The 57,384-nt window shown below is 71.0% G+C and carries 50 protein-coding genes, 1 tRNA gene and 1 pseudogene (2 of these 52 running past the window's edge); 34 read left to right on the top strand and 18 right to left on the bottom strand.

Going from position 1 to position 57,384, the window contains the following annotated elements; translation table 11 throughout:
• Positions 1–235, bottom strand: the 5' portion of a protein-coding gene (locus tag ACIBAF_RS18150; RefSeq protein ID WP_399464221.1) for a P1 family peptidase. The gene continues 794 nt to the left of window position 1, outside the view; the window shows 235 of its 1,029 coding nt (coding positions 1–235); the start codon lies at positions 233–235; its stop codon lies off the left edge, out of view.
• Between the two features lie 469 nt (positions 236–704).
• Here ACIBAF_RS18150 and ACIBAF_RS18145 point away from each other — a divergent pair, with 469 nt between their 5' ends.
• The 4 genes from ACIBAF_RS18145 to ACIBAF_RS18130 all read left to right on the top strand — a co-directional run bounded on the left by ACIBAF_RS18145 (position 705) and on the right by ACIBAF_RS18130 (position 6,512).
• Positions 705–2,456, top strand: coding sequence for a DUF4012 domain-containing protein (locus ACIBAF_RS18145; protein WP_399464240.1), 1,752 nt, complete (start codon positions 705–707; stop codon positions 2,454–2,456).
• Between the two features lie 321 nt (positions 2,457–2,777).
• Positions 2,778–4,610 (top strand): SDR family NAD(P)-dependent oxidoreductase, encoded by a 1,833-nt coding sequence (locus tag ACIBAF_RS18140; protein ID WP_399464220.1) that lies wholly within the window; start codon positions 2,778–2,780, stop codon positions 4,608–4,610.
• Positions 4,607–5,335, top strand: coding sequence for a sugar transferase (locus ACIBAF_RS18135; protein ID WP_399464219.1), 729 nt, complete (start codon positions 4,607–4,609; stop codon positions 5,333–5,335). The genes ACIBAF_RS18140 and ACIBAF_RS18135 overlap by 4 nt, the downstream gene beginning before the upstream one ends.
• Entirely contained in the window at positions 5,328–6,512 is a 1,185-nt protein-coding gene (locus tag ACIBAF_RS18130; protein ID WP_399464218.1) for a DegT/DnrJ/EryC1/StrS family aminotransferase, read from the top strand. Before ACIBAF_RS18135 ends, ACIBAF_RS18130 begins: the two co-directional genes overlap by 8 nt.
• A 334-nt stretch (positions 6,513–6,846) precedes the next feature.
• Here ACIBAF_RS18130 and ACIBAF_RS18125 read toward each other — a convergent pair whose 3' ends face one another.
• Both ACIBAF_RS18125 and ACIBAF_RS18120 read right to left on the bottom strand, forming a co-directional pair.
• Complete coding sequence (locus ACIBAF_RS18125) at positions 6,847–7,458, bottom strand: acetyltransferase (RefSeq protein WP_399464217.1); 612 nt, start codon at positions 7,456–7,458, stop codon at positions 6,847–6,849.
• Complete coding sequence (locus ACIBAF_RS18120) at positions 7,455–8,762, bottom strand: glycosyltransferase family 4 protein (protein WP_399464216.1); 1,308 nt, start codon at positions 8,760–8,762, stop codon at positions 7,455–7,457. Before ACIBAF_RS18120 ends, ACIBAF_RS18125 begins: the two co-directional genes overlap by 4 nt.
• 365 nt (positions 8,763–9,127) lie before the next feature.
• On the opposite strand from ACIBAF_RS18120, the gene ACIBAF_RS18115 reads away from it, so the two are divergent.
• Genes ACIBAF_RS18115 through ACIBAF_RS18100 form a run of 4 tightly spaced genes read left to right on the top strand, consistent with a single transcriptional unit; the run spans position 9,128 to position 15,048 of the window.
• Positions 9,128–11,878: an O-antigen ligase family protein gene (locus ACIBAF_RS18115; protein WP_399464215.1), complete on the top strand. Its 2,751-nt coding sequence runs from the start codon at positions 9,128–9,130 to the stop codon at positions 11,876–11,878.
• Positions 11,875–13,101: a glycosyltransferase family 4 protein gene (locus tag ACIBAF_RS18110; RefSeq protein WP_399464214.1), complete on the top strand. Its 1,227-nt coding sequence runs from the start codon at positions 11,875–11,877 to the stop codon at positions 13,099–13,101. The genes ACIBAF_RS18115 and ACIBAF_RS18110 overlap by 4 nt, the downstream gene beginning before the upstream one ends.
• 5 nt (positions 13,102–13,106) lie before the next feature.
• Positions 13,107–13,865 (top strand): D-glucuronyl C5-epimerase family protein, encoded by a 759-nt coding sequence (locus ACIBAF_RS18105; RefSeq protein ID WP_399464239.1) that lies wholly within the window; start codon positions 13,107–13,109, stop codon positions 13,863–13,865.
• The gene (locus ACIBAF_RS18100; RefSeq protein ID WP_399464213.1) at positions 13,852–15,048 is read left to right on the top strand and encodes a glycosyltransferase family 4 protein; all 1,197 of its coding nucleotides are present in this window, start codon (positions 13,852–13,854) and stop codon (positions 15,046–15,048) included. Before ACIBAF_RS18105 ends, ACIBAF_RS18100 begins: the two co-directional genes overlap by 14 nt.
• Before the next feature lie 70 nt (positions 15,049–15,118).
• On the opposite strand, the gene ACIBAF_RS18095 is transcribed toward ACIBAF_RS18100, so the two are convergent.
• Both ACIBAF_RS18095 and ACIBAF_RS18090 read right to left on the bottom strand, forming a co-directional pair.
• Positions 15,119–15,898 (bottom strand): glutaminyl-peptide cyclotransferase, encoded by a 780-nt coding sequence (locus ACIBAF_RS18095; protein WP_399464212.1) that lies wholly within the window; start codon positions 15,896–15,898, stop codon positions 15,119–15,121.
• A gap of 230 nt (positions 15,899–16,128) precedes the next feature.
• Positions 16,129–16,743: a hypothetical protein gene (locus tag ACIBAF_RS18090; RefSeq protein WP_399464211.1), complete on the bottom strand. Its 615-nt coding sequence runs from the start codon at positions 16,741–16,743 to the stop codon at positions 16,129–16,131.
• A gap of 382 nt (positions 16,744–17,125) precedes the next feature.
• Here ACIBAF_RS18090 and ACIBAF_RS18085 point away from each other — a divergent pair, with 382 nt between their 5' ends.
• From ACIBAF_RS18085 to ACIBAF_RS18075, 3 genes are all read left to right on the top strand, one after another.
• Positions 17,126–18,601, top strand: coding sequence for a polysaccharide biosynthesis tyrosine autokinase (locus ACIBAF_RS18085; protein ID WP_399464210.1), 1,476 nt, complete (start codon positions 17,126–17,128; stop codon positions 18,599–18,601).
• Positions 18,598–19,149, top strand: a complete 552-nt coding sequence (locus ACIBAF_RS18080) for a low molecular weight phosphatase family protein (RefSeq protein WP_399464209.1) — start codon at positions 18,598–18,600, stop codon at positions 19,147–19,149. The genes ACIBAF_RS18085 and ACIBAF_RS18080 overlap by 4 nt, the downstream gene beginning before the upstream one ends.
• A 284-nt stretch (positions 19,150–19,433) precedes the next feature.
• On the top strand, positions 19,434–19,616 hold the full coding sequence (locus tag ACIBAF_RS18075) for a hypothetical protein (RefSeq protein ID WP_399464208.1): 183 nt from the start codon (positions 19,434–19,436) through the stop codon (positions 19,614–19,616).
• Between the two features lie 40 nt (positions 19,617–19,656).
• Here the strand turns inward: ACIBAF_RS18075 and mscL are convergent, their stop codons facing one another.
• From mscL to ACIBAF_RS18045, 6 genes are all read right to left on the bottom strand, one after another.
• The gene (gene mscL, locus ACIBAF_RS18070) at positions 19,657–20,124 is read right to left on the bottom strand and encodes a large conductance mechanosensitive channel protein MscL (protein WP_399464207.1); all 468 of its coding nucleotides are present in this window, start codon (positions 20,122–20,124) and stop codon (positions 19,657–19,659) included.
• A gap of 108 nt (positions 20,125–20,232) precedes the next feature.
• On the bottom strand, positions 20,233–20,955 hold the full coding sequence (locus ACIBAF_RS18065) for a hypothetical protein (RefSeq protein ID WP_399464205.1): 723 nt from the start codon (positions 20,953–20,955) through the stop codon (positions 20,233–20,235).
• Between the two features lie 128 nt (positions 20,956–21,083).
• On the bottom strand, positions 21,084–21,962 hold the full coding sequence (locus ACIBAF_RS18060; protein WP_399464204.1) for an S-methyl-5'-thioadenosine phosphorylase: 879 nt from the start codon (positions 21,960–21,962) through the stop codon (positions 21,084–21,086).
• Between the two features lie 77 nt (positions 21,963–22,039).
• Positions 22,040–22,372 carry an FmdB family zinc ribbon protein gene (locus ACIBAF_RS18055; protein ID WP_399464203.1) on the bottom strand — a complete coding sequence of 111 codons (333 nt, stop codon included), beginning with the start codon at positions 22,370–22,372 and terminating at the stop codon, positions 22,040–22,042.
• Positions 22,373–22,440: 68 nt separating this feature from the next.
• Positions 22,441–23,703, bottom strand: a complete 1,263-nt coding sequence (locus tag ACIBAF_RS18050; RefSeq protein WP_399464201.1) for an MFS transporter — start codon at positions 23,701–23,703, stop codon at positions 22,441–22,443.
• Between the two features lie 272 nt (positions 23,704–23,975).
• Positions 23,976–25,481, bottom strand: coding sequence for a potassium/proton antiporter (locus ACIBAF_RS18045; protein WP_399464238.1), 1,506 nt, complete (start codon positions 25,479–25,481; stop codon positions 23,976–23,978).
• Positions 25,482–25,748: 267 nt separating this feature from the next.
• Between ACIBAF_RS18045 and ACIBAF_RS18040 the strand changes: the two genes are divergently transcribed.
• On the top strand, positions 25,749–28,550 hold the full coding sequence (locus ACIBAF_RS18040) for a penicillin acylase family protein (protein ID WP_399464200.1): 2,802 nt from the start codon (positions 25,749–25,751) through the stop codon (positions 28,548–28,550).
• Between the two features lie 98 nt (positions 28,551–28,648).
• On the opposite strand, the gene ACIBAF_RS18035 is transcribed toward ACIBAF_RS18040, so the two are convergent.
• Complete coding sequence (locus tag ACIBAF_RS18035) at positions 28,649–29,263, bottom strand: 5-formyltetrahydrofolate cyclo-ligase (RefSeq protein WP_399464199.1); 615 nt, start codon at positions 29,261–29,263, stop codon at positions 28,649–28,651.
• A 115-nt stretch (positions 29,264–29,378) separates the two neighbouring features.
• Between ACIBAF_RS18035 and galU the strand changes: the two genes are divergently transcribed.
• The 7 genes from galU to ACIBAF_RS18000 all read left to right on the top strand — a co-directional run bounded on the left by galU (position 29,379) and on the right by ACIBAF_RS18000 (position 34,951).
• Positions 29,379–30,290, top strand: coding sequence for a UTP--glucose-1-phosphate uridylyltransferase GalU (galU, locus tag ACIBAF_RS18030; protein WP_399464198.1), 912 nt, complete (start codon positions 29,379–29,381; stop codon positions 30,288–30,290).
• Positions 30,287–31,612, top strand: a complete 1,326-nt coding sequence (gene glp / locus ACIBAF_RS18025; protein ID WP_399464197.1) for a gephyrin-like molybdotransferase Glp — start codon at positions 30,287–30,289, stop codon at positions 31,610–31,612. The genes galU and glp overlap by 4 nt, the downstream gene beginning before the upstream one ends.
• Positions 31,613–31,674: 62 nt before the next feature.
• On the top strand, positions 31,675–32,154 hold the full coding sequence (gene moaC / locus ACIBAF_RS18020; RefSeq protein ID WP_399464196.1) for a cyclic pyranopterin monophosphate synthase MoaC: 480 nt from the start codon (positions 31,675–31,677) through the stop codon (positions 32,152–32,154).
• Positions 32,151–32,669, top strand: coding sequence for a molybdenum cofactor biosynthesis protein B (locus tag ACIBAF_RS18015; RefSeq protein WP_399464195.1), 519 nt, complete (start codon positions 32,151–32,153; stop codon positions 32,667–32,669). Before moaC ends, ACIBAF_RS18015 begins: the two co-directional genes overlap by 4 nt.
• Positions 32,666–33,292 (top strand): GNAT family N-acetyltransferase, encoded by a 627-nt coding sequence (locus ACIBAF_RS18010; protein ID WP_399464237.1) that lies wholly within the window; start codon positions 32,666–32,668, stop codon positions 33,290–33,292. The genes ACIBAF_RS18015 and ACIBAF_RS18010 overlap by 4 nt, the downstream gene beginning before the upstream one ends.
• 140 nt (positions 33,293–33,432) lie before the next feature.
• Positions 33,433–34,785 carry a gephyrin-like molybdotransferase receptor GlpR gene (gene glpR, locus ACIBAF_RS18005; RefSeq protein WP_399464194.1) on the top strand — a complete coding sequence of 451 codons (1,353 nt, stop codon included), beginning with the start codon at positions 33,433–33,435 and terminating at the stop codon, positions 34,783–34,785.
• Positions 34,786–34,877: 92 nt separating this feature from the next.
• Positions 34,878–34,951 (top strand) — tRNA-Ala (locus ACIBAF_RS18000).
• 85 nt (positions 34,952–35,036) lie between these two features.
• On the opposite strand, the gene ACIBAF_RS17995 is transcribed toward ACIBAF_RS18000, so the two are convergent.
• Positions 35,037–37,481 (bottom strand): FtsX-like permease family protein, encoded by a 2,445-nt coding sequence (locus ACIBAF_RS17995; protein ID WP_399464193.1) that lies wholly within the window; start codon positions 37,479–37,481, stop codon positions 35,037–35,039.
• Positions 37,475–38,311, bottom strand: a complete 837-nt coding sequence (locus tag ACIBAF_RS17990) for an ABC transporter ATP-binding protein (RefSeq protein WP_399464192.1) — start codon at positions 38,309–38,311, stop codon at positions 37,475–37,477. The genes ACIBAF_RS17995 and ACIBAF_RS17990 overlap by 7 nt, the downstream gene beginning before the upstream one ends.
• Before the next feature lie 208 nt (positions 38,312–38,519).
• Between ACIBAF_RS17990 and ACIBAF_RS17985 the strand changes: the two genes are divergently transcribed.
• Positions 38,520–39,869 (top strand): sensor domain-containing protein, encoded by a 1,350-nt coding sequence (locus tag ACIBAF_RS17985; RefSeq protein WP_399464236.1) that lies wholly within the window; start codon positions 38,520–38,522, stop codon positions 39,867–39,869.
• A gap of 20 nt (positions 39,870–39,889) precedes the next feature.
• Positions 39,890–40,501, top strand: a complete 612-nt coding sequence (locus ACIBAF_RS17980; protein ID WP_399464235.1) for a response regulator — start codon at positions 39,890–39,892, stop codon at positions 40,499–40,501.
• Here ACIBAF_RS17980 and ACIBAF_RS17975 read toward each other — a convergent pair.
• A complete protein-coding gene (locus ACIBAF_RS17975) occupies positions 40,491–40,973 on the bottom strand; it encodes a GNAT family N-acetyltransferase (protein WP_399464191.1) in 483 nt (160 codons plus the stop codon). The two genes, ACIBAF_RS17980 and ACIBAF_RS17975, sit on opposite strands and share 11 nt — an antisense overlap.
• Before the next feature lie 156 nt (positions 40,974–41,129).
• On the opposite strand from ACIBAF_RS17975, the gene ACIBAF_RS17970 reads away from it, so the two are divergent.
• On the top strand, positions 41,130–41,933 hold the full coding sequence (locus ACIBAF_RS17970) for an exodeoxyribonuclease III (protein WP_399464190.1): 804 nt from the start codon (positions 41,130–41,132) through the stop codon (positions 41,931–41,933).
• A 42-nt stretch (positions 41,934–41,975) separates the two neighbouring features.
• On the opposite strand, the gene ACIBAF_RS17965 is transcribed toward ACIBAF_RS17970, so the two are convergent.
• Positions 41,976–42,620: a MerR family transcriptional regulator gene (locus tag ACIBAF_RS17965; protein ID WP_399464189.1), complete on the bottom strand. Its 645-nt coding sequence runs from the start codon at positions 42,618–42,620 to the stop codon at positions 41,976–41,978.
• Positions 42,621–42,752: 132 nt separating this feature from the next.
• Between ACIBAF_RS17965 and ACIBAF_RS17960 the strand changes: the two genes are divergently transcribed.
• From ACIBAF_RS17960 to ACIBAF_RS17940, 5 genes are all read left to right on the top strand, one after another.
• A complete protein-coding gene (locus ACIBAF_RS17960) occupies positions 42,753–44,342 on the top strand; it encodes a flavin-containing monooxygenase (RefSeq protein ID WP_399464188.1) in 1,590 nt (529 codons plus the stop codon).
• Positions 44,339–45,280, top strand: a complete 942-nt coding sequence (locus ACIBAF_RS17955) for an alpha/beta fold hydrolase (protein WP_399464187.1) — start codon at positions 44,339–44,341, stop codon at positions 45,278–45,280. Before ACIBAF_RS17960 ends, ACIBAF_RS17955 begins: the two co-directional genes overlap by 4 nt.
• Positions 45,277–46,173, top strand: coding sequence for an SDR family oxidoreductase (locus ACIBAF_RS17950; protein ID WP_399464186.1), 897 nt, complete (start codon positions 45,277–45,279; stop codon positions 46,171–46,173). Before ACIBAF_RS17955 ends, ACIBAF_RS17950 begins: the two co-directional genes overlap by 4 nt.
• Before the next feature lie 91 nt (positions 46,174–46,264).
• Positions 46,265–46,468 (top strand): hypothetical protein, encoded by a 204-nt coding sequence (locus tag ACIBAF_RS17945; protein ID WP_399464185.1) that lies wholly within the window; start codon positions 46,265–46,267, stop codon positions 46,466–46,468.
• A gap of 159 nt (positions 46,469–46,627) precedes the next feature.
• Positions 46,628–47,383 (top strand): hypothetical protein, encoded by a 756-nt coding sequence (locus ACIBAF_RS17940; RefSeq protein WP_399464184.1) that lies wholly within the window; start codon positions 46,628–46,630, stop codon positions 47,381–47,383.
• On the opposite strand, the gene ACIBAF_RS17935 is transcribed toward ACIBAF_RS17940, so the two are convergent.
• Positions 47,372–50,629, bottom strand: a complete 3,258-nt coding sequence (locus tag ACIBAF_RS17935; RefSeq protein ID WP_399464183.1) for a S41 family peptidase — start codon at positions 50,627–50,629, stop codon at positions 47,372–47,374. The genes ACIBAF_RS17940 and ACIBAF_RS17935 overlap by 12 nt on opposite strands.
• 191 nt (positions 50,630–50,820) lie before the next feature.
• On the opposite strand from ACIBAF_RS17935, the gene ACIBAF_RS17930 reads away from it, so the two are divergent.
• The 7 genes and pseudogenes from ACIBAF_RS17930 to ACIBAF_RS17900 all read left to right on the top strand — a co-directional run bounded on the left by ACIBAF_RS17930 (position 50,821) and on the right by ACIBAF_RS17900 (position 57,297).
• On the top strand, positions 50,821–51,432 hold the full coding sequence (locus ACIBAF_RS17930; protein WP_399464181.1) for a TetR/AcrR family transcriptional regulator: 612 nt from the start codon (positions 50,821–50,823) through the stop codon (positions 51,430–51,432).
• A gap of 146 nt (positions 51,433–51,578) precedes the next feature.
• Positions 51,579–53,798 carry an MMPL family transporter gene (locus ACIBAF_RS17925; RefSeq protein ID WP_399464180.1) on the top strand — a complete coding sequence of 740 codons (2,220 nt, stop codon included), beginning with the start codon at positions 51,579–51,581 and terminating at the stop codon, positions 53,796–53,798.
• 356 nt (positions 53,799–54,154) lie between these two features.
• The gene (locus tag ACIBAF_RS17920; protein WP_399464179.1) at positions 54,155–54,688 is read left to right on the top strand and encodes a lamin tail domain-containing protein; all 534 of its coding nucleotides are present in this window, start codon (positions 54,155–54,157) and stop codon (positions 54,686–54,688) included.
• 169 nt (positions 54,689–54,857) lie between these two features.
• Positions 54,858–55,526: a hypothetical protein gene (locus ACIBAF_RS17915; RefSeq protein WP_399464178.1), complete on the top strand. Its 669-nt coding sequence runs from the start codon at positions 54,858–54,860 to the stop codon at positions 55,524–55,526.
• A 73-nt stretch (positions 55,527–55,599) separates the two neighbouring features.
• Positions 55,600–56,086: pseudogene (locus ACIBAF_RS17910) on the top strand (YbaK/EbsC family protein).
• Positions 56,083–56,928, top strand: coding sequence for an EamA family transporter (locus ACIBAF_RS17905; RefSeq protein WP_399464177.1), 846 nt, complete (start codon positions 56,083–56,085; stop codon positions 56,926–56,928). The pseudogene ACIBAF_RS17910 and the gene ACIBAF_RS17905 overlap by 4 nt, the downstream one beginning before the upstream one ends.
• 87 nt (positions 56,929–57,015) lie before the next feature.
• Positions 57,016–57,297: a DUF1876 domain-containing protein gene (locus ACIBAF_RS17900; protein WP_399464176.1), complete on the top strand. Its 282-nt coding sequence runs from the start codon at positions 57,016–57,018 to the stop codon at positions 57,295–57,297.
• A gap of 22 nt (positions 57,298–57,319) precedes the next feature.
• Here ACIBAF_RS17900 and ACIBAF_RS17895 read toward each other — a convergent pair whose 3' ends face one another.
• Positions 57,320–57,384, bottom strand: the final stretch of a protein-coding gene (locus ACIBAF_RS17895; protein ID WP_399464175.1) for a serine hydrolase domain-containing protein. 1,114 nt of this gene lie beyond the right edge of the window; 65 of the gene's 1,179 nt are visible here — the last part of the coding sequence; its start codon lies beyond the right edge, outside the window — the gene reads right to left on this strand; its stop codon occupies positions 57,320–57,322.

Here is a 57,384-nt window from a genome sequence, read left to right as displayed (position 1 = left end):
GCCCGTACGCACTGCCCCCGGTCAGCACGACCGCCTCTACCCGCTGCACCAGGTTGCGTGGATCGAGGGCATCGGTCTCCTTCGTGCCAGGACCGCCGCCGCGCACGTCCACGGCGGCCACGGCGCCGCCCTCCGGCGCGAGGACGACCGTGGTGCCGGTGAGCCAACCGTCGCCGGTGCGCGTGGCGTGTCCCACGCGCAAGCCGGCGACGTCTGTCAGAGCGTCAACTGTCATGGGAGCCAGTCTCGCCCAGCGCGTGGTGGGAGGCGGTGTCGCGCCCCGTCGCATCGCCCGCTCGAACCGTGCTCCGGACTGTCCCGCTCCTCCCGGGTCTCCCGAGCGACGACGGCGGTGTCGCCGTGGCGCAAGCCGCGACAGTGCGCGATCCGGGCAAGGCCACCACGAAACGGACCGACGGCAAGCTCACGGCCCGTCATAAATGCTCGGGGTTGGGCCGTATGGACCCAGTTTTCGGTTATCTGACGCGGTGAAGTTTGCAACGAGTCGTGACTGTCATTACTGATGGAACCCACATGCTCGGTTCGGGTGGAAACGAACTCCTTCGATTCATGGGTAGGTAATGACGGCAGGAAGGGACCCGGCGGACGGCCTGAAGGGCGCCGTGGAGAGGGATCCTGCAGAGCAACCACGCAGGTGGGCCTTTCAGCGAGGTAAAAGGAGTGCGCGGGCATTTGTGGCCGTGATGGTCCGGCGCAGCCACCGTCGAGCAATTGTCTGGGCTGCAGCGGTTGGCGGTCTGTTGTCCGTCGCGTCGGTCGGTTGCCTGCTGTGGGAGGTCCACGAGGTCCAGAGCAATCTTGCTGCCGCCCAGGTGGCGACTGACCGAATCCGTATGGACATGGTCCGGCATCGCCTGCCCTCGGCCGAGGCGCTGGGCTCCATCCAGAAACACACAGCGGTCGCCCGGAGGGCGGCCGCCACGCCGGTGTGGGGCGTAGCCGAGAGACTTCCACTGATGAGCCCACCGCTCCGCTCTGCCCGGGGGCTGAGTGTCGCCGCCGACGAGATGGCCACCGGAGTGCTGCCGGAGGCGGTGCGACTGCATCAGATGCTGTCGTCCGGTCAGATTGTGCACAAAGATCGTGTCGATCTCCGCCGGCTTTCGGCGGCCACGGACCTGCTGGGGAATGTGCACCGGCAACTGACCGGAATCCAGAAGGGATTGAGCGGCCTGCCCGGTTCGACGGCGGTCCGTCGCCTTGATACGGCACGGCAGCGGATGTTCGACCAGGTGGCGAGCCTTTCCGACTCGGTCTCCAAGGCAGAGTCGACGACGCGGTTGCTGATGCCTGTTCTGGGCGCCTCGGGGCCACGCTCCTACTTTGTCGCCTTCCAGAACAATGCCGAGGCCCGGGGCACCGGTGGGCTCGTTGGTACCTTCGGCATCCTGACCGCCGATCGTGGCCGCATCACTTTGCACGACTTCGCCTCGGATGGAATGCTGCCGAATACCACCACTCCCGTGGCGGACTTCGGACCGGCGTTCGATGGTCGCTACGGACCTGCTGAGAGCACACAGGGGCTGGCCAATTCGAATCTGTCCGCTCATTTCCCTTTTGCGGCGCAGATCTGGGTGGGACTGTGGGAGCGGCACACGGGACAGCGACTCGACGGGGCCATCGCGACCGATCCCGTCGGACTCGCCCATGTCCTCAAAGCCACAGGACCGGTCCACCTTCCGGACGGAAAACGGCTGACGGCGGCGAACACCGTAGAGCTCACGGAGAGCACCCTCTACGCGTCGTACAACAACATCGAACGCAAACGTTTCCTGGTACAGGTCGCGCAGTCCGTCGCTGCCGCCCTGCTGAATCACCACCCCGATTCCATGGCCCTCTTCCAGGCCCTGCGGCAGAACGCCGATGACGGCCGACTGCGCATGTGGAGCAGAGACGCCTCCACCGAGTCGGCTTTGGAAGAAGCCGGGCTGGCAGGCGAAGTCCCCGAGGCGACAGGACCCTTCGCTCATCTCGTGGTCAACAATTTCGCGGGCAACAAGATGGATTACTATCTGGGACGTTCGCTGACCTACGAACTCGGTCCTTGCGAAGGCGGTTCCCGTCCCAGCGTGGTGCGGATGAGGCTGACCAATTCCGCTCCCGCCGCGGGTCTGCCTGCCTTGGTCACTCTCCGCTCCGACGATCCCGAGCACCCGCACCCGCCGGGTTCCACACGGATCTGGCTTTCCCTGTACGCCAGCTCCGGTGCGCGGTTCACCGGCGCGACCCTGGACGGAAAGCGGCTTCTGCTGTCGTCGACCGAGGAGCGCGGTCACCTGGTAGTGGGCGCACAGGTGGAACTCCTGCCCGGTCAGACACGAGAGGTGGATGTTCGTCTGCTGGAACCGGCTTCGGAGCGCACCCCCGTGGTCCCGGTGCAGCCGTTGGCGCGGCCGCAGACGACCAAGGTGCTTGGCCAACCGTGCGCGAAGTAGTCCGACCGTCCGAGTCGGGTTCTCGCTGGCTGTGGATGTTGAGCGAACACGAAGAGCCCACACGAGAAGCAGTCCGCGAGGCGAAGAACTTTTTGATGACCACCCAAAAGGACGCGGTAGCGTCTTTGGACAGGCCGTCAGCGAAATGTCCAAATAGATCCCGGGAAATTGACATCCTGCTGATCGGGGTTCACCTTGCGTGGGCAATGTGCCAGCAACGAAAAGCTGACAGCGGTTCAACCGGCCGTTCTCCAAACCGCACAGGAAACGCAGGCACGGCCGAGCGGTCGGTCTGGCGTCGTCGCTCGGTATCGCCGACCGGTGGTGCGAGCCACCATAGACGCGATCGCCTGGACATGCGGCCTGTTGATCGCCGACCTGACCAGCAGCGGCGCTTCCGACCCGCACGTAGGACCCGGCGATCTGGTCATCGTCTGCGGTGTCACAGGCATGGCAGCGGTAGTGGCCGGAACTGTCTGTGGGCTCTACTCCGGGCGCTATCAGGCAGAGACCGGCGCGGAGTTGAGGGCGGCGCTGGTCTCCGCCGGGCTGACCGCGCTGCTCCTGGAGGGCATCTACCTGGCAGAGCTCCCCCTGGTGGGCGGCAGACCGGCCACGGCCGGCCTCGCCGTGCTGATGGGCGTGCTCGCCACGATCACCGTGCGGGCCGCAGTCGCGGCCATCCAGCGCAGGCCGAGACGGCCTGCCCCGAACGCCGTCAGGGTGATTGTGTTCGGCGCGGGCAGCGCCGGAACGCAACTGGTGCAGCGGCTGACCGGTCAGCCTGGCGCGCAGTACCAACCGGTTGCCCTACTGGACGACGACCCCGGCAAGCGCCGACTGCGGATCTGCGGTATCCGAGTGCGCGGCGGACGGGAGCGGCTCGCCGAGGTCGCTGCGGAGACCGGGGCGACGGTCATGGTCGTCGCCATTGCCGACGGGTGCCGTGACGGCCAGGTGATCCGTGAGTTGATCACACGGGCCGAGTCGATCGGCCTGATCACCAAGGTGATCCCGCGCGTCGAGGAACTGGTCGCCGGACCGGCGCGGATCGACGACGTCCGCGACCCGCGGATCACCCAGTTCCTGGGGCGCGATCCGATCCGTCTGGACCTGACGGCGCTTGCCGGTCATTTCGCCGGACGCCGCATCCTTGTCACCGGCGCCGGCGGCTCGATCGGTTCGGAGCTGTGCCGCCAGTTGCACCGGTTGGGTCCTGCTTCGCTGGTGATGCTCGACCGGGACGAATCAGCGCTGCACGCGATCCAGCTCGCGCTGCACGGCCGTGCACTGCTCGATTCCGACGAGGTCGTGCTCGCCGACATCACAGATGCCGCCCGCATCAGCGAGGTCTTCGCGCACACTCGCCCGGAGATCGTGTTCCACACGGCGGCCGTGAAACACCTTCCGCTGCTTGAGCGGTATCCGCGCGAGGCGCTGAAGACGAACGTGACCGGCACGCTGAACGTGCTGCAAGCGGCTGCGGCCTGCGGTGTGCGGTCGTTCGTGAACGTCTCCACCGACAAGGCCGCCGACCCGGCCAGCGTCCTCGGCACATCCAAGCGGATCACCGAGCGGCTCACCGCTCACATGGCCGGAGAATTCCCTGGGACCTGGGTGTCTGTCAGGTTCGGCAACGTCCTGGGCAGCCGGGGTTCGCTGCTCGGCTCGCTGTCCGCGCAGATCGCTGCGGGCGGCCCGATCACCGTGACTCACCCGCAGGTCGCTCGCTACTTCATGACAGCCACTGAAGCCGTCCAACTGGTGCTGCAGGCCGTGGCCGTCGGGGAGAGCGGTGAGGTCCTCGTCCTCGACATGGGAGACCAGGTCCGCATCGTCGACCTCGCCCGCCGTATGGCCGCCGCGGCATCGCGGCGCGTCGAGATCGTCTTCACCGGGCTGCGGCCCGGCGAAAAGCTGATCGAGGACTTGCTGGGCCGTGGGGAACCGGACCATCGGCCGAGGCATCCGCTGGTCAGACAGGTGCCGGTGCCCGCACTCGATGCCGGTGAGATCACCCGTATCGGTCACCTCACCGATCCCGACGAGGTACGCGCCGCCCTGGCGCTCCTCGCCGCCGCGCCCGGCCCTGGGCAGCCTGCCTGCCTGCCTGTGCTGCACGGCCAGCCCGGAAGAGCGGAGGCCAGCACATGACCGCCCCGCCCGTGCCGGGCCGGTACCGGGCAGGCTCGCTGGCTGCGGAGGCGCCCACCGCGCTTCCCGGCGACGCCGAGGTCGGCAACCAGGCGCCCCGCCGTGGGTCGTACCGCGGCAAGCGAATGTTGGACCTGGTCGGGGTCAGCCTGATCATCGTGCCGGCCGCGCTGCTCTGCGCGATCGCCGCGCTGGCGCACCTGCTCGCGCACGGCAGACCCATCCTGTTCCGGCAGCAGCGGGTCGGCCGCGACAGCCGGCCGTTCGTCCTGCTGAAACTGCGTACGATGCGCAATGTTCCGTGCGGCTCCGAGAGACCAGGTGACGCCGATCCGGCCCGGGTGACCGCGGTCGGACGGGTGCTGCGCCGCACGTCCCTTGACGAGTTGCCCCAGCTGGTCAATGTCTTGCGCGGAGAGATGAGCCTGGTGGGGCCTCGACCGACGCTGCCCTACCAGGTCCGCCGGTACACCGGTCGTCAACGGCTACGGCTGCTGGCCACCCCCGGCCTGACCGGCCTGGCGCAAGTGCACGGGCGACAGTGCCTGAGCTGGCCGCAGCGCATCGAGTGGGATCTGCGTTACGTCCGCCACCAGAGCTTCTGGCTCGACCTGGCCATCTTGTTCCTCACTGTCTGGACGGTCCTGGCCAAGGGCGGAGCCACCGTCGGCCACGACAACGATCCGATCGCCGGCAGACCAGAAAGGGTGCTCTCAGGTGCCTGACAGCAACGTCCGGATCCGGCTTGCAAGTCCCGACCTCGGAGAGGAGGAATGGGAGGCGGTACGAAGGGTCCTGCGCAGCGGTGTTCTCACCAACGGCGCGGAGAACGAGGCTTTCGCGCAGGAGTTCGCCGACCGGCACCAGGCGCGGTTCGGTGTGACGTTCTGCACCGGCACGGCCGCGCTGAACGCGATGCTGCTCGCCGAGGGCATCGGACCCGGCGACGAGGTGATCGTCCCGTCGATGACCTTCGTCGCCACCGCGACATCGGTGTGCCACGTCGGGGCCACCCCGGTGTTCGCCGACATCGACCCACGGACGTTCAACCTCGATCCGGCATCGGTCGCGGCCCGGATCACCCAGGCCACCCGGGCGGTCATGACCGTGCACTACGCCGGGCAGCCCGGTGACCTCGACGGGCTGGCGCGGGTGTGCGCCGAGGCCGGCGTGCCGCTGCTGGAGGACGCCGCGCAGGCGGCAGGCGCCGAGTACCGGGGCAGACCGGTCGGTGCCTTCGGACGGTCGGCCATGTTCAGCTTCACCCCCGCAAAGAACATCACCACCGGTGAGGGCGGCATGGTGCTGACCAACGACCCGGGCATCGCGGAGCGGCTGAAACTCCTCCGCAACCACGGTCAGAGCGGGCTGTACCAGCACGAGAGCCTTGGCTACAACTGGCGGCTGACCGAGATGCAGGCCGCGATCGGCCGGGTGCAGCTGCGCAAGCTGGATGGCATCCTGCGGCGCAAACAGCTGGTCGCGGGATCGCTGACCCGGCGGCTGACCGGGCTCCCCGGCCTGACCACGCCGCATCAGGCACCCGATGCCCGGGGCACCTGGGCGCTGTACACCTGCCTGCTTCCCGGCATCCGCGACCATGTGCTCGCGGACCTGCTGGATCAGGGCGTCGAGGCACGGATCTACTTCCCGCCGGTACACCGGCAGCCGGTCTTCGCCGAGCGGGACGGCGGCAGCGGGCTCGCCGCGGCACTGCCGGTGACCGAGGCCGTCGCTCAGGCGATGCTCTCGCTGCCGGTGCACCACCGGCTGACCGAGGCCGAGGTGGCCGAGATCGCTGACGCGGTGACCGTCGCTGTCGGCCGGGCGACGGCGTCACCGAATGCCCCGGCCCAGCTGATGCCGGTCGGCGCCCCCGCTGACCGCCGATCGCACATCTGACTGCGGCCTGGTCACCGCCGTGCCGGCACCCTGCGTGCGGCGGTGACCCACCAGGCGTCGCGGCCGCCGCGATGACATGGCAGCGGTGGCCGACGTGCTGAAGGCCGCACGGTGGTCCATCGCCTGGGACTGACGAATGCGGCTGTCATGACAGTCACGTGCCGTGCGAGCGCCCTGTCGGCCACGAGGAAACCCGCAGATCAAGTCATCGCCGTGGAAGCGCACGGGACCCGGATCCTGTGATCGAACCGGAGCATCAGGGCTCCCGGGGTCCTGGCCGATCATCAGCGCCGGCTGAGCAGCGCAGGCCGCCGGTTGCCGATGACCGGTCCGATCAGCGGGCTCTGGCGGGGATGCCGACGACCAGTTGACCGGCGGCGACATCGCGGGTCACCAGAGCCGCGGCGCCGACCATGACGGACGGCCCGATCCGACGGCCCTGCAGCACGGCGGCGTTGCTGCCCACCGTGGACCCGGCGCCGACGGTCACGCTGCCGGCGACATTGGCCCCCGGCAGGATCGTCACGAAATCCTCGAGCACCGTGTCGTGACCGACGCTGGCGTGGTAGTTGACCTGGACATGTGCGCCGAGGACGGTGCCGGCGGAGACGAACGCCTGGCCGAGCACAACACAGCCGCGCCCGATCCTGGCGGTGGGGGAGACAACCGCCCGCGGGTCGATGACCGTCGTCGCTCGCAGTCCGCGATCCTCGAACTGCCGGGCCAGTCTGCGGCGCACCTCCGCGTCGGCGATCGCGATCACGAACTCGTCCTGCTGCCCGCCAGACGCAGCCAACTGCCCGGGCAGCAGCACCGGACAGCCGGTCAGCGTGGTGGCCGCCGGGTGCTCGTCCACGAAGACCACCTCGGGTGCCGCCGCTGTCGCCCGCACCGCGTCCAGCGTCTCTCTGCCGAAACCGCCTGCGCCCACGATGTGCAGCGTCACAGCCCCGCCTCCGTCACCGGCCCCCGGCCCCTCGCCGGTTTCGAGACCGCGGTGAGGAACGCGCCCGCCAGCGTGGTCATGCCGTGATGCCGGTAGACCCAGCGGCGGCCGCGCTCGCCCATTCGCTCCCGTTCGCTCTCGCTCATCGCGGCCAACTCGGCCAGCGCGCCCGCCATGGCCGCCGGCGACTCGGCGGGCACGCACACGCCGCCGCCGGACTCGCGTACCGGGCTGCCGGGAGCGTTGCTCGCGAACAGCACCGGCTTTCCGGACGCCAAGTAGTCGAACAGCTTGTTGCTGCTCAGGCCGTACTTGAAGACCGCGACATCACGCAGGCAGAACAACGTCACATCCAGCTCGGCCAGCACGGCCGGCACGGCCTGCTTCGGCACTGGCGGCCAGAACAGCACGTTGTCCAGGCCATGTCGGTGCGCGAGCTGTTCGCACGCGGCCTTCTCCTGGCCGTCGCCGACCATCACCACAGCGACCCGCGGACGGCCGGCAGCGCGCAGTTCCGCCGCGGCCGCGACGATGGTCGCCACCCCGTTGGCCGGACCGTGCGAGCCGACGTAGCCGGCGGTGAGGCAACCCTCCTCGCGAAAGCGCCTGATCCGGTCGATCAGGTCGGCGGCCTGGTTCGCGGGGTCCGCAGAGTTCGGGTCGGCCGGCTGGTCCGGATCCCTCGGCCGGGGAAAGTCGGCGATCCCGTTCGGCACATAATGGATCTTTTCGGCCGGCACGCCACGGGCCTGCAGGTAGCCGGCGGCACCGGGCAGGAGGCAGATCACGGCGGACGCGCGCTGGCAGCAGAAGGACTCGACCAGCCGGAGCAGCCGGGCAGGCAGCCCGTTCGCGCGCAGCGCGCCCATGTCGATCAGCGTCTGCGGCCACAGGTCACGCACCTCGACGACGAAGCGGGCACGGCGGCGGCAGGCCGCCCACCAGGCGGCGAGCACCGCGGCCAGGTGCACTGATGAGCCGACGATCACATCCGGCCGGTTCAGGCCGCGCTGCGCCGAGAGCACGCGGGCCGCGTAGTGGACCATGTTCAGCACGCGACTGTAGCCGTTGCTGGTGTAGGGCGGTGTGCGGACCCAGACGAAGCGGACGCCGTCGATCGTCCGGGTGGCCACCTTCTCGCCAGGTGTGAGCCGTTCCTCACGTCTGCTGAAGTGGCTGAAACTGCTGGCGAAAACGGTGACTTCGTGCCCCCTGGCCGCCAGCACCCGGCCCAGCTCGTAGTGCCGGGTGCCGGCGGCGCAGTCCGGTGGCGCCGCATAGTGGTTGAAGATCCAGATCCTCATGTCCTTACCTCCACCGAAGCTGCCCTGCCACCCGACGGCGGCTGGGCATGAGCTCGCCCCGGGCCCGTGACGCCAGTTCGTCGATGATCCTTACGGCGGCCTCACCGCCACCGAAGGTGTCGGCGGCTCGTCGGCCGGGCACGGCGCGGTGACGCGCATGTGATCGGGCACAACGGCCGGCACCATCCGGCCGTCGGCGCCTTCATGCCGACGGTGACGGCTCGACGCCGAGAAACCTACTACTCAACGTGCGCGCGTCACTACTTTCCGCTACATGTGCCGCTACATTGTGCCTGGATGCCGAGGCGGCGAGAAGATCCGCCGCCCCCAGCGGCAGCGTTCACGACTCCGGAGGCCATTCCCTGGTGCTGTCGATCACAAAGAGTCTCCGCGTCCGGCTGCCGGGGGTAAGTCCGGCGGCGATCGGGGGAACGCTGGCCACGCGAGTGCTGGCCACGGCGATGAGCTTCGCGGCGGGCGTCATCGCGGCGCGGGAGCTGGGGGTGCAGGGCCGGGCCACGTTCGCGGTCATGATGTCGGTCCCCGGCGTGCTGAGCGTCGTCACGGTCCTGGGCGTGGACAACGCCAACGCCCGCTTCGCCGGAACCTCGCACACGGCGTTCCGGCAGATCGTCCGGTGGAGCGTGGCGTTCTCCCTGGTTGCCGGTTCGGTGCTGCCGGGACTGTGGCTGCTGCTCGGTCATCTCTGGCCGGTCGTGCTGCTCGGCGTGCCGTTCCCGCTTGCGGTGGTCGTGGCCGCCATGTGCCCGGTCGCCTTGCTGACCACGCTGCTCGGCATGGCCGAGATCGGCCGTGGCCGGGTCGCGATGTACAACCTCGTGAGCACCGTCCCCGCAGCCTGCTACCTCGCCGGAGTCTGCGGCCTGCTCGCCGCGGGATCGCTGACCCCTGCCGGCTGCTTCCTGTCGGCGCTGGCCGGGCAGCTGGTCTGCGCCGGGGTTCTGCTGATCGCAGCCATCACCCGCGTCCACGCCGACGGCGAACCTCTGTCCGCCCACACTTTCGGCAAGTTTGCCATCAGGACCTATCTCCCGGATCTCATCCAATACGGCATGCTGCGTCTGGACGTGCCGTTGATCCACATGCTTGCCGGGGCTACGGCCGTCGCCGCGTACGCGGTGGCACTGCCCTTGGCCGAGGGGCTGCTCCTGCTGCCGACGGCGGTCGGGCTGGTGATGTTTCCCGCGGTTACTTCGGGCGCCGTCGAGGCGCGGGCGACGGCCAGGATTGCACGGACGGTGTTCGCTGCCGCCGCTCTGGCCGCCGCCACGGCCGCGGCAGCCGCACCGCTCCTGATCCCAGCGGTCTACGGGCAGCCTTACTCCGGTGCCGTGCCGGTGATCTGGGCGATTCTACCGGGCCTCGTACTGTTCAGTGCGGCCCGCTCGATCCAGCCGTATCTGGCGGCCGTCGGCTTGCTCCGGCCGGTGATCGCGGCCACCGCGCTCGGCGCGATCGTCAACATCGCGCTGCTCCTGGCCTTGACACCCCACTATGCGGCGGTCGGTGCCGGCGTGGCCGACTCGGCCGGATACCTGGTGCTCGCGACGCTCGTCGGCCGGGGCACCCAGCTGGGCGTCCGCGCCCGCCAGGGGCTTACGGCCGAGTCGGCCATCGAGGAGGGACCGGCCGGCCCTTCGCACCCGTCCGCTGGGCGATGGTCGGTCAAGACGGTCGGTGATCGCCTGCGCAGCGCGTGCCCGAGGCCGGTGGGGTCCGGCCTGGCCAGGAGGGAACCCATGGTCGTGGCGGGGCTCCTGACCGCGGCGGGTGCCGCATGTCTCGCCGCGGTGTACCGTCCCGCCGCCGGGCTCGTGGTCATCGCGCTGGCCTGTCTGATGATCCGGGACGCGGGTCTGTATGTGCTCGCAGCCGCGATTCCGCTCTCGCAGTCTGGCGTCGGCGCTTCGCTGATCACCCCAAGCGTGCTGGGGGCTCTGATGCTCATCTGCCTGCTGGGCCGTGTCGCCGGCAGCCGGGGGATCGCGCGGCCGAAGCTGATCGGCGTCCTGACCACCGTCGGCACGGTCGGTTACATGGTGGTCGCCGGCAACGTGCTCGGAGACACCGATGTGCAGGGCGCCAACACATGGCAGTACCTGCTGCTGGTGTGCGCGCCGCTGTTTCTCCTGCCACTGGTCGCCGAACCTGGACGGGCACTCGACCGGGCGCTCCTGTTGTTCTGCTGTGGCAGCGTGATTCTCGCCGTGATCGAGATCGTCCACGTCGACTCCATCTTCGCCACGAGGACGGATCTCGCCCCTGCCGTCACCGCCGCTGTGGCCATGACCCAAGAGGCCGCGGCCAACCACAACGCCGTGGGTGCTCTGTTCGTCATGGCGGCCGCAGTCCTGCTCAGTCGCTATCCGGCCGCCCGAGGGCGCCTCCCTCGGCTGGCAACCGGCACCGGCGTCGTCGTGCTCGCCCTGGGAGTGGCGTACTCGCTGAGCCGCGCGGCCTATCTCGCGGGAATCACGGTCGTCGCGGCCTACGCCCTCCGCAGATCCATGCGCGGCATCGTGGCCCTGGGTCTCGGTGCGGTCTGCCTCTTGCCGCTGCTGCCCGCCGCGATCGCGGCCCGGTTCGGAACGATGCTCGGCGGCGGCACCATGGACGCCGACTCCGCCGTACGGCTCGACCTCTGGAGCAGCGCCCTGCGGATGTTCGAGGACCACCCGGCTTTCGGCGTCGGATACCTGAACTTCGCCAGAGAGCTGTCCGCCTACTACGAAGTCACCGGTGATTACGAGGTCATGCTCCTACAGCTCCCGTCCCTGAGTTTCGCGCACAACACCTACCTGACAGTGCTCTCGCAGACCGGCCTGGTGGGCATGGCCGGCATCGGCTCGCTTGCCGTGTTCGGCGCGCGCCGGGCGTGGCGGGCGATCCGCTCCGGTGATTCCGCGGGCGAGGCGGCACTGCTGGCCATGGTCGGTGCGGGGGTCTGCTCGCTGTTCGGCGAGGTCCTGCTGGTTCCCCCTCTGTTGGCCGGTCTGATGCTGATCACCCTGGCTGCGAAGCCAGATCGGGCCGACGTACCGTCACCGCCCCCGGTGCCGGCACGGGCATCGGCAGAGGTGGCGGTGGCGCGATGAGTACGTCCGAGATCGGGAAGCCCCCGCGGCCCCTGCGCATCCTGCAGATCAGCTCGGCTGCCGTCGGCGGGAGCTGGTTCCACGACCAGGTGCGGGGCCTTGTCGAGCTGGGCAACGAGGTGTGCGCGCTACTGCCCCGAGAGGGCCCACTCGCCGACCGGCTGCGCTCGATCCCCGGTGTCCGGGTGGAAATCATCCCGTTCGGACTGCCCCGTCGGATCAGGCAGCTGCCGGGGCTGACGGCTGGGCTGTGGCGGCTGATGAAGTTCGTCAGGGTGTACAAGCCGGATGTCATCCATTCGCATCTGATCATCGCCAAGCTCGTGGCCCGGGTGGCGTCGGTCGCCCACCGGCCGGCGTTGGTCGTGTCGCAGGTTCCGGGAGTGGTGCATCTACGGATGGCGCCCTTCTGGATCCTGGAGCGCCTTTCGCTGTGGCGGGACGATCTGGTGATCGGATCCTGCCGGGCGATCGCCCGCCGTTACCAGGCCATGGGTGCGAGGTCGGTCGCGGTCAGCTATTACGGCTGCGACGTGCACCGGTTCGATCCGGCAACCCCGCCGGAGCCGTTCCGCCGTGAGTTCGGGCTCGCCGCCGACACGCCGGCCATCGGCATGGTCGCGTACATGTATCCGAGCAAGTCGCGGGCGTTCCGTCAGGTTGGTGTCAAGGGGCATGAGGTCTTCATCGACGCCATTCCGCTGGTTCTGCGACACGTCCCCGACGCCAGGTTCTTCGTCGTCGGCGACGAACTGGTCGGGGACGGGGAGTACCGGCGCGAGTTGGAACGCCGCGCCACCCGGCTCGGTGTCGCCGACCGGGTCCTGTTCACCGGATTCCGGTCCGACATCAGCTCGGTCATGGCCGGGCTGGACGTACTGGTGAACCCGTCGATGGAGGAGTCCGCCTGCTACACCGTGGTGGAGGCGCTGCTCATGCGTAAGGGCGTAGTGGCAACCGAGGTCGGTGGCCTGCCGGACACCGTCCGGCACGGCCGCACTGGCCTGCTGGTTCCGCCTGCCGATCCGACGGCACTGGCACAGGCCGTGACCGCGCTGGTCGCCGATCCCGCAGCGCGTCTGCGCATGGCCGGCCAAGGTCGTGAACTCGCCCTCCGGCAGTTCGACATCGCCCAGACAGTCAGTCAGGTGAACGAGCTGTACCACCAGGCGCTGGCCGCGCGAGGGCGTCGCAGGCGGCTCCGCCGCGAGAATCCGGCGTGAAGGACATGGTGCGGGCCGGGGCTGCGCTGCCGGGCAGGGCCGGGAAGGCGGTGCGCGATCTGCGGCGGCCGAGCTTCCCGGCCGACGCGATGCCGTTGCCGGGTGACATGCCGGCCGACCGGCCGGGCAGGTACCCGCTCGGCCTGCGGCCGATGACCGCCGGGAGCGTGCGCGACCACGAGCGCCTGGTACCAGTGCCCCGGTACGAGGTGCGCCCCGGCTGCGACTCGGCCATGGCCCAGGGCCTGGCGGTGTCCGTGGTGCCGCGCGGGTATGGCACGACCGACGAGCGGTCCTGTCCTGACACGGGCGAGGGCCCGGTGGAAGTGATGCTCCGGTCGCCGGCCGCGGGTGGTTGCTCGGATGACGACCAACTGGGGCGGCCTTTGCTCGATGAGTGCCTGTCGGAACCGGCCAGTCACACTCTCAACGGTGCCGTCTTCGCCCTCTTCGGTCTGTGTGAGCTGAGTCGGCATCAGGGCGTGGCTGTCCACCAGCACGCGGACCGGCTGCGCGACTCGCTGGCCGAGTTCGACCTGGGGTACCGGACCGGATACGACCTGCGGTACCGCGCGCCCGCCAGTCTCGCCTACCACCGCCTGCACACCGCGTTGCTGACCACGGCCGGAAGCGTGCTCGCCGACCCACGACGGCCAGGGGTGGCGATGGCATGGGACCGCTGCACGCGGAACCCGGCCGGACGGCTGCGAGCTGCGGCGGGCAAGGGCTGGTTCGTCCTCAGGGAGCGCCGTGCCGGATCGTGATCACGTCGTGCGACGGCTGGGCCCGTGCGATTCGCCACCCGCGCCGCTGCGTGTCGTCCTGCTCGCGCCGGCCACGTCGGCGCACACCCGGCGCTGGGCGGACGACCTGGCCGTGCGGGGGCATCAGGTGACTGTCTGCAGCTGGCATGAGCCGGACCTGCGTCCCGACGGCTGGCGAGCCGTGTCCGCCCCCACCGGAGCGTTCCTGCCGCTGCGGGCAGTACGGGCGGGGCACTGGCTGCGCCGCGAGGTGCGCCGGGTGCGGCCGGATGTCATCCATGTTCATTCGCTCGGCCTGCACGGGGCGCTCTCCCTCCTGCTGCCGGCCCGCCCGGCGGTGCCGGTCGTGATCACTCCGTGGGGATCCGAACTGCGCGCGGCCGAGCGGCATCCAGGCCGGGCGTCGGTCGCTTGGCTGGCGCTCCGACGGGCCGCCCGTGTGGTGCCGACCTCCCAGGAGGTGGCTGAGCACGTCGCGAGCCGATACCGGGTCCGCCGCTCACGGATCACGGTTCTTTCCTGGGGGGTCCCGGACGTGCTGCTGGATGCAGGCAACGACGCCGATCCCCGGTTGACGCGCGCGAGGTACGGGATTCCGGCCGGAGCCACGGTCGTGCTGTCGGTCCGCAGCACGTCGGAGGTGTACCGGACACGCGAGATCCTCGAGGCATTCACCCGTGTCGCGCGGGTCCGGGCTGACCTGTTCCTCGTGTTGCTGGCGGGGCACCGGCCGGCTCATGCCGCTGCCAGACTCGCGCAGCAGGAATATCTCGAGCCTCTGCGCGCCCAAGCGCAAGATCTGGCCGGCCGGGTCGCCGTCATCGAACAGCCACTCGGTCAGGCTGAGATGTTCAGCCTGATGCGCGCCAGCGATGCGGCGATCTCGGTTCCCCGGGCCGACCAGCGAAGCTCATCGGTGCTTGAAGCCGCGGCTGCCGGGTGCCGACTGCTGCTCTCCGACATCGCGCCCTACCGAGAACTGGTGGCGGACGGTTTGTTGGCGGACCTGCTTCCCGATCCGCTGGTCAGCTCGTTGGCTGATGCTCTCTCAAGTACAGGGCAGGTGGACGCCGGGGATCGCCTGACCAATCATCAGCTGATCAGTCGCGCCGAGCGCGGCTCCCTGAAAGTCGCTGAACTCGAACGGCTGTACAGGGATGTGGCCCGCGCGGGGACGGTCTGACCAGGGCCTCTGTAAGCGGATGGGCAACGATGAGAGCCGTGGGCAGGAGGTGCCGCCGCCCACTGCTGGTTCAACGGGCGGTTCGGCTCGGCGGCTGTGCCGGAACAAGGGCGACCCGGAACATCTTGGGCCAGAACTTGCCCGTGAGAAGGAACTGGTCCGTTCCGGGGACGGCCGCGATGCCGTTCAGGGTGGAGCCGGGGACGAGTTCGTCGGCACGCAGGAGGCCTGAGGCGTCGATGCTCGCCGTCACCGTGCCGGTGAGGGGGTCGATGCGCACCACGCGGTCGGTGGACAGCACGTTGGCGTAGACGGCGTGGTCGGCGCACTCCAGCTCGTTCACTCTCGTCACCGGTCGGCCGTCTTCGGTCACGGTGACCTCGCCGGTCTTTGCGAGGGTGCGCGGATCGCGGAAGGCCAGTCGTGCCGAGCCGTCGCTCGTCACCAGCCGCCGCTTGAGGCGGTCGAAGCAAATGCCCCAGCCTTCGTCGGGGTAGGGGAGGCGGCGTAGCTCCCTCAGTGTCGTCGCGTCTCGTTCGACGGCGATACGGTCCCGCCAGGTCAGCTGCCACAGGGTCCGGCCCACCAGGGTGATCCCCTCACCGAAGAGAGGAGCGGGAAGGCCGGCGCGGGCCATCTGCGGCGTGCCAGGTGCCCCGGACCGCACGGAGGAGTGACCGGACAGCCCGGTGCCTTCGTAGAGCGTGCTGCCCGTCATCTCCAGGCCCTCTGTGAACGATTCCGGGTCGTGCGGGAGGGTTTCGAGGACCTTCACCCGCAGGTGCTCGACCCGGTGGGGGCCGGCCTGCCGCCCGTGCGTGTGGCTTCGGCCGGCCGGATAGGCGGACACCGCTTCGACGTTCCGCTGGGCCGAGAGAGGCTCCGATCGGGTGAGCGGCGCGGTGGTCGCGATCCAGACGGAGCCGGTGACCAGGAGCGCCGTGATGGTCGGCAGGGCGTATCTGGGTGTGCGGCGACGGTCCGCCGCTCGGTTCCCGGAACGACTGGTTCCAGTCGAGCGGACGGCGTCCCGGCCCCGGCCGGGACGCCGTGGTTCCGTCGTATGCACGTCCTGATCCGTCAGGAACTGCGACGACGGCGTACGGCCAGCATCGTGCCACCGCCTGCCACGAGCAGGGCGGTCGCGGTGCCGCCGATCACCAGGGCCTTGTCACTGCCCGTGGCCGCGAGCTTCTTGGCGTTCTGGTCCGTCTGCGGGTAAGCCGTCGGCTCAACGGCTGCGGCGAGTTCGTGGGAGGCGTCGCGTGTGTTGCCAGGTCCGTTGTGCCCACCGTTCCTTGGCTCGCGGTGGTGCCCGATGCTGCCCGGGAGGGGCGGGTGGAGGGGCGGGTGGAGGGGCGGGTGGGGGGTGGGCGCAATCCGACCCTCCACGTAGATGCTGACGCCGACACTCGGGTCGGGGTGGCGCGAGGTGAGCCGGAAGACGTGCCAGCCGGTAATGGTCCTCTCCGGAATGGTCACCGTGCCCGCAACCGATCCGTCGGTCCGGGCCCGGAAGTGGCCGAGCACGACCGGGATTGATTCCAGCAACGCCGTGACGTTCGCCCCGGGGGCGAACACGCCGGAGACGGTGCTGAAACTCAACTGCTCCCCGGCTGTCACCGTGGTGGTACTGACGGACAGGGGCGGGGGTGGCGGCGGGTACGGCTGCGCCGAGGCTGCGGGCGCCCCCATCAGCGGTGCTCCGATGAGAATGGCGGTCGATGCCGCCGAAACCAGTGCGGCCCGCCATCTGCGCGATGCTGTCATCTTCATCAATCTCCTCGACTTGGGTCCGGGCCTGGGCCTGCGGCGGCCGTGAGGCGTGCGTGGGCACCAAGATCTGGATATATGGAATATGCGGAACACGGCGACATTTACTGGCGCGGCCGCGCATGAAGTCACCGGATTGGGGGAGTCCCCGCCCACGCGGTGTGTGTCGCAAAGATCGTTCGAGGGGTCGACACGGGGGGTGGATCCCTCGTTCGAAGCGCCCGAGTCCCTATGGTCGACTGCGTCCATAGGGAACAGAAAGCCTCAAATGGGGTTGTTCCCTCAGTCCTGTGAGGGGTGCAGCTTGGATCTCCAAGGATTCCTGAAGGCTCTTGCCAGACGCTGGCCGACGGTCGTGGTCTGTCTGGTTCTCTCGGTCGGGGCGGCGCTCGCCGTGACAAGCCTGAGCACCCCTGTCTATGAGGCGAGGACTCAGCTCTTCGTCGCCACCCGCACCGGTGATGACACCGTCGACCTCAACCAGGGGCAGACCTTCTCGCAGGCGCGTGTGCAGTCGTATGCCGAGATCGTAAGGACCCGTCAGGTCACCGCTCCCGTGGTGAAACAGCTGCGGCTGCGCAGCACCCCGGAGGAGCTGGCGTCCCGGATCACCGCCGTCGTCCCGCTCAAGACCGTACTCATCGACATCACCGTCCAGGACACCATGCCCCAGCGTGCGGCGCGCATCGCCAACGCCGTGGCAAAAAGGTTCAGCTCGGTTATCGAGCAGTTGGAGACGCCCAAGCACTCGGTCCGCTCGCCGAAGTCCAAGAAGGGGGGCAAGGGCGAGGATGCCGCGCCTGTGTCCCCGGTCTCCCTGGGCGTCACACAGGAGGCCATCGCCCCCACCGGTCCCGCATCGCCCCGCCCGTTGCTGAACCTGGCCGCAGGTGTGCTCGGCGGCCTCCTGCTCGCTGCCGGGCTGGTCGCCCTGCGTGAGACGCTCGACAGCACGTTCAAGACGAGCGAGACGCTGGGCGAATTCATCTCTCTGCCAGGCCTGGGCACCATCCCGTACGACAGGAACGCCCCGAGGCAGCCGCTGGTCAGTTCCGACGGGCACTCCAAGCGCGCCGAGGCCTTCCGCAAGCTGCGTACCAACCTGCAGTTCTCGCAGGTCGACGATCCGCCGCAGATCATCGTGGTGACGAGCTCGGTGCCCGGTGAGGGCAAGACGAACACCGCGATCAACCTCGCCCTCTCGCTCGCCGAGGGCGGCGTCTCCACCTGCCTTGTGGACGGTGACCTGCGCCGTCCGTGCGTGGCACCGACCTTCGGCCTCGTTCAGGACGCCGGCCTCACCACGGTGCTCATCGGACAGGCCCGTCTCGAGGACGTGATGCAGGAGGTCGCCGGCGGACTCTCGGTGCTCGCCAGCGGCGCTGTGCCGCCGAACCCCGCGGAACTGCTCGGCTCGTCGCGCATGGAAGAGGTGCTGCGCGAGCTTGCGGACATGTACCAGGTCGTTGTCGTCGACACTGCGCCGCTGTTGCCGGTCGCAGACACCGTGGGGCTCGCCTCCCTCGCCCAGGGCGCGCTGCTCGTCGTACGGGCCGCGAAGACCAGCCAGGACCAGGTGCGCACGGCCACGGAGGCGCTGGAGCGCGTGGGCGTCCGCGTGCTCGGCACGGTATTCAGCATGGCTCCCGTTCCCAAGGGCGGCCGCTATGGCGGTTACGGCGCCTACGGGCAGTACGGCGAGCTGCCCGCTCCGCGTATGTCGGCCCTGCTGGAAGGGAGGGCCGCCTCCACGATGACGAACCCCACGGACGGGAAATGACGCGGGTCCTGTTCGTCTGCACCGGAAACGTGCACCGCTCGGTGCTCGCCGAACGCCTGCTGGCGGCGAGGCTGCCGCCCGGCGCGGCCCTGCGGCCAGAGAGCGCCGGCACGCAGGCGTGGCACCGCTCCCGTATGGAGGACACCACCCGGGCGGTCGTGGAGGAGCTGGGTGGCGACGGCTGCAGATTCACCTCCCGCCCGCTCACCGCGCAGCTCGTGGTGGGCGCCGGGCTGGTCCTCGGGCTCGCGCGCGAGCACCGAGAGGCGGCAGTGCGCCTCGCGCCGTCGGCGATGCGGCGATGCTTCACCCTGAAGGAGTTCGTGCGGCTCGCGGACGGGGGCGGTGCGGAGGGCGGGGGCGAATTCGACGCCGTGGTGGCGGCCGCGGCCACCCGCCGCGGTGCCGCGGCCCCGGTCCCGCCGGCCGAGGACGACATCCCGGACCCTTGGGGCAGGCCCCGCGAGGAGCTGTACGAGTGCGCCCTGGAGATCGACAGGGCGGTGAGCGGGCTGGTCAGACTGTGGGGGATGCGCCAGACGCAATAGCCGGTGCCTTCGGGATCGGCGGGCAACCGACGTCGGCGTGCGGCAGGCAGCTCCGGGCTCGCGCTCTTCCGCGAGCGGTTCCGGCAGGGCGAGCCGATCGGCAAGGGCGTACCAACGCTGATCCTCCTCCCCCTCGTCGGGCACTGCTCTCAGCACAGCAGTTGACCGCCGGAAGATCTTGTGCGGAAGCCGCGGACCTGCGCGGTTCGCGGGCCTGCCCGCGGGGTTCGGGGCGGGTGGTCCGGCCCTCAACCGGGCCAGCCCCAGGGCCGTACCCTGGAGGCATGAGCACCTCCGCCGCCCCAGAGCCGCGCGCGCCGAAGGCCGCGCTGATCTTCGACGACCCGCTGGACCGGCAGTCCTCGGACGACACCGACCGCGGGTGGGGCGAGCGCCCTGCCTCCGACGGCGACAGCGCCGCCGACCTCAAGCGCTTCCTCGACGAGAAGCCGCCCCACCACATCTGAACCCGGCGGGCTGCCCGGCACAGCACCGTCCGCAGCGTCGCTACCGCTCGCTGTGGCCCGAGCTCCGCTGGGCGACCAGCGCGTCGCGGATCTCCTTGAGGACCTCCAGCTCGGTCACCTCGATGACCTCCTGCGTTCCCTCCTTGGCCTTCCGGCGGGCCTCCACCTTCGCCAGGTACTTCGACATGGGCAGGACCATCAGGAAGTAGACGACCGCCGCGGTGATCACGAACGTGAGCGTCGCGCCGAGGACGGAGCCCCACAGGATCCGCACCCCCGTCGCACTGTCGCCCGTGCCCGTGCAGGGGCCCTTGAGACAGGAGCTGTAGCTGTCCAGGTTCTTGGTGCCGACCGCTCCGATGACCGGGTTGATGATCCCCTTCACCACCGAGTTGACGATGTTCGTGAAGGCCGCGCCGATCACCACCGCCACTGCCAGATCGACTACGTTCCCGCGCATCAGGAAGGTCTTGAAGCCCTGCCAGACGCTTGCCTTCTTTTCGCTCACCTCGGGGACACTCCTCGCATGTACAGGTTGTGGAACAAACAGCTCCGCAACCTACGTCAACGCGACGTGACCGTGTCCCCTTCGGTAGCTCGAACGAGGGACTTGACTTCACCACAGAGTCACCGCCAACCGAGCCGTCGCGCTCGCACCTGCCAGGCGCGCCGCAGTGGACCGAGGCACCGAGAGGACGACCAGCGCACCGCGCTCGGCAGCTCCCATAGAAGTGTCCAGCGGCTCCGGCACCTTCGTCACCAGCGCCCCGTGCGCGACCACGTGGGCGTCGCCGCCCCTGCCACCGCCCGTGCCGCCACCGCCGGTCAACGCCGTCTGCTCGGTGACAGCGATGACGTCGACCCGGTCGCCGGGCCGCAGGAGCCGGACAGTGGCCGCGTCCGCGATCCGCACCGGCGCCGTCACCTTTTCCACGGCGCGCGGACCAAGCGCGGGGGCGCGCACCGAGGTCTGCGCGCGGGCATACGAGCCCTGGCTCGCTTCCCTGCTCCCGCCCGCGCCCCCGCGCGGATGTCCGCGCGCCGGATCGCCGAGCTGTGGGCCGGCCGCCACGAGCGCGGCGGCGGTGACGGCGAGACCGATCGCGAGGGCCCGCCGCCGGCTCCGCACGAGCCGTTGCAACCGGTACCGCCCACCGCGGACCCGCACGGGAGCGAAGGACGGCACCTCGCACGTGGCCGGAGCGTCGGCACCGGGTGGGTACGCCGCAGACGGGCGCGGAAGAGGCGGCAGCGGAGCGAGTGGAGAGGGAGGAGTGGGTGGAGAGGGAGGAGGGAGCGGCGGGAGTGGAGACGTACGGGCGAGGGAGGGTTCGGACATGGGATCACCACCTGCGACGAGGGACGGACTTGCGAAGCCACGATGAGGCTTCGCGCCGCCGCTCGCCGGAGCCGGTGGACTACCGACCGGTTGTGGACAACTCCCTCACCCGAACGAGGAGTTCCGCGCTAGGGCAGCTCGAACCCCGGGTTCAGCCCGCCCAACGCGTTCGTGCACAGGCAGTCCCGCTCCTCGTTCGAGGGCAGTGCGGCCACCGCGTCGAACAGGACGCCTCGCAGCCGGTCCACGTTCGCCGCGAACACCTGCAGGACCTCCTCGTGGGACACGCCCTCACCGCTTTCGGCACCGGCGTCCAGATCGGTGACCAGGGTCAACGACGTGTAGCAGAGCTCGAGTTCACGGGCGAGCGCAGCCTCCGGATGGCCCGTCATGCCCACCACCGACCAGCCCTGCGCCTGATGCCACAGCGATTCGGCGCGGGTGGAGAACCGCGGCCCTTCGATCACGACCAGCGCCCCGCCGTCCACCGGCTCCCACTCCCGCCCGCGCGCCGCCTTCAGCGCTGCCGAGCGTCCGGTGGGGCAGTAGGGGTCGGCCAGGGACACGTGCACCACGTTGGGCACCGTGCCGTCGGGGAGGGGCAGTCCGTCGAAGTATGTTCCGACCCGCGACTTGGTGCGGTCGACCAGCTGATCGGGCACGAGCAGCGTGCCGGGTCCGTACTCGGGGCGCAGACCGCCCACCGCGCACGGACCGAGGACCTGGCACACCCCGAGCGAACGCAGCGCCCACAGGTTGGCCCGGTAGTTGATCCGGTGGGGCGGCAGATGGTGGCCGCGCCCGTGCCGGGGCAGGAAGGCGACCCGCCGGCCGGCGATCTCGCCGAGGAAGAGGGAGTCGCTGGGCGGCCCGTAGGGGGTGTCGACCTGGACCTCGGTCACGTCGTCGAGGAACGCGTAGAAACCGGACCCGCCGATCACACCGATCTCCGCGCTCGCCCCGATGTCTGCGTTCGCCCCGGTCTCCGTGCTCGCCTTGTTCGCCATGTCCCGCACCCTAACTGCCGTCGAAGACGCCGAAGACCCCGCCGTCGGAAGACGACAGGGTCCCGTAAGAAGTGGCCTTACGCGGCGGAGCTGTTGCCGGTCGAGGTGCCGGTGCTCGACGACTTCGAGTCCGAAGAGGTCGAGGACGACGAGGTCGAGCTCGACGACTTCGCTTCGGAACCGGACGTCGACGACTTCGACGCGGACGACGCCGGGGAGCTGCTCGACGAGGAGCCGCGGCTGTCGTTGCGGTAGAAACCGGAGCCCTTGAAGACGATGCCGACCGCGGAGAACACCTTCTTGAGGCGGCCACCGCAGCTGGGGCACTCGGTCAGGGCGTCGTCGGTGAACTTCTGCACCGCCTCGAGGCCCTCGCCGCACTCGGTGCACTGGTACTGGTAGGTCGGCACTTGTCTTCCTCCTGGCACTCTCACTCAGTGAGTGCTAACGACGGTCTATCTTGACGCATTCCCGAGCATCAGTCCACTGTCACCGGCACGCGGTGACCGACGCCACGTGCGACGGTACGCGCGCGTGGGCGCGTCTCCAGCCGCGAACGCAGCGCCAGCAGGACCGCCAGCGCCGCCACCGTGCCGCCCATCGGCACCAGGAAACCGGCGCCGCCCCAGAAGCGGTCCTCCAGCTGCCCGGCGATCGTGACGGCCGCCGCCTGCCCGAGTGCCACCGCGCCCGTCAGCCAGGTGAACGCCTCCGTGCGGGCTCCGGCCGGAACCAGGCCCTCGACCAGGGTGTAGCCGGTGATCAGCGCGGGTGCGATGCACATGCCGACCAGGAGGCCGAGGCCCGCCAGCACGAGCACCGAGTGCGCGGCCCACAGGCCGCAGGCGACGAGGGCCAGCGCGGCGTAGGCGACGACGAGGCGTCGCTGCGGGGCGGCCTTCCAGGCGATCGCCCCGCAGACCAGGCCGGAGAGCATGTTGCCGGCGGCGAAGGTGCCGTAGAGGACGCCGTTCAGGCCGGGCTCGCCGATCGACTCGGTGAACGCGGCCAGCGAGACCTGCATGCCGCCGAAGACGGAACCGATGCCCAGGAAGACCGCGATCAGCACGCGCACCCCGGGGACGCGCAGCGCCGAGGCGTGCTCCACGCGCGCGTGCCCGGCGTCGGCGATCTGAGGCTGCGTGCTCTTCTGCGCGGCGAACAGCAGACCGCCCAGCAGGGTCAGCGAGGCCTCGGTGATCAGGCCGGCGGCCGGGTTCACGACGGTGCACAGGGCAGTCGCCAGTAGCGGGCCGAAGACGAACGTGAGCTCGTCGGTGACCGACTCGAAGGCCGCCGCGGTGGTCATCAGGGGCGAGCCCTTCAGCTTCACGCCCCAGCGGGCCCGCACCATCGGCCCGATCTGCGGCACGGACGCGCCCGTGGGGACGGCCGCCGCGGACAGCGCCCACAGGGGAGCGTGAGCGAGGGCGAGGGACGTGAAGGCGAGCCCCGACAGCGTGTGCACGAGCACACCGGGGATCAGCACGGCGCGCTGGCCGTAGCGGTCGGCGAGACGGCCGCTGTAGGGGGCGCACAGCGCCATGGAGACGCCGGTGACGGCCGCGGCGGCACCGGCCGCGCCGTAGGAGCCGGTGGTGTGCTGCACCAGCAGCACGATGGAGATGGTGAGCATCGCGAACGGCTGGCGCGCCGCGAAGCCGGGGAGCAGGAACGTCCAGGCGTCGCGGGTGCGCAGCAGCTGTCCGTATCCCGGGCGGGAGGTGACCGTGGATGCCACGGCCCGTGCCTTTCTGCCGCCTGGTAGCGCGGCCCACGTGGGCCGGGGCGCCGAGAGCTGTCCTCTTGCGCGGACTGCGGTAGATGCCGGCACTCACTGCGGAGGGCTTCTCGGCCGCCATACGGTCGCGCCAGCACTGCGTCAGGCAGAGTTGGTCGATCAGAATGCGCCTTCATCGTACAGGGATCAACACCTGGTGCACCTGTGAAAACGAGCACCACGCACGCGTTCACCTGTATTTGGCGGGAGTGTGAACCGTACGAAACATGCCCTTAACGGCCCGCGCCAGTGCTGCCCGTTCCGAGCCAGCCGGCCAGCTTGCCGCCGTGACCCACCGCGCGGAGCCGTTTTTCCGCAGCGTCCCGGACGGGATCGGTGGCGACGACGAGCAGTTCGTCCCCGTGCCGCAGCACCGTCGTCGGAAGGGGAACAAACGATTTTCCATCCCGTACGACGAGGGTGACGGCGGCGCCGGCGGGCAGCCGCAGCTCGTTGACCTCGACGCCGTGCATCTTCGACCCCTCGGGGATCGCGACCGACAGCAGGTGCCCGCGCAGCCGCTCCAGGGGCGCCGATTCGACGCCCAGGTCGGCGGCCTCGGGCTCCCCGCCCAGCCGCAGCTTGCGTGCCAGCCAGGGCAGCGTCGGCCCCTGGACCAGGGTGTAGACGACGACCAGGACGAAGACGATGTTGAAGATGCGGCGGCTTTCCTCGACGCCGTTCACCATGGGGATCGTCGCCAGGATGATGGGCACGGCTCCGCGCAGCCCGGCCCAGGACATCAGCGTCTGCTCCTGCCATGGCACCCGGAACGGTGTGAGGCACAGCACGACGCTGAGGGGGCGGGCCACCATGGTGAGCACGAGGCCGATGACGAGTGCGGGCAGCACGTCGTCGCCCAGCTCGTGCGGGGTGACCAGGAGGCCGAGCAGCACGAACATGCCGATCTGGGCGATCCAGCCGAGGCCGTCGGCGAACCCGCGCGTGGCCGGCCAGTGCGGCAGTTTCGCGTTGCCCATGACCATCGAGGCGAGGTAGACGCCCAGGAAGCCGCTGCCGTGCGCCAGTGAGCCGGCCGCGTACGCGGTGACGGCGATTGCCATGACGGCGATCGGGTACAGGCCGGAGGCGGGCAGCGCGACGTGCCTGAGGCCCCAGGAGCCCAGCCAGCCGACCGCGAGGCCGATGGCGGCGCCGATGGCCAGCTCCAGGCCTATCTCGCCCAGCAGCACATACCAGTGCTCGACGGGGCCCGCCGTGGAGAAGGCGACCACCAGGATGACCACCGGGGCGTCGTTGAAGCCGGACTCGGCCTCCAGGGTGCCCGTCACGCGCGCGGGCAGGGGGATCTTGCGCAGGACGGAGAAGACCGCCGCCGCGTCCGTCGAGGACACCACCGCGCCGATGATCAGCGCCTGCCGCCACTCCAGCCCCACCACGAAGTGTGCGGCCGTGGCGGTGACGCCGACGCTCACCGCGACGCCGGCCAGCGCCAGGGCGGTGGCGGACGGCAGGGCCGGCTCGATCTCCTTCCACTTCGTGCCGAGACCGCCCTCGGCGAGGATCACGACCAGGGCGGCGTAGCCGATGACCTGGGTCAGTTCGGCGTTGTCGAAGTGGATGTCGCCGATGCCGTCCTGGCCCATGGCGATGCCGATCCCCAGGTACACGAGCAGGCTGGGGAGCCCGCTGCGCGAGGAGATCCGGACCGCTGCGACGGCGACGAGCAGGACGAGTGAGCAGACGAGCAGGAGCTGGTTGAGGTGGTGGACAGTCAGCGGCGGTTCCCTTCACAGGCGTGCGCGAATCGCGCACGGGCGCGCACGTGCATTGGATACATCGGACACGAAGCGGCACGCCCCGAGCCCAACTACTTCGTTACCTTACCTAACTCTTGACGATTTCTTGACGCTTGCCGGGGCAAGATCGAACGTTCTTCCGTGCTGGTACCCGACTCCGCGTCAAGTGGCGCGAGGCCCTGCGCCTATGGTTGCTCCAGCACTCCAGGACCGCCTGCCGCTCGCGTTAGGACAGCAAGGACAGCGATGCCCCCCAACACCACCGCCACATCGGGTGACAAGCCCGGCAAGTCCGGCAGGAAGAAGGGGCGCAAAGCCCGTTTGATCGTGCTTGTGCTGGTGCTGGCCATCATCGGAGGCATCGCCTACGGCGCCTATTGGTCCATCAGCACCGTCCGCGCGTCCTTCCCGCAGACCAAGGGTTCGATCACACTCGAGGGCCTGTCCGGGGCCGTCGACGTGAAGCGGGACGGCTACGGCATCCCGCAGATCTACGCGGATTCCGACGAGGACCTGTTCATGGCGCAGGGCTACGTCCAGGCGCAGGACCGGTTCTACGAGATGGACGTCCGCCGGCACATGACGTCCGGCCGCCTGTCGGAGATGTTCGGCAAGGGCCAGGTCGACAACGACGAGTTCCTGCGCACGCTGGGCTGGGACCGCGTAGCCCAGCAGGAGTACGACACCAAGCTGTCGCCCGCCACCAAGAAGTACCTTCAGGCGTACGCCAAGGGAGTCAACGCCTACCTCAAGGGCAAGGACGGCGCGGACATCTCCCTGGAGTACGCGGCCCTGGGCTTCACCAACGACTACAAGCCCGCCGAGTGGACGCCGGTCGACTCGGTCTCCTGGCTGAAGGCGATGGCCTGGGACCTGCGCGGCAACATGCAGGACGAGATCGACCGCGCCCTGATGACCAGCCGTCTCGGCCCGCAGCAGATCGCCGATCTGTACCCGCAGTACCCGTACGACCGCAACCAGGCGATCGTCCAGGAAGGCGAGTACGACGAGCTGACCAAGACGTTCAAGCAGAGCGACGGCGACACCGGAAGTGAGAGCAGCTCGGACGACAGCTCCACGAGCGGCAGCACGGGCGGCACCAGCGGCAGCACCGGAACGTCGAACGGCTCGGGCTCGGCCCTGCAGAGCCAGCTCTCGGGCCTCTACAACGTCCTGGACGACCTGCCCACGGCCGTCGGTGTGAACGGCAACGGCATCGGCTCCAACTCCTGGGTCGTCGCCGGGAAGTACACGATCACCGGCAAGCCGCTGCTGGCCAACGACCCGCACCTGTCGGCCTCGCTGCCGTCCGTCTGGTACCAGATGGGCTTGCACTGCCGCACCCTGTCGGCCAAGTGCCAGTACGACGTCTCCGGCTACACCTTTGCGGGCATGCCCGGTGTGATCATCGGCCACAACCAGACGATCTCCTGGGGCATGACCAACTCGGGCGTCGACGTGACCGACCTCTACCTGGAGAAGCTCTCCGGGAACGACGGCTATATCTACAACAAGAAGGTCAAGCCCTTCACCACGCGCGAGGAGACCATCAAGGTCGCCGGCGGCACGGACAAGAAGATCGTCGTCCGGCAGACGGAGGACGGGATGCCCCTGCTGTCCGACCGTGACGACGAGCTCGTCAATGTCGGCAAGAAGGCCACCGTCGACACCGCGGCGCCCGACCGGGGCGACGGTTACGGCGTCGCCCTGAAGTGGACCGCGCTGGAACCGGGCACCTCCATGGATGCCGTCTTCGCCATGAACAAGGCGAAGGGCTGGGACGATTTCCGCGCCGCGGCCAAGCTCTTCGACGTGCCGTCGCAGAACCTCGTCTACGCCGACACCGCGAACCACATCGGCTACCAGCTGCCCGGAAAGATCCCCACGCGCGCGAAGGGTCTGGACGGCTCGATCCCCGCGCCCGGCTGGGACTCCAGGTACAAGTGGACCGGCTACATCACCTTCGCCAAGCTGCCCTACGAATACGATCCCGCGCGCGGGTACATCGTCACCGCCAACCAGGCCGTCGTCGACAAGGACAAGTACCCCTACACGCTCACCACGGACTGGGGCTACGGCGCCCGCAGCCAGCGGATCACCGACCTGATCAAGGGCAAGATCAAGGGCGGCGGCAAGATCTCCACCGACGACATGCGGCAGATGCAGCTGGACAACGACAGCCAGATCGCCCGGCTGCTCGTGCCCACCCTGCTGAAGATCAACCTGGACGACCCGGACGTCCGTGAGGCGCAGAAGCTGCTGCAGGGCTGGGACTACACCCAGGACGCCGACTCGGCGGCGGCCGCCTACTTCAACGCGGTCTGGCGCAACATCCTCAAGCTGGCCTTCGGCAACAAGCTGCCCAAGGAGCTGCGCGTCGAGGGGCAGTGCCTGTGGGTCGACCCCGTCAACAGCACCGGTCCGGTCGACGACACCGACAAGGTCCGCGAGTGCGGTGAGCGCGACGCCGACCAGGCGCAGCCGGACGGCGGCGACCGCTGGTTCGAGGTCGTGCGCAACCTCATGCAGAAGACCGACAGCGAGTGGTGGACGACGCCCAAGTCGGTCAGCGGCCGCCCCGGTGCCGACCACAACCGCGACAAGCTGTTCGAGCGGGCCCTGATCGACGCGCGGTGGGAGCTGACCGCCAAGCTCGGCAAGGACATCGACACCTGGAGCTGGGGGCGGCTGCACCGCCTGTTCCTGAAGAACCAGACGCTGGGCACCGAGGGCCCCGGCTTCCTGCAGTACGTCCTCAACCGCGGCCCGTGGAAGCTCAGCGGCGGCGAGGCGGCGGTCAACGCGACCGGCTGGAACGCGGCCGGGGGCTATGGCGTCGTGTGGGTGCCGTCGATGCGGATGGTGGTCAACCTCGACGACCTCGACAAGTCGAAGTGGATCAACCTCAGCGGCGCCTCGGGGCACGCCTTCAGCGCCCACTACACCGACCAGACGGGCAAGTGGGCCAACGGCGAGCTGCTCGACTGGTCCTTCTCGAAGAAGGCGGTCGACGACAGCACCAGTGACACCTTGGTCCTCAAGCCCTGAGCGGCCACGGTGACACGGTGAAAGGGGTCCTCCACGCGCGCGTGGAGGACCCCTTTCATCTTCTTTCGTCTTTCCCATATCCGGTGAAGGCGGGCGCATCAGGTGAAGCGGCGCACTCCCGAGGGCGTCACGACGGCGTGCACCGGTCGGTCGTGCGGTTCCACGGGGACCCGCTCGACGACCTCGCCGTCGTACAGAAGCACCGCCAGGGAGGGACGGGCGTCGGAGTCCGCCAGCCGGGCCAGCACGCGGTCGTACGACCCTCCGCCGCGGCCCAGCCGCAAGCCGCGCTCGTCGACCGCGAGCCCCGGCAGCAGCACCACGTCGGCATCCGTCACGGCGTCCGGGCCGAGGCGCTCGCCGGACGGCTCCAGGAGGGCCATCTTCCCGCCGTGCCGGATCGGCGCGAGGGAGCCCTCGCCGGCGTAGGCGCCCCAGTCGAGGTCGTTGTCGGGCAGGAGTGCGGGGAGGAGTACACGCACGCCCCGCGCGCGCAGCGCGTCCAGCAGCGCCAGGGTGCCGGGTTCGGTGCCCACGGAGACGTACGCCGCCACCACGCGCGCGTGCGTCAACTCGGGCAGCTCCAGGGCGCGGGCGGCCAGTGCGACGGCAGCCCGGCGCACGTCATCCGACGTCAACCTGTTCCTCGCGGCGAGGAGCTCTCGCCGCAACATACCTTTGTCAGGCTCTGGTCCGTCTTCGAGGTGACTCATATGTCGCTCCTGCATTGCTCCCGCACTCCTCACGCACTGTTCCAACGCGGTCATATGATCATGAATTAACCGGAGCTACAGATTTCTCTCAAAGTCACCGGATAAGGTTGCCGCCATGACTCAGTCGCACCCCAGGATCAGCAAGGCTGTCATCCCCGCAGCCGGCCTCGGTACCCGGTTCCTGCCGGCCACCAAGGCCACTCCCAAGGAGATGCTGCCCGTCGTGGACAAGCCGGCTATCCAGTACGTGGTCGAGGAGGCCGTCTCCGCGGGTCTCGACGACGTCCTCATGGTCACGGGTCGTAACAAGCGTCCCCTGGAGGACCACTTCGACCGCAACTACGAACTCGAGTCGGCGCTGCAGAAGAAGGGCGACGCCGCCAGGCTCGCCAAGGTCCAGCAGTCCAGCGACCTCGCGACGATGCACTACGTGCGACAGGGCGACCCCAAAGGCCTCGGACACGCGGTGCTGTGCGCGGCCCCGCACGTCGGACAGGAGCCGTTCGCCGTCCTCCTGGGGGATGACCTGATCGACCCCCGCGACCCCCTGCTCCAGCGGATGATCGAGGTCCAGGAACGGCACGGCGGCAGTGTCGTCGCGCTCATGGAGGTCGCCCCCGCGCAGATCCACCTCTACGGCTGCGCGGCCGTCGAGCCCACCGCGGAAGGCGACGTGGTCAAGGTGACCGGCCTCGTCGAGAAGCCGGACCCGGCGGACGCCCCGTCGAACTACGCGATCATCGGACGCTACGTCCTCGACCCGAGCGTGTTCGGCATACTCCGCAAGACCGAGCCCGGCCGCGGCGGCGAGATCCAACTCACCGACGCCCTCCAGCAGCTCGCACAGGACGAGAAGGTCGGCGGCCCCGTCCACGGCGTCGTCTTCAAGGGGCGGCGCTATGACACCGGCGACCGTGGCGACTATCTGCGTGCCATTGTCAGACTCGCGTGCGAACGTGAAGATCTGGGTCCGGACTTCCGGTCCTGGCTTCGCAGTTACGTCACCGAGGAGATGCAGCCACTTTGAGCACCGCCGCGCCCCGCCCCGCCGGCCAGGACCGCCTTTGGTCGGTGGACGAACACCTGGCGGACATCCTCGCCGCAGTCCGCCCCCTGGAACCCATCGAGCTCCAACTGCCCGACGCCCAGGGCTGCGTCCTCGTCGAGGACGTCACGGTGCCGGTCTCACTGCCGCCCTTCGACAACAGCTCGATGGACGGGTATGCGGTGCGGGTCGCGGATGTCGCGGGCGCGAGCGAGGAGTTCCCGGCGGCGCTGGACGTCGTCGGGGACGTCGCGGCGGGCCAGCAGGCTGACCTGCTGTACGTGGGACCGGGGCAGGCCGCCCGGATCATGACCGGCGCCCCGCTCCCGTCCGGCGCCGAGGCGGTCGTCCCCGTGGAGTGGACCGACGGCGGGCTCGGCGAGGGCCCCGTCAGCGGGATGCGCGCCCGCAGTCTCGCGCCCGAGCAGGCCTCGGGACACGTGCGCGTGTACCGGCCCGCCGAGGCACGCGCGCACGTGCGCGCGAAGGGCAGCGACGTGAAGGCCGGCGACCGCGCCCTCGACGCCGGAACCGTCCTCGGCCCGCCCCAGATCGCCCTGCTCGCCGCGATCGGACGCGGCACTGTACGCGTACGCCCGCGCCCGCGCGTGGTCGTCATGTCCACCGGCAGCGAACTCGTCCAGCCCGGCGAGGAACTGGCCCACGGCCAGATCTACGACTCCAACAGCTTCGCCCTCACCGCGGCCGCCCGCGACGCCGGCGCCATCGCCTACCGGGTCGGCGCGGTCGCCGACGACGCCGACACCCTCCGCTCCACCATCGAGGACCAGCTCGTCCGCGCCGACCTCGTCGTCACCACCGGCGGCGTGAGCGTGGGGGCCTACGACGTCGTCAAGGAGGCCCTGGAGCACGTCGGCGACGAGGACGAGGCGGGCAGCGGCATCGAGTTCCGCAAGCTCGCCATGCAGCCGGGCAAGCCTCAGGGCTTCGGCTCCATCGGCCCCGACCACACCCCCCTGCTGGCCCTGCCCGGCAACCCGGTGTCGTCGTACGTCTCCTTCGAGCTGTTCGTCCGTCCCGCCATCCGCACGCTCATGGGCCTCGACGACGTGCACCGGCCCACCACGCGCGCGAAGCTGACCGCCGAGAAGGCGCTGACCTCGCCGAAGGGCCGCAGGCAGTTCCTGCGTGCCACCTACGCCGACGGCGCCGTCAGCCCCGTCGGCGGGTCCGGCTCCCACCTGGTCGCGGCCCTCGCGCACGCCGACTCGCTGATCGTCGTTCCCGAGGACGTGGAGTCCGTCGAGCCCGGCACCGAGGTCGACGTGGTCCTCCTCGGCTGAGCACGCCTGGTTGGGGGTACCGTGTCGCGCACAACAGGCCCGACCGGGAGCGCCGACAGAGCATGAGTACGCACGACCGACTGACGCACATCGACGACGCGGGCGCGGCCCGCATGGTCGACGTATCCGGCAAGGACATCACCGCGCGCACCGCGCGGGCCAGCGGCCGTGTCCTCGTCTCACCCCGGGTGGTCGAGCTGCTGCGCGGCGAGGGGGTGCCCAAGGGTGACGCCCTCGCCACCGCGCGGATCGCCGGCATCATGGGCGCCAAGCGCACCCCCGACCTCATCCCGCTGTGCCACCCGTTGTCGGTCTCCGGTGTGAAACTGGAATTGTCGGTCGCGGACGACGCCGTGGAGATCACCGCCACGGTGAAGACGACGGACCGCACGGGCGTCGAAATGGAGGCTCTCACCGCGGTCTCCGTCGCCGCGCTCACCGTGATCGACATGGTCAAGGCGGTCGACAAGGGAGCGGTCATCACGGACGTGCGCGTGGAGGAGAAGACGGGCGGCAAGTCGGGCGACTGGAGCCGTTCATGACAACCGACGTCGGGTACCGGGCGCTCGTCGTGACCGCCTCCAACCGGGCAGCCGCCGGGGTCTACGAGGACAAGGGCGGCCCGCTGGTCGCGGACGGCCTCAAACGGTTCGGCTTCGCCGTCGAGGGGCCGCAGGTCGTCCCCGACGGCGACCCGGTCGAGGCCGCGCTGCGGGCGGGCGCCGAGGCCGGCTACGACGTCATCGTGACCACCGGCGGCACCGGCATCTCGCCCACCGACCGCACCCCCGAGGCGACGCGCAGCGTGATCGACCACGAGGTGCCGGGGATCCCCGAAGCCATCCGCGCCTACGGCCGGGAGAAGGTGCCGACGTCGGCGCTCTCCCGGGGCCTGGCCGGGGTCGCGGGCCGCACCCTGATCGTCAACCTGCCCGGCTCCACCGGCGGGGTGAAGGACGGTCTCGCCGTCCTGGAACCCCTGCTGATCCACGCCGTCGACCAGATCCGCGGCGGTGACCACCCCAGACCCGGGGCCGGCCCGGGGGGTGCGAGCTGAACAGCGCATCCTGGCCCGTGGAGCTCGCCGAGGGCGACATCGTCCTGCGGCCGATAAAGCTGCGCGACCAGCGGGCCTGGCGCGAGGTCAACCGGCGCAACCGGGACTGGCTGCGCCCCTGGGAGGCGACCATCCCGCCGCCCGCCCCGAGCGGGCCGATCGCGCACCGGCCGACCTACCGCCAGATGGTCCGGCACCTGCGGGCCGAGGCGAACGCCGGGCGGATGCTGCCGTTCGTCATCGAGTACCAGGGGCGGCTCGTCGGGCAGTTGACGGTGGCCGGGATCACCTGGGGGTCGATGTGCTCGGGTCACGTCGGCTACTGGGTGGACGAGTCGGTGGCCGGCCGCGGGGTGATGCCGACGGCGGTGGCGCTCGTCGTGGACCACTGTTTCCGGACCGTCGGACTGCACCGCATCGAGGTCTGCATTCGCCCCGAGAACGGCCCCAGCCGCCGGGTCGTGGAGAAACTCGGATTCCGTGAGGAAGGGCTGCGGCCGCGCTATCTCCACATCGACGGCGCCTGGCGCGACCATCTCGTCTTCGCGCTCACGGCGGAGGAGGTCCCGGAAGGCCTGCTGAGCAGGTGGCGGCGAGCGCGCTCGCAGAACGCGTCCAATTGAAAAAACGTGTCGAATAAGCGTTCGAAAATGATCGGTTGATCGCATCGGTCGCAAAAAAAGCTCGAAATATCAGCCAGATCGTGCGACACACCGGCTCAATTGGCGGATGGCCTCATGCAAACCCCTCTACCGTGTGAGGCGTGAGCAGCAGCGGCCTCATCTACGCAGTCATTGTCGGGGCCTGGGCCGCCTACTTGGTGCCGATGTGGCTCCGTAGGCAGGACGAGCTGAACGAGGCCCGTCCGACGGAACGCTTCAGCACCGCCATCCGGCTGCTGTCCGGAAGGGCGGGTATGGAGCGCCGGTACGCCAGGGACCTGCGGGCGCGCTCCACCGAGGAGGGGGAGCAGGGCGCCGACTCGGACGCCGTCACCGACTCGGTGGACGTCCGGGCCTTCGCCATGCCTCCGACCCGCCCGCAGGTGAAGGCGCCGGTTCCGGAGCGAGAGCAGGAGCGGGGGCAGGAACGCGGTCAGGAACGCGGTCAGGAGCGGGCGCAGGAACGAGGGCCGGGGCGTCCGGAGACGGCGCGTGAACCGGCGCGCGATCCGGCGGCCAAGCCCGCACGGGACCAGCGGGACCAGCGGGACCAGCGCGAACAACGGGACCAGAGCTCCGCCCCCGCACGCGAAGGGAGCCCCGCTCCGGCGGGCCGGCGAGTGCCGGTCGCGCGGCGCGCTGCCTCCGCGCAGGCGTCCGCCGCACGCGCCCAGCGCTCGAAGTCGCTCGCACGCCGCAGGCGCACCACCGTGATGCTCTTCCTCGCCTTCACGCTCGGCGCGATCGTCGCGGCGGTCGGCGGCCTCGCGTTCCTCTGGGCGCCCGGTGTGCCCGCCGTCCTGCTCAGCGCCTACATCGCGTACCTGCGCTCCCAGGAGCACCGCCGCTTCGCCTACCAGATGGACCGCAGACGCGCCGAGGTCGCCGCGCAGCGGCTGCGGGAGCGTCAGCCGCGCCGACGCGCCCCCGCCCCGGCGAACGCGTCCTCCCTCGACCCCGGCCCCGACGCCGGCGCAGAGGAGCCGCACGAGGCCCCCGAACCGGAGACCGACCCGGGCCTGCTGGCGCTCGCCGCGGACCGCAGGGCGCTCGTCGAGCAGACCGACCACGCGGAGTGGGTCGACCAGCAGCGCGAGCGGCAGCGCCGGCCCGGCCACGGCGAGAGCTGGGACCCGGTACCCGTACCGCTGCCGACGTACGTGACCGCCCCGGTCGCCCCCCGGGCCACCTCCGACGTGGACCTCGGAGCGCCGGACGCCTGGAGCTCGGCCCGGTCCAGCTCGGTCGCACCGGAACAGGAAGCGGCGGACGCCGGGGACGTACCGGCCGGGGAGCCGGAAGACGCGGATCGCGCGGAGGACCGGGCGGCGGACGGCGACGAGCGCAGCGACGCCCGACGCGCGGCCTCGGCCCGGCGCTCGCGCGAACGCGGACGCACCCCGCTGTTCGACCAGTACGAGGACGGCGAGCGTCCCCGCGCCGCCAACGAATAAGGACCCTGGCGCCCCCGCGCACCCCGCTCCCGGCCTCGGGGAACGGATTTCCAAGCAGGCCGATGGGGGTGCTAGAGTTTCACTCGTTGCAAGGGCCTGTGGCGCAGTCCGGTAGCGCACCTCGTTCGCATCGAGGGGGCCAGGGGTTCAAATCCCCTCAGGTCCACGCAGCATAGAGCCCCCGTCGGGTTACCGGCGGGGGCTCTATCGTGTTCACGGGTGGTGGTCAGGGTGTGGGGGCCGGGCCATGGTCAGGGCCTGGCGGGTGGTCGTAGGGCCGTTGTCGCCGTGGAGGTCAGGGCGGTCGTCACGGCGAGCAGAGTGCATGCTGCTGTGGTCCCGGCGAGGGCCGGCCAGGGCAGGGTGAGCGGGGCCGGGGCCGAGAGCTGGTGGAGGGCGGCTGTCAGGGCGGCCAGGTTGGCGGACGTCACCAGCAGGCCCAGCAGGCCTCCCACCGCGACGACCGTCAGCGCCTCCGTGGCGACCAGCCGCAGCACCTGCCCGCCCGTCGCGCCGGCCAGCCGCAGCGCCGTCAGCTCGCGCCGGCGTTCGGCGGCCGACATGAGCAGGGTGTTGGCGAGCGAGATGCCGGTGTAGAGCAGCGCGATGCCGAGGACGAGCAGCAGGCCGAGCCGGGTCGTCCGGTCGGTCTGCGGGTAACTCGCCCGCACCCACTGCGCCTTGCTCAGCACCCGCACCCCGTCGACGGCCCGCAGCCCCGCAGCGACCGCCGCCGCGTCGGCCCCCGCCCGTACCCGCACGTCCACCCGGTCGACGCCCGTGCCGGCCGGGCCGCCCGCGTTGGCCGGGGTGACGTACGCCCCGTTGTCCCCCGTGCCCGTCGCCAGGACGGCGGCGACGCGGAGGGTCTTCGGGGCGCCGTCCCCGAGCCACACCCGCACCCGCTGCCCCACCCGGTGCCGGGCCCACTCCTCGGTCACGACGATCGACGCGTCGTCGAGGTCGGCGAGCCGTCCGGCCGTCACCGGCAGCCGTACGGTCTCCGCGAGCAGCTTCGGATCGGCCGCCCGGGCCTCGGACTTCACGAGCGCCACGCCGTCCTCCAGGGTGTACACGGCGGTCGCGGTGGAGGCCGACACCAGCGTGCCGGGGACCTGTCGCAGGCGCTCGACGGCCGCCGCCCGCACGGTCGTTCCGGCCTGTGGCGTCACCACGAAGTCGGCGGCCGTCTGCTGCCGCACCTCTGCCGCCCGGGCCTCGTTCAGTGTGGCCGTCGCGCCCAGCAGGGACCCGGCGAGCGCCACCGTGACCAGGACGGGCGCGGCCACGGCGGCGGTACGGCGCACCCCGGCGACCGCGTTCGCCCGCGCCAACAGGCCGACCGCGCCAGGGAGTCGGGGCGCCAGCGGGCGCACCAGCACGGGCGCCAGCAGTGCCACCGCCGTGATGAGCAGCATCGGGCGGCTGATGTACGTCTTGCGGTGCAGCAGGTCGCCCGGGTCGCTGACCAGCGCGTACGCCAGGGTCGCGGCGGCCGTGAGCAGCAGTGCCGTACCGCACAGGCGCCGTCCCCGGGTCAGGGCCCGGCCGTCGACCGAGGCCTCGCGCAGGGCCTGCGCGGGGGCGGTCCGCCCGGCCCGCCAGGACGCGGCGGCCGCACCGCACAGAGCGACCAGCAGGCCCGTCCAGAAGGCGAGGTGGTAGGGCCAGACCGCGGCCGCACGGCCGCCGATCGTGTACCAGGCCGGGGCGAGCCCGCCGTCGACCACCAGGTCGGCCAGGAGCGGGGCGGCGTACGCGCCCAGCGCGCAGCCCGTCGCCGAGGCGAGTGCGCCGACCAGCAGCGCCTCCGTCAGGACCGTCCGCCGGATCTGGCCGGGAGTGGCGCCGGCGGTGCGCAGCAGCCCGAACTCGCGGCGCCGCCTCTCGACCGCGAAGGCGAAGGTGGACGCCACGACGAACACGGACACGAAGGCGGTCACGCCCCCGGCCGTGCCGAACAGGGCGTTCAGCGCGGTCAGGGCCTCGGCGTCCCGGCCCGGGTCGGCGTCGGCCAGACGGCGACTGTCCCCGGTGAGGACCCGCACGTCGGCGTCGGCGTCGGCGTCGGCGACCGCCGTCCGGACGGCCGTGGCCGTCGCCTCCACCGCCAACTGGACCGGCCCCGGGGCGAGTCGGGCGGCTTGCGCGTCCGGGTAGAACACGGCGTTCTCGAAGCCGCGTCCCCGTACCGTGCCGACGACCCGCAACGCGCCGTCCGGGGTGCGCAGTTCGGTGCCTACGCGCGCCCAGACGCCGGACGTCACGACCTCACCGGCCGTCTCGGGCGCCCGGCCCGCGGTCAGTTCGTACGGGGCGAAACGTGCCGTCGACCAGGGGTGGCCGACGAGATCGGCGGGGGCGTGCGGCGCGGTGACGGTGACGGGGAAGGCGCGGTCCTCGGTGACCGGGCCGACGGCGCGGAGCGCGGCGACGGTCTTGGCGGGGATCGGGCGCGGTCTTGCCAGGGCCGTCGACTGCTCGCCGTTCGAGGTGGGGACGCGCAGGGTGTCCTGGCCCCGGACCACCACCGGCGCCGCCGCGAACCGCTCGGGCGCGCGCACGGGCGCCTTCTGTGACGCGGCCAGCGCCTGGCCCATCACGGTGAGCAGCGCGACGCCGAGCGCGAGGGCGACGAAACTGCCGGCGAACGCGACCCACCGGGCGCGCAGGGTGCGCAGCGCGATGCTCAGCATGAGGTGCTCACCGCCGGGCGGGTCGCCGCCGGGACCCCGGTCTCCAGCCCGGTCTCCAGCCCGGCCATCCGGGCCGCGATCTCCTCCGCGGACCCGCCTGCTCCCGTTCCTGCTCCCGTTCCCGCTCCCGTTCCCGTTCCTGCTCCCGCGCCCGTCAGTTCGCCGTGTACGCGGCCGTCGACCAGGAAGATCACGCGGTCCGCGTAGGAGGCGGCGAGGGGGTCGTGGGTGACCATGACGACCGTCTGGCCGCGCTCGTCGACCAGGGAGCGCAGCAGGGTCAGGACCTCGCGGCCGGTGGTGGAGTCCAGGGCGCCGGTCGGCTCGTCGCCGAACAGGACCTCCGGGCGGGTGATCAACGCGCGGGCCAGGGCGACGCGTTGTCGCTGCCCGCCGGAGAGCTGGCCGGGCCGGTGACCGGCGCGGTCGGCGAGTCCGACCTGCCGCAGGGCCTCGCGGACCCGCGCCTTCGGCGGGCGGCGGCCGGCCAGCCGCAGCGGGAGGGCGACGTTCTGCTCGGCGGTGAGGGCGGACAGCAGGTTGTACGACTGGAAGACGAAACCGATCCGCTCCCGGCGCAGCAGCGTCAGCCGTCGCTCGCTCAGTCCGGTCAGTTCGCTCCCGCCGATCCGCACCGACCCCGAGGTCGGCCGGTCGAGCCCGGCGGCGCACTGCAGCAGCGTCGACTTGCCCGAGCCGGACGGTCCCATCACGGCCGTGAACGAGCCGCGGGGGAGGGCGAGGGTGACGTCGTCGAGCGCGGTGACCCCGGTGTCCGCGGCACCGTATCGCCTGCTCACGGAGGTCAGTTGGACGGCGTGTGTGGTCATGGCTCCACGAAACCGTGCGCCCCGCTGTCCGGTCTGTGGGGCAGGGGCGAGACTTGGGGTAGGGCCAGGCATACCTCCGGTCCTCCGTCCAGCCCGGTGGTTCCGGCGCGGCGCCCCTTCTACGGTGATCCGCATGCAACCCCGACCCGCGTCCGTGACCGCGCCTGCGTCCGTGCCCGCGTCCGTGACCGTGCCCGCGTCCGCGTCCATGACCGTGTGGCAGGCTCTGGCCCGCCCCGACTACCTGGTGTCGCCGTGGCCCTGGCGGGCGGCCGGCTATCTGCTGACCGGGGCGGTCACCGGGGCCGTCGTCCTGGTCGTCCTGGTCGCGCTGGTGGCGGTGGGCGGTGTGCTCGCGGTCGTCCTGGTCGGGTTGCCGCTGCTCGCCGTCGTCGCGTTCGCCGGGCTGCCCGTGGCCGCCCTGGAGCGGCGTCGGCTGCGGTTGGTCGACGCGGACGACGCACCCGGCACGCACGTCGAGCCGCCCGCGCCGGGCCTGCGCAGCTGGCTCACCACCCGCCTGCGAGAGCGTGCCACCTGGCGTGAGCTCGGCCACGCCCTCCTCACCGCCTGTCTGCTCTGGCCGGCCGAGGCGCTGCTGCTCACCGTCGCCCTGTTCCTGCCCTTGTCGGCGATCGCGACGCCCGTGCTGCTGGCGACGGTCGGCGAGGGCCGTGAGACGAAGGTGTTCAAGGCGTGGACGGTGACCGGCTGGACGGGCGCCCTCGCCGCGGCCGTGCTGGGCGTGCTGCTGCTGGCCCTCGGGGCGTACGCCGTCGGGGTCGCGGCGGGCGCCCGGGCCGCGCTGACCCGGCTCCTCGTCGCGCCGCGCGGGGGCGACCCGGAGGCCAGGGTGGTCGAACTGACCCGTTCCCGGGCGCGGTTGGTCGACGCGTTCGAGGCCGAGCGCCGCCGTATAGAACGCGATCTGCACGACGGAGCGCAGCAACGGCTGGTCGCCCTCGCCATGACCCTCGGCCTGGCCCGGCTCGACGCGCCGCCCGGCGGACCGCTCGCCGAACAACTGGCCCGCGCGCACGAGGAGGCGGGCGCGGCCCTGGCCGAACTGCGCGAGCTGATCCACGGCATCCACCCCAAGGTGCTCGCCGACTACGGCTTGGAGGCGGCCGTCGCCGACGCCGCCGACCGCTCGCCCGTCCCCGTGGACGTCGCGTTCGAGCCGCCCGCCCTGCGGCTCCCGCAGGCCGTGGAGGCCGCCGCCTACTTCGTGGTCCGCGAGGCCCTTGCCAACGTGGCCCGGCACAGCGGGGCGCGACGTGTGTGGATCACGGGGGAGCACGGTGCCGGACGGCTGGTCGTGGAGGTTCGGGACGACGGCCGTGGCGGCGCCGATCCGGTGCGCGGCACCGGCCTCACCGGTCTCGCCGACCGGGTGTCGGCGCTCGATGGAAGACTGACCCTGACCAGCCCGCCGGGCGGACCGACCCTGCTGCGTGTGGAGATCCCTTGCGAGCCGAGCGCGTTGACGGAAGCGACGAATGCGGCAAAAACGGCGAAAGTGACGGAAGTGGCGGACAGGGCCGGCCGCTCCGTGTAGTCCTCGCCGAGGACGGGGTTCTGCTGCGCGACGGTCTGACGACCCTCCTCACCCGCTTCGGCCACGAGGTCGTGGCCGCGGTCGGCGACGCGCAGGCGCTGCTGGCGGCGGTCGCCGAGCACGCGCCCGACGTCGTCGTCACCGACGTCCGCATGCCGCCCGGCTTCCAGGACGAGGGGTTGCGGGCGGCGGTCCGGCTGCGCGCGGAGCGGCCCGGGCTGCCGGTGCTCGTGCTCAGCCAGTACGTGCAGCGCGCGTACGCCGCCGAGCTCCTCGACTCCGGGGACGGCGCCGGCGTCGGCTACCTGCTCAAGGACCGGGTCGGGCAGGTGGAGGAGTTCGTGGACGCGCTGCGTGAGGTCGCGGCCGGCGGCACGGTCGTCGACCCGGAGGTCGTACGGCAGTTGCTGCGCCGGCGCCGCGACCCGCTGGCCCGGCTCACCCCGCGTGAGCGGGAGGTGCTGGAGCTGGTCGCGGAGGGGCGGTCCAACGGTGCGATAGCGCGCCGGCTGGTGGTGTCGGAGGCGGCCGTCGGCAAGCACATCGGCAGCATCCTCACCAAGCTGGACCTGCCCCCGGCGGACGACACCCACCGCCGGGTCCTGGCGGTCCTCACGTACCTCAGGAGCTGAGCGGCTTGGCGAAGCAGCGGCTCGACTCGTACTCCCGGTAGTAGCCGAACTTCGTGCACGGCGCGTATCCGCTGGAGGTGTACAGGGCGATGGCCTCGGGCTGCTCGGTGCCGGTCTCCAGGACCATGCGGAGCCGTCCGGCGTCCCGGGCGTCCTCCTCCAGGGCGGTGAGCATGCGTCGGGCCAGTCCGAGGCCGCGCATCTCGCGGATCACGTACATCCGCTTCAGCTCGGCGTCGCCGTCCTCGTTGCCTTCGCCGTTGCTGTCCTGGCTGCGCCAGCCGCCGGTGGCGACGGCGCGGTCCAGCTCGTCGTACGCGATGAGGTACACCCCGTGCGGCGGCCGGAAGTCGGACGGCTCCAGCGTGGTGGCGTCGCCGCCGTCGCCGTAGCGCTCGTGGTACTCGGCCTGGACCTCGTCGTTGAGCTTGACGGCGTCGGGGTGGTCGAAGGGGACTCTGCGTATATTCATGCTACTCACAGTAGTTTTATGCGTCCTCGTAAAAAAGTGAAATTCGGACCGGCTCCAGTGTGCAGGTAGCCGACCGGTATCGTGCCCGGGTGCTGACCGTGACCTCGGACAAGGGGTCCTTCCTGCTGGGTCGCCTGTGAGGTCTAGGAGAGTGTTTTGCTGACGGTGACCTCCGTGAACGTGAATGGACTGCGGGCCGCCGCGAAGAAGGGCTTCGTGGAGTGGCTCGCGGACACCTCCGCCGACGTGCTGTGTCTGCAGGAGGTGCGTGCCGAGCCGGAGCAGTTGCCGGAGGCGGTCCGCGCCCCCGACGGCTGGCACGTCACCCACGCCCCGGCCGCCGCGAAGGGCCGCGCCGGCGTCTCCCTCTACACGCGCCGCGAGCCGGACGCCGTCCGCGTAGGCTTCGGCTCGTCCGAGTTCGACGGCAGCGGCCGTTACGTCGAGGCCGACCTGCCCGGTGTGACGGTCGCCTCCCTCTACCTCCCCTCCGGCGAGGTCGGCACCGACCGGCAGGACGAGAAGGTCCGCTTCATGGACGAGTTCCTCGCCCACCTCAAGGACCTGCGCCGGCGCGCCGCCGCCGACGGCCGCGAGGTCCTGATCACCGGCGACTGGAACATCGCCCACCAGCAGGCCGACCTCAAGAACTGGCGCTCCAACACCAAGAACTCCGGCTTCCTCCCGGAGGAGCGGGACTGGCTGACCCAGGTCTTCGCCCCGGAGGACGGCGGGTACGTGGACGTCGTACGGTCGCTGCATCCGGACGTCGACGGGCCGTACACCTGGTGGTCGTACCGGGGGCGCGCCTTCGACAACGACTCGGGATGGCGCATCGACCTGCACGTCTCGACGCCCGGTCTCGCGGGCAGGGCCGTCAAGGGGCTCGTGGAGCGGGCCGCCACGCACGGCGAGCGCTGGTCGGACCACGCTCCGGTGACCGTCGTCTACGACCTGTAGGCCGATCACGAACTGTGGGCCGGCTACGACCTGTAGGCCCCGTCAGTTCCCTTTGCGCAGCCGGCGGTCCAGGGCCAGGGAGAGTTCCGCTTCCATCACGCTGCGGGCCAGGGGGCGCAGGCGGGGGAGGTCTTCCTCGGTGGCGTGGCGGAGGATCAGGGCGGTGAAGAGTTCGGCGAGGGCGTCGGCGTGTGCGCGGACGCGGGCGCCGGCGGCCAGCACCTCGGCGAGCGGGATGCCCTCGCGGACCAGGGCGGAGGAGACGTCCAGGAGCCGTCGGCTGATGTGGACGATCTCGTCGCCGTCGATGCCCAGGTAGCCGAGGTCGAGGGAGGCGGCGAGGTTCTCGGGGGTGACCTGGCCCTCGAAGCGGGCCGCGAGTTCCTCGGGGGTGAGGCGGATCGGTTCCTCCTCGGTGGGCCCGTCGAGGCCGAGGAGGTCGGCGACGCCGCGGCCGTGGTCGAGGGCGTCCGCCAGCTCCGCGATGCCGGTGAGGGTGTGGCCGCGCTCCAGCAGCGCGGCGATCGTGCGCAGCCGGGCCAGGTGATGGTCGTCGTACCAGGCGATACGGCCTTCGCGGCGCGGCGGCGGGAGTAGTTTGCGCTCGCGGTAGAAGCGCAGGGTGCGCACCGTGATGCCGGCCTCCCTGGCCAGTTCCTCCGTCCGGTACTCCCGCTTCTCGGTCACGGGCGAAAGCCTATGTCGTACCGCGGGTTACTTTCGTTCCTCTGGCCTCTACCCATCGGTACGGGGCTGCTCTACCCTCCCATTGCGCCAGTGTTCACTGGCAAGGTGCGCACGGCTGGGAGGTGTGTCGGGATGACCGAACACGTACGGGTGGCGGTGATCGGGTCCGGCTTCGGCGGGCTGGGGGCCGCCGTGCGGCTGCGCCGCGAGGGGATCACCGACTTCGTCGTCCTGGAGCGGGCGGGCAGCGTCGGCGGGACCTGGCGGGACAACGACTACCCGGGGTGCGCCTGTGACGTCCCCTCCCACCTGTACTCCTTCTCCTTCGCGCCCAACCCGGACTGGCCGCGCACCTTCTCCGGGCAGCAGCACATCCGCGCCTATCTGGAGCGGGTCACCGACGTGTTCGGGCTGCGCCCCCACCTCCGCCTCGACTCCGAGGTCCTGCGGATGACATGGGACGCGCAGGAGCTGCGCTGGGACATCGAGACCAGCTCGGGACGCTACCTCGCCGACGTCGTCGTCTCCGCGACCGGGCCGCTGTCCGACCCGAAGATCCCGGACGTCCCGGGGCTCGACACGTTCCCGGGCAAGGTCTTCCACTCGGCCCGCTGGGACCACGACCACGATCTCACCGGGCAGCGCGTCGCGATGGTCGGCACCGGCGCCTCCGCCATCCAGATCGTGCCCGCCCTCCAGCCCGACGTCTCCCGGCTGACGGTCTTCCAGCGCACCCCGCCGTGGGTGATGCCCCGCGTCGACCGGGCGATCAGCGGCGCCGAGCGCGCGCTCCACCGGGCGCTGCCCGTCACCGCCCAGCTGCGGCGCGGGCTGCTGTGGGGCATCCGGGAGCTGCAGGTCCAGGCGTTCACCAAGCACCCGAACGAGCTCGGCTTCGTCGAGCAGCTCGCGAAGCGCAACATGGCCCGGGCGATCAAGGACCCGGCCCTGCGCGCCAAACTGACCCCGGACTACCGCATCGGCTGCAAGCGGATCCTGCTGTCCAGCACCTACTATCCGGCCCTCGCGCAGCCCAATGTGGACGTCGTCGCGAGCGGGCTGAGCGAGGTCCGCGGGTCCGCGCTGGTCGCCGCCGACGGCACCGAGACCGAGGCCGACGCGATCGTCTTCGGCACCGGGTTCCATGTCACCGACATGCCGATCGCCGACCGGGTGGTGGGCGCCGACGGGCGGACCCTCGCGGAGAGCTGGCAGGACGGCATGGAGGCCCTGCGCGGCGCCTCCGCCGTCGGCTTCCCCAACTGGATGACGATCATCGGCCCCAACACCGGCCTGGGGAACTCCTCCATGATCCTCATCATCGAGTCCCAGCTGAACTACATGGCCGACTATCTGCGGCAGCTGAACGTCCTCGGGGGACGGGCGGCCCTGGACGCCCGTCCGAGCGCCCTGCACGCGTGGAACCGCCGGGTGCAGGAGCGGATGAAGCGCACGGTGTGGAGCACGGGCGGCTGTACCAGCTGGTACCTGGACGCCAGTGGCCGCAACACCACCATCTGGCCGGGCACGCCGAGCGAGTTCCGGCGCGCGACGCGACGCGTGGACCTCGCGGAGTACGAGGTCCTGCGCACCCCCGCCGCCGTCAAGAACGCCGCCGACGACGACGGGACGAGCGAGAAGAACGACGACACGAACAACGGGAAGAACGACGGGACGAAGGGCGAGACCATGGACGAGAAGAAGGACGAGGTGACCGCGTGAGCGTCTTCGGCGTCTCCCCCCGCGAGCTCACCGCCGTCTCCGCCGACGGCGCCCCGCTGCACGTCGAGGTGCACGGCCCCGAGACCGGCCCCGCCGTCGTCCTCGCCCACGGCTGGACCTGCTCGACCGCCTTCTGGGCGGCCCAGATCCGGGAGCTCGCCGCCGACCACCGGGTCATCGTCTACGACCAGCGCGGCCACGGACGCACCCCGCCGAGCGGGGTGTGCAGCACGGACGTCCTCGCCGACGACCTGGTGGCCGTCCTCGGCGCGACGCTCGCACCCGGCGAGAAGGCCGTGATCGCCGGTCATTCCATGGGAGGCATGACGGTGCTGGCGGCGGCCGCCCGGGACGCCTTCCGGGAGCACGCGGCCGCCGTCCTGCTGTGCAGCACCGGTGCGTCGCGGCTGGTCGCCGAGGCCACCGTGGTGCCGATCCGGCCCGGCCGGCTGCGGAGTCGGCTGACCCGGCAGGTCCTCGGGTCGAAGGCGCCCCTCGGGCCGGTCACGCCGGTCGCGAAGGCGATCCTCAAGTACGCCACGATGGGCGCCGGTTCGGCCCCGCACCTGGTGGAGACGTGCGCCCGGATCGTGCACGCCTGCCCGCGGCAGGTGCGCCACACCTGGGGGCATGTGTTGAGCCTGCTCGATCTCGACCACCGGATACGGGAGTTGAGCGTGCCGACGGCGGTGATCGTCGGCGCCGGCGACCGGCTCACCCCGCCGGTGCACGCCCGCCGGATCGCCGCCGAGCTCCCAAGGTGCGTCGGCCTGACCGAACTGCCCGGCCTCGGCCATATGACGCCGGTCGAGGCGCCCGAGCTCGTCACGGCACGCATCCGCGAACTCGTCACCGCCTACACCCCGAACACCACGCACACCACGCACACCCCGAACACCACGCACACCGTGAACACGCAGGTGAAGGAGGGCGCATGAGCGGCAGGGTGAGTCTCGAAGGGCAGGTCGCCGTGGTCACCGGGGCCGCGCGGGGCCTGGGCGAGCTGCTCGCCCGCAAGCTCTCCGCGCGCGGTGCGAAGGTCGCCCTGGTCGGCCTGGAAGCCGACGAACTCAAGCGGGTCGCCGAGCGGTTGCACGGCGACGGCGGTCACTGGTGCGCCGACGTCACCGACCAGGAGGCGATGACGCGGGTCGCGGCGGAGGTGAAGGAACGCTTCGGGAAGGTGGACATCGTCGTCGCCAACGCCGGTGTGGCGAGCGGCGGTCCGTTCGCCGACTCCGACCCGCAGGCCTGGCGCCGGGTCATCGAGGTCAACCTGATCGGCTCGGCGGTGACGGCCCGCGCCTTCCTGCCGGTGCTGCTGGAGAGCCGGGGCTATCTGCTGCAGATCGCCTCCCTCGCCGCGATCGCCCCGGCCCCCATGATGACGGCGTACTGCGCGTCGAAGTCGGGTGTGGAGGCGTACGCGCACAGTCTGCGCGCCGAGGTCGCCCACCGGGGCGTCCGGGTCGGCGTCGGCTATCTGTCCTGGACCGACACGGACATGGTGCGCGGGGCGGATCAGGACGAGGTGATGCGGGAGCTGCGGCAGCGGCTGCCGTGGCCGGCGAACAGGACGTACCCGCTGGGGCCGACGGCCGACCGGATCGTGGCCGGGATCGAGCGGCGCTCGGCGCATGTGTACGGGCAGGGGTGGCTGCGGGGGATGCAGGGCGTGCGCGGGTATCTGCCCGGACTGATCGGGAGGGTGGGCGCGCGGGAGATGCGGCGGTTCGCGCCCCGGGTGCAGGGGATGCGGACGGGGCTGGTGGGCGCGGGCGGCGCCGCCGACGAGCAGGCCCGACAGGCGAGGACTACGCAGCGTAGTTGATCGACATGCGCGCCGTGACCGCCCGTGTGAATCTGGTCGAGGCCTCACCACGGGGCCACGATCCCCTCATCTCCCACAGGAGTGAACCCACATGGGTATGAAGGACAAGTTCCAGGACCAGTCCGAGCAGTGGCAGCAGCAGGCCAAGCAGAAGGCCCAGCAGGCCAAGGAGCAGGTCCAGCAGCGCGGCAAGCGGCGTCCGGGCGAGGAGTCCGAGCGGATGCGTCCGGAGCGCGAGGAGTCGGAGCGCCGCTCGCCGGAGGCCCCGCACCACCGCGACGACGAAGCGTTCTGACGCACCGCTCCCGGCGGACGTCGAACAGCGGTTGACGGAAGGGGTGTCCCCGACGGGGGGCACCCCTTCTCGTGTGCCAACTCGCTGCTGCACACTGCTGGTTGACGCACAGGCGAGGGCGAGGGCGAGGGCGAGGGCGAGGGCGAGGGGGAGCCGGGCGTGCAGGATCTGACGGTCAACCTCATCGCTTCGCTGCTGGCGTTCGTCGTCGGCTGGCTCGGACGCGCCCTCCTGCAGTACCAGCGGACCAGGAAGCCTGCCGCGCGGGTGTGGCGGCTCGACCGGCGCAGGCGGGTGGTGATGGTCGTCGCGGAGTCGATGAGCGGGTCGCCGGGGCATCCGAAGATCTCCGAGACGGACGCCCTCGCGGCGATGAACCTGCGCCAGTTCCTCTCCCAGGAGCTGCGGCGGCACGAGGTGACCACGGTCCGGGCCAGGGCCTTCGTCATGGCGTCCGACGCCGAGGAGAACCTGGTGGTGATCGGCGGACCGGCGCGCAACGCCGTCTGGCAGGTGCTGGCCGACCGGCTGAACGCGCCGTACGGGTTCCGGCAGTATCCGACGGAGTACCGCATCGCCTCCGCGGACGGCGATGAGGAGTACGGGGCGTCGGCGGGGGACGCCACGACGCTCGTGGACCACGCGATCGTCCTGCTGGCCCGTAATCCCTTCGCGCCCGGCAGCCGCCTCGTGATGATCGCGGGCTGCGCCCTGCTGGCGACCTCGGGCGCGACCCAGCTCTTCGCCCGGGGCGAGATCCGCGCACTGGCCAAGGCGTACGACACGGCGTCGCCGTTGGCGCTCGTGGTGCGGGTGGAGAGCGTCGGCGGGTATGTGCGCAGGCCCGAGGTGGTGGCCGCGGCCACCTTCGCGCAGACCCCGACCGGCAGCAACGCCCCCGCCTCAGCCTCCTGACGTGCGTGGCGGCAGTTTCGGGCGGGAGCGGTCCGGGGTGTTGGCGTAGTCGGGCGGGATCGCCGGGGGGCTGGTGGTGAGGAGGTCGAGGGCGAGCTGGACGGCGTCGTCCAGTTGGGCGTGGCGGCCCTCGGCCCAGTCCAGAGGGGTGCGCTGGACCTCCAGGTCGGGGGTGACGCCCTTGTTCTCCACGGACCAGCCGTACGCGTCGAACCAGGCCGCGTTCATCGGGACGGTGATGACGGTGCCGTCGCCGAGCTGGTGGCGGCCGGTCATGCCGACGACTCCGCCCCATGTGCGCTGGCCGACCACCGGGCCGAGCTTCAGCAGCTTGAACGCGGCCGTGATCATGTCGCCGTCGGACGAGGTCGCCTCGTCGGCGAGGGCCACCACCGGGCCGCGCGGCGCGTTCGAGGCGTACGACACCGGCTGGGCGTTGCGCGTGAGGTCCCAGCCCAGGATGGTGCGCGTCAGCTTCTCCACGACCAGTTCGCTGATGTGGCCGCCCGCGTTGCCGCGCACGTCGACGATCAGCGCGGGCCGCGACACCTCCATCCGCAGGTCGCGGTTGAACTGGGCCCAGCCCGAGCCGCCCATGTCGGGGATGTGCAGGTAACCGCACCGGCCGCCGCTCAACTCCCGTACCACGGCCCGCCGTTTGGCCACCCAGTCCTGGTAGCGCAGGGGGCGCTCGTCGACGAGGGGGACCACGGCCACCCGGCGGGAGCGGCCCGCCTCGCCCTCGGCCGGCGTGAAGGTGAGTTCCACGGTCGTGCCGCCGGCGCCGGCGAGGAGCGGGTACGGGCCGGTCACGGGGTCCACCGCCCGGCCGTCCACGTGCGTGAGCACCGCGCCCTCGCGGATCCCGGCGCCGGCCAGCGGTGACCGCGCCTTGGAGTCGGAGGAGTCGCCGGGCAGGATCCGCAGCACGGTCCAACCGCCGTCGCGGTGTACGAGGTTGGCGCCCAGGAGTCCTTGCAGGCGCTGGTAGTGGGGCGGGCCCTCGTTGCGGCGGGCGGCGGTGACGTACGCGTGGGAGGTGCCCAGTTCGCCGAGGACCTCGCGCAGCAGGTCCGCGAACTCGTCGGGTGAGGCGACCCGTTCGACCAGCGGCCGGTACTGGTCGAGGACCGTGTCCCAGTCGATCCCGCACATCCGGGGCTCCCAGAAGTAGGCGCGGATCAGCCGCCCGGCCTCCTCGTAGGACTGACGCCACTCGGCGCCCGGGTCCACCTCGTGCATGATGCGCCGCAGGTCGATCCAGACGGTGGAGTCGAGGTCGCCGGACTCGACCGACGGAACCGCCCGCAGGTCGCCCTCGTCGACGACGACGAGCCGGGTGCCGTCGCCGCTGACCGCGAACCAGTCCAGATCGCCGACGAGTTCGGACTTCTTCGCCTTGCTGATGGTGAAGTACTCCAGCGTCGGCCGTCCGCTGGTGTCGTCCGGGTTGGCGAACGTCTCGCCCAGCGCGCCGGAGATCGGCCAGCGCAGCCAGACCAGTCCGCCGCCCGCGACCGGGTGCAGCGCCGAGTACTTGGACGCGGTCACCGGGAAGGGCGTGACACGGTTCTCCAGTCCTTCGGTCTCGACGGTCACGGCCCCGCCGGCGCCCTCGTCCTCGTCCTCCACCGGGTCCAGGCCGCCGGCCGCCGGACGGCCCTCCGGGGTCAGCGCGAAGGGGGAGGGCGTCGCCGACGACAGCGGCACCAGGTAGGGCCGGCAGCCGAGGGGGAAGGACAGGTCGCCGGTGTGCACGTCGTACACGGGGTCGAACCCGCGCCAGGACAGGAACGCCAGATAGCGGCCGTCCCTCGTGAACACCGGGTTCTCGTCCTCGAACCGGCCGTTGGTCACGTCGATGATCAGCCGGTCCTTTATGCGGGCCATCTTGATCTGGCGCAGGGAGCGTCCGATCCCCGGGTGCGACCAGGTCAGCCAGCTGCCGTCGGGGGAGAAGGCCAGGTCGCGGACGGGGCCGTTGACCGACGAGATCAGCTCGGTGACCTCGCCGTTCGAATCCTCGGTGGCGTCGATGAGCAGGAGCCGTCCGTCGTGCGCGGCCAGGGCGAGCCGCTCGCCCTCCGGGTCGGAGACCATCTCCAGCACCCGTCCCAGCTCCCCGGAGGCCAGCCGTCGCGGCTCGCGGTCGCCGGTCGCGCGCGGCAGGTAGGCGATCTCGACGGCGTCCTCGCCCTCCGCGTCCGTCACATAGGCGACCTGTCCGCCCGAACCGAGCATCTCCGGCAGCCGCACCCGCACCCCGGGGGTGTCGGTGATCGTCCGTGCGGGGCCGTCGCGGTGCGTCAGCCAGTACAGGCTGCCGCGGACGACGACGGCGCTCGCGCGTCCGGTCTCGTCGACGGAGATGCCGTCCACGTGCTGGGCGGCCGGGATCTGGTAGGGCCGCCGTCCGGCCCGCGGCCCGCTCAGCCGTACGTCGATCCGGCGCGGCCCGGAGCCGGCGGCGAGGTCGTCGACGATCCACAGGTCCCCGGCGCACTGGTACACCACCCGGGCGCCGTCACTGGAGGCGTGCCGGGCGTAGAAGGCGTCGTGGTCGGTGTGCCGGCGCAGGTCGGAGCCGTCGTGGGCACAGGAGTAGAGGTTGCCGACGCCTTCGTGGTCGGAGAGGAAGGCGATCCGGCCGCCGACGAAGAGAGGGGAGGCGAGGTGCCCGTCGAGGCCTTCCAGGAGCCGCTGCCCGTGCAGCCACAGGCGGCCCGTGGCGCCGCCCCGGTAGCGCTTCCAGGCGGCGGGCTCGTGCGGCGGGGTGCCGGTGAGGAGCAGGGTTCTGCGCTCGCCGTCGATCTCGGCGACCTGGAGGTCGGAGACCGGGCCCCAGGGCAGCTTGCGGCCGGGGGCGCCGTCGGTGGGCACCTTGTAGGCCCAGGTGAAGTAGGAGAAGGGCTCGCCGTGGGAGGCGACGGCGAGGATGTCGGCGTGGCCGTCCTGGTCGGGGGGCGTCCAGCCGCAGACCTGGGTGTCGGAGTTGCCCCAGTACGTCAGCCGCCTGCCCGGCCCGCCGTCCACCGGCACCAGGTGGATCTCCGGGACGAGACTGCGCCAGCTCGTGTACGCGATCCGGCGGCCGTCGGGGGAGAAGCGGGGGTGTCCGGCCTTGGTACGGTCGACGGTGAGCCGCCAGGCGCGGCCCGGGTCGGCGAGGGGGGCCAGCCAGAGGTCGTCCTCGGCCACGAAGCACAACAGGTCACCGCTGAGATGGGGCAGGCGCAGATAGCTCACCTTCCCATGCTTTTCCGGCGAAAGAGGGCGGGCAACTCGTGCGGCGGGCCTGCGGCCCGGGCGGCTTGCTTACGCCTTCTTCACATACGTGAGCCAGCGCACGTACGAAACGGTTTCGTTTCGCTGCCTCTCGGGGTATGTTCATGGTGTACGAAACGAGTGGGCGACGACGGAACCGGAAGGTGTGTGCCATGACTGAGGTCGCAACGGCGCGTCGCAGTCGCATCACGCCCGAGCGTGAGGCCGAACTGTACGAGGCCGTGCTCGTCCTGCTCCGCGAAGTCGGCTACGACGCCCTCACCATGGACGCCGTCGCCGCGCGCACACGTTCCAGCAAGGCCACGCTCTACCGCCAGTGGGGCGGCAAGGCCGAACTGGTGGCGAAGGCGGTCCGGCACAACAAGCCGGGCGGCATGGCCGGTCTCGGAGAGGTCGACACCGGCTCGCTCAGGGGCGACATGCACGCCCTCACGCGACGCTCGGACGACTGCGAGATGGAACAGAACTCCGCCCTGATGCGGGGTCTGGCCATGGCGATCCACGGCAACCCCGACCTCCTGCAGGCGTTCCGCGAGCACCTGATCGAACCGGAGATGGCGGACTTCCGCCGCGTCCTCCAGCGGGCGATCGACCGGGGCGAGGTCCGGGCGGACAACCCGGCGATCGAGTTCGTGATGCACATGATGATCGGCGGGTTCGCCGCCCGTTCGATGATCGACGAGCAGCCGCCGACGCAGGAGTTCCTCCTTTCGTACATCGACGCAGTGGTCCTCCCCGCCCTCTGCGCACCTGCCACCACCTGACCCCGACCGTCCCCACGGTCCGCCCATCCTGACGTCACCGCTCACGTCGTCGGGCCGATCACCCCTGCCTCCCCGCCGGGTTGGTCAACCCTGCCCTTGGGGCCTGCGGCCCCCTCACCACACGACCTGACCGGGAGTACGCCTCCGTGGCCACGTTCCTTTACAAGCTCGGCCGGCTCGCCTTCAGGCGACGCCACTTCGTCGCCCTGATATGGGTGGCGATGCTGACCCTCGCCGGTGTCGGCGCGGCTTTCGCCCCCGCCCCGGGCACCACCTCCTTCTCCATTCCCGGCGTCGAGGCCCAGAAGGCCTTCGACCTGCTGGAGCAGCGCTTCCCCGGGGCCAGCGCCGACGGCGCGACCGGACGCATCGTCTTCAAGGCGCCCGAGGGCCAGAAGATGACGGACGCCGCCAACAAGGCGACCGTCGAGAAGACCGTCAGCACGCTGGGCGACGGCTCCGAGGTCGTCTCCGTCGCCGACCCGTTCACCTCGCACGCCGTGAGCAAGGACGGCACGGTCGCCTACACGTCCGTGAAGTACAAGGTCCCCGGCATGGAGTTGCAGGACTCGACCCGGGACGCCCTGGAGAAGGCCGCGGACGACGCCCGGGCCACCGGACTCACCGTCGACGTCGGCGGCGACGCCCTGCAGGCAGGGGCCGAGGCCGGAGCCATCGGTGAGGTCATCGGCCTCGCCATCGCCGCGGTCGTCCTCGTCATCACCCTGGGCTCGCTGGTCGCGGCCGGACTGCCGCTGCTGACCGCCATCATCGGCGTCGGCATCGGCGTCTCCACCATCACCGCCCTCGCCAACGCGCTCGACCTCGGCGACACCACCTCCACGCTCGCGCTGATGATCGGCCTCGCGGTCGGCATCGACTACGCGCTGTTCATCGTCTCCCGCTACCGCAGCGAACTCGCCGAGGGCCGTGACCGCGAGGAAGCCATCGGCCGCGCCACCGGCACCGCCGGCTCCGCGGTGGTCTTCGCGGGCCTCACGGTCGTCATCGCGCTGGCCGGCCTCTCGGTCGTCGGCGTCCCGATGCTGACCAAGATGGGCCTCGCGGCGGCGGGCACGGTCGTGGTCGCCGTCCTCATCGCACTGACCATGATCCCGGCGCTCCTCGGCTACGCGGGCAAGAAGGTCCGGGCCACCGGCGAGAAGCGCAAGGCGAGCAGCGAGCAGGACAAGCCCGCGACCAAGCCCGGCCTGGGCACCCGCTGGGCCAGCTTCGTCATCCGCCGTCCGGCCGCCGTGCTGCTGCTCGGCCTGGTCGGTCTCGGCGCCATCGCCGTCCCGGCCGCCCAACTGGAGCTGGGCCTGCCCGACGACGGCTCCCAGCCGACGTCCACGACCCAGCGCCGCGCCTACGACCTGCTGTCGGAGGGCTTCGGCCCCGGCTTCAACGGCCCCCTGATGATCGTCGTCGATGCCCAGAACGCCGACGACCCGCAGGCGGCGGCCACCTCGGTCACCGACGGCATCAAGGGCCTCAAGGACGTCGCGACGGTGACCCCGGCCGCCTTCAACAAGGCCGGCGACACCGCGACGATCACCGTCATCCCGGCCTCCAAGCCGTCCTCGACGCAGACCGAGGACCTGGTCCACGCCATCCGCGACCAGGGCGCCGACGTCAAGGCCGACACCGGCGCACGGGTCCTGGTCACCGGCACCACCGCGATGAACATCGACTTCTCGCAGAAGCTCAACGACGCGCTGGTCCCCTACCTGGGCCTGGTCGTCGGCCTCGCCTTCCTCCTGCTGATCGTGGTCTTCCGCTCCATCCTGGTCCCGCTGAAGGCGGCCCTCGGCTTCCTGCTCAGCGTGCTCGCCGCGCTCGGCGCCGTGGTCGCGGTCTTCCAGTGGGGCTGGCTGTCCGGCCTGATCGGCGTCGAGGAGACCGGCCCGATCATGTCGATGATGCCGATCTTCATGGTCGGCGTGGTCTTCGGACTCGCGATGGACTACGAGGTGTTCCTCGTGACCCGCATGCGCGAGGCGTACGTCCACGGCGAGAGCCCGAGCCAGGCCGTGGTGACCGGCTTCCGGCACAGCGCCAAGGTCGTGGCCGCCGCCGCGATCATCATGATGGCCGTCTTCGGCGGCTTCATCAGCTCCAGCGAGTCGATGATCAAGATGATCGGCTTCGGCCTCGCGATCGCCGTCTTCTTCGACGCGTTCATCGTGCGCATGGCGATCGTGCCGGCAGTGCTGGCGCTGCTCGGCAAGAAGGCCTGGTGGCTCCCGAAGTGGCTGGACCGCGCCCTGCCCAACGTCGACGTCGAGGGCGAGGGGCTGCGCACGCAGGACGACGCCGGCGCCTCCCGCGACGACGACGAGGACCGGGAACTGGTACGCGCCTGACACGCGCCTGACCTGCCAGTACACCTGAAAGACCGCCGGTGAGGGCTCCGTGGGGACGGGGCGCCCTCACCGGCTCCTTCTTTTGCGACCCGTCTTGTGCCCCGTCTTGCGCCCCGCTTCGTGACTCGCCTTGTGACCCACTTTCGGGTGAGGCGCACTCCCCGCCGGGGCCGCGCGGGCCGGAACCGTAAGGGTTCGGTGCGTTCGGTACATAAATGGACATTGAAGGCTACTGTCACCGCAATGTGGACGGTTCGTAACGAGAGGTGTCAGTGGGGCACTTGGGGTGTGGTCGGTGGTCGAGTGTTGGTCGCGCGGCCGGTTAGGCCGCGACCCGCACCAAGCAAGGAGACCTTGTGTCCGCTTCTGTTTCTGCCCGCTGTCTCGCCGCCGCCGCGGTCGCCGCCGCCGTCGTCGGGACGGTGGCGCTGCCGGCCTCCGCCGCCGACCACCCGCGTCAGGCCCGGCCGAACGTGGAGATCAGCGCCGTGCAGTACGACGCACCGGGCCGAGACGACCGCTCCGGCCGCTCCCTGAACAAGGAGTGGGTGGAGCTGACCAACACCACCCGCCACGAGATCAACCTGCACGACTGGACCCTCTCGGGCGAGCACGGCGACACCTACACCTTCCGCCACTACCGCCTGGCCCCCCGCGCCACCGTCCGCATCCACACCGGAGAGGGCCGCGACACCCGCACCGACCTCTTCCAGGACCGCCACCGCGAGGTGTGGGACAACCACGCCGACACCGCCACCCTGCGCAACGACCGCGACCGCTTCGTCGACGAGAAGTCCTGGGGCCACGACCGCCACCACGGCGGAGACAGCCGGCACGACGGCGACCGCCACCACGGCGGGGACCGCCACCACGGCGGGGACCGCCACTGACGATCCCGCACAGACGGCGGCGCGCCCGACCCCACCTTCCGGGTCGGGCGCGCCGCCCGGTCGTGCCGCCGTCCGGAATCGTCTCTCGTCCGTGAACCGCGCTGTGGAATGATCCGGGCCCAGGCCCTCCCACCGAGGGAGTCGCCCACCCTCGTCGAGAAAGCGCCGGATGATTACTCGCGTACGGATACACCACGTACGGCTGGGCGGTGACGAGTTCCGGGTGATCCGGGCGGAACCGGCCCCCGGACGGCTTGCGCTGCGCGACGACCGGCACTGGCTGTCGATGTACGCCGACCGGGACGGCGCGGCCCAATTCGTCGCCCTGTGGGCGCTCGCCGCACGGTCCGCACGGTCGCTGGTCTATCTGCCGATCCGGGCCAACCCGGTCCCGGAGGGCGTCGTCGGCGACGGCGAGCCGGTCTCGCTGGACCTGGTCCTGGTCCACCACAGCCTGCAGTTTCCGGCCGCGTCGTGGAAGCAGATCAGGGCTCGCCTCGGCGCCGGAAAACCCCACACCGCGACCGCCCCGGACCAGGACTTCCCCGACGAGACGGCCATCGACCACGACCGGCGTCACCACCGCGAGTACCGCGACCACCTCGATTTCGACATCGCCGCGCACACCCTCTTCGTCGTGGGCAGCTCCACCGCCTTCCGCGAACACGGCACCGCGCTGCGCGGCCTCGTCGACGAGGCCCCGTCGTACCCGCACCGCCACCCGGGCGACGGGCACTTCTGCGTCGAACTCGGCGCCGGCCCCTGGCCCCACGCCGCCGCCCGCCGCCACGTACCCGCCCGACTGCACATCCAGTACTCCGGCGCCTGGCAGGCGTGACGAACGGCGCTCGCACGCCACGCCTGAGGAATCCGGTCGCCCGCCCCCTGCACCGGCCGTTAGCGTGCCCCGCATGACGACCCGCGCCGCGCACCCCCGTTTCGCCGAAGCCCTCCGCGCCCTCGGGCTGGACGACCTTCCGACGCGCAGCTTCCCCGAGGCGACCCGGACCGCCGCCGAGGCCGCCGCCGCGATCGGGTGTGAGCTGAGCCAGATCTGCAAGTCACTGATCTTCTCGGCCGACGGGGCGCCGGTGCTGGTGCTGATGGACGGGGCCTCGCGCGTCGACGTGGAGCTGGTGGCGCAGGGAACTCGGCGCGGAGAAGGTGACGAGGGCCGCCGCCGACGTCGTACGGGAGACCACCGGGTACGCGATCGGCGGTGTGCCGCCCTTCGGGCACCGGACGCGGACGCGGGTGCTGGCCGACCGGAGTCTGCTCGCGCACGACGTCGTGTGGGCCGCCGCCGGCACCCCGCACACCGTCTTCCCCATGGCCCCCAAGGACCTCGTCCGGCACGCCGACGCGACCGTCGTGGACGTGCGCGAGCCCACCGCGTGACGCCGCTGGTCACGGCGGCCGTCCTGTGCGCCGCGGTCACCCACGCCAGTTGGAACGCCATCGCCCACAAGATCACCGACAAGCTCGTCGGGTTCACCCTCATCGCCGGCGGCGGCATGCTCATCGGGCTCGCGCTCGTGCCGTTCACCGCGTTCCCGGCGGCCGGCGCGTGGCCGTACCTGCTGTCCTCCGCGGTCATCCACATGGCCTACTACGCGCTGCTGATGCGGTCGTTCCGGCTCGGCGACTTCGGGCAGGCGTACCCCGTCGCGCGAGGCTCCGCGCCGCTCGTCGTCACCGTCCTGGCCGCCGTCTTCGCACACGAGGCGCCGAACGGCTGGGCGGCCGCCGGCATCGCCCTGTCGTGCGCGGGGCTGACCGGCGTCGCCCTGTGGGGGCTGCGCGGACGGCGGCCGAACTGGGCGGCGATCGGGGCCGCGCTGGCGACCGGACTGACCATCGCCTCGTACACCGTCGTCGACGGGCTCGGCGTCCGCGCCGCCGGCTCCTCCCTCGGGTACATCGCCTGGCTGACGGCCGTGCAGGGGGCCGTCATCCCGGCGTACGCGGCCTGCCGGTGGCGCGGGGAGACCGTCGCGCTCCTGCGCCCCCACGCCGCCCTCGGCCTCCTCGGCTCAGCCCTGTCCGTCCTCGCCTACGCCCTCGTCCTGTGGGCGCAGACCCGCGCCGAACTGGCCCCGATCGCGGCGTTGCGCGAGTCGTCGATCCTCGTCGGCGCGGCCATCGGCGCCCTGCTGTTCAAGGAACGGTTCGGCGCGCCGCGCCTCGTCGCCGCCGGACTCCTCGTCGTCGGCATCGGGCTGATGCTGCACGCCGGTTGACGCGTCGCCTGCGGACTGCGGGCCGACTGGGTGCGTCCGGCCGTTGTGCGTAGCACCCTGGAAGCAGGAGTTCCGGAGGTGATCGTCATGACCGCAATGCACACCGCTGTCGGATGGCATGTCGAGCTGGAGTTTGAGGAGGATGACCGGCACACGCGCGCGGTAGCGCTGGTGCGGTTGCCCGACGGCAGTGAGATCAAGGCCGCGGGGCACGCCAGTCGGCACAACGTGGACGCCAACCAGCCCCGGGTCGGAGAGGAGATCGCCGGCGCTCGTGCCCTCAACGAGATCGCCATGCAGCTGCTCACCAAGGCCCATACGGAGATCGACGACGCGTCGGGACGGACGTCCCACTCGATCAACGTGTGAACGACTCGACGACCGGCAGGCGTCACGCCGTCGTCGTCATCGCCTTCCGCAGCGCTCGCAGCAGTGCCTGCGCGCGCGGGTCCGCCG

The organism is Streptomyces sp. NPDC051677 (assembly GCF_044453465.1).
Classification (GTDB): Bacteria; Actinomycetota; Actinomycetes; order Streptomycetales; family Streptomycetaceae; genus Streptomyces.
Note: the sequence above shows the minus strand (reverse complement) of the source record. Positions and strands in the feature narration are given on the sequence as shown.

Bases quoted from the DNA above. Each gene is read 5' to 3' on its own strand.
- ACIBAF_RS18145 (WP_399464240.1), top strand. From the start codon at position 705: ATGGTCCGGCGCAGCCACCGTCGAGCAATTGTCTGGGCTGCAGCGGTT.
- ACIBAF_RS18135 (WP_399464219.1), top strand. From the start codon at position 4,607: ATGACCGCCCCGCCCGTGCCGGGCCGGTACCGGGCAGGCTCGCTGGCT.
- ACIBAF_RS18120 (WP_399464216.1), bottom strand. From the start codon at position 8,762: ATGAGGATCTGGATCTTCAACCACTATGCGGCGCCACCGGACTGCGCC.
- ACIBAF_RS18110 (WP_399464214.1), top strand. From the start codon at position 11,875: ATGAGTACGTCCGAGATCGGGAAGCCCCCGCGGCCCCTGCGCATCCTG.
- ACIBAF_RS18105 (WP_399464239.1), top strand. From the start codon at position 13,107: ATGGTGCGGGCCGGGGCTGCGCTGCCGGGCAGGGCCGGGAAGGCGGTG.
- ACIBAF_RS18090 (WP_399464211.1), bottom strand. From the start codon at position 16,743: ATGGGGGCGCCCGCAGCCTCGGCGCAGCCGTACCCGCCGCCACCCCCG.
- ACIBAF_RS18080 (WP_399464209.1), top strand. From the start codon at position 18,598: ATGACGCGGGTCCTGTTCGTCTGCACCGGAAACGTGCACCGCTCGGTG.
- ACIBAF_RS18075 (WP_399464208.1), top strand. From the start codon at position 19,434: ATGAGCACCTCCGCCGCCCCAGAGCCGCGCGCGCCGAAGGCCGCGCTG.
- ACIBAF_RS18065 (WP_399464205.1), bottom strand. From the start codon at position 20,955: ATGTCCGAACCCTCCCTCGCCCGTACGTCTCCACTCCCGCCGCTCCCT.
- ACIBAF_RS18060 (WP_399464204.1), bottom strand. From the start codon at position 21,962: ATGGCGAACAAGGCGAGCACGGAGACCGGGGCGAACGCAGACATCGGG.
- ACIBAF_RS18040 (WP_399464200.1), top strand. From the start codon at position 25,749: ATGCCCCCCAACACCACCGCCACATCGGGTGACAAGCCCGGCAAGTCC.
- ACIBAF_RS18035 (WP_399464199.1), bottom strand. From the start codon at position 29,263: ATGAGTCACCTCGAAGACGGACCAGAGCCTGACAAAGGTATGTTGCGG.
- galU (WP_399464198.1), top strand. From the start codon at position 29,379: ATGACTCAGTCGCACCCCAGGATCAGCAAGGCTGTCATCCCCGCAGCC.
- moaC (WP_399464196.1), top strand. From the start codon at position 31,675: ATGAGTACGCACGACCGACTGACGCACATCGACGACGCGGGCGCGGCC.
- ACIBAF_RS18015 (WP_399464195.1), top strand. From the start codon at position 32,151: ATGACAACCGACGTCGGGTACCGGGCGCTCGTCGTGACCGCCTCCAAC.
- ACIBAF_RS17995 (WP_399464193.1), bottom strand. From the start codon at position 37,481: ATGCTGAGCATCGCGCTGCGCACCCTGCGCGCCCGGTGGGTCGCGTTC.
- ACIBAF_RS17990 (WP_399464192.1), bottom strand. From the start codon at position 38,311: ATGACCACACACGCCGTCCAACTGACCTCCGTGAGCAGGCGATACGGT.
- ACIBAF_RS17985 (WP_399464236.1), top strand. From the start codon at position 38,520: ATGACCGTGTGGCAGGCTCTGGCCCGCCCCGACTACCTGGTGTCGCCG.
- ACIBAF_RS17975 (WP_399464191.1), bottom strand. From the start codon at position 40,973: ATGAATATACGCAGAGTCCCCTTCGACCACCCCGACGCCGTCAAGCTC.
- ACIBAF_RS17960 (WP_399464188.1), top strand. From the start codon at position 42,753: ATGACCGAACACGTACGGGTGGCGGTGATCGGGTCCGGCTTCGGCGGG.
- ACIBAF_RS17950 (WP_399464186.1), top strand. From the start codon at position 45,277: ATGAGCGGCAGGGTGAGTCTCGAAGGGCAGGTCGCCGTGGTCACCGGG.
- ACIBAF_RS17945 (WP_399464185.1), top strand. From the start codon at position 46,265: ATGGGTATGAAGGACAAGTTCCAGGACCAGTCCGAGCAGTGGCAGCAG.
- ACIBAF_RS17930 (WP_399464181.1), top strand. From the start codon at position 50,821: ATGACTGAGGTCGCAACGGCGCGTCGCAGTCGCATCACGCCCGAGCGT.
- ACIBAF_RS17915 (WP_399464178.1), top strand. From the start codon at position 54,858: ATGATTACTCGCGTACGGATACACCACGTACGGCTGGGCGGTGACGAG.
- ACIBAF_RS17900 (WP_399464176.1), top strand. From the start codon at position 57,016: ATGACCGCAATGCACACCGCTGTCGGATGGCATGTCGAGCTGGAGTTT.